Annotated in this window: 52 protein-coding genes and 1 pseudogene (2 of these 53 cut by a window edge); 30 read left to right on the forward strand and 23 right to left on the reverse strand. The window is 62.9% G+C overall.

Going from position 1 to position 56,634, the window contains the following annotated elements; genetic code table 11:
• The 6 genes from EN808_RS15425 to EN808_RS15450 form a co-directional block, all read left to right on the forward strand.
• Window positions 1–265: the 3' portion of a histone deacetylase family protein gene (locus EN808_RS15425; RefSeq protein ID WP_135916281.1), read on the forward strand. It extends 662 nt beyond the left edge of the window; 265 of the gene's 927 nt are visible here — the last part of the coding sequence; its start codon lies off the left edge, out of view; the stop codon is at window positions 263–265.
• A gap of 3 nt (window positions 266–268) precedes the next feature.
• The gene (locus EN808_RS15430) at window positions 269–520 is read left to right on the forward strand and encodes an exodeoxyribonuclease VII small subunit (RefSeq protein ID WP_127280686.1); all 252 of its coding nucleotides are present in this window, start codon (window positions 269–271) and stop codon (window positions 518–520) included.
• Window positions 521–613: 93 nt separating this feature from the next.
• Window positions 614–880 carry a DUF2277 domain-containing protein gene (locus tag EN808_RS15435; RefSeq protein ID WP_027035955.1) on the forward strand — a complete coding sequence of 89 codons (267 nt, stop codon included), beginning with the start codon at window positions 614–616 and terminating at the stop codon, window positions 878–880.
• A gap of 40 nt (window positions 881–920) precedes the next feature.
• Window positions 921–1,841: a pirin family protein gene (locus EN808_RS15440; protein ID WP_127280684.1), complete on the forward strand. Its 921-nt coding sequence runs from the start codon at window positions 921–923 to the stop codon at window positions 1,839–1,841.
• 72 nt (window positions 1,842–1,913) lie between these two features.
• Window positions 1,914–3,851: a 1-deoxy-D-xylulose-5-phosphate synthase gene (gene dxs / locus EN808_RS15445; protein ID WP_189522192.1), complete on the forward strand. Its 1,938-nt coding sequence runs from the start codon at window positions 1,914–1,916 to the stop codon at window positions 3,849–3,851.
• A gap of 148 nt (window positions 3,852–3,999) precedes the next feature.
• Complete coding sequence (locus EN808_RS15450; protein WP_127873112.1) at window positions 4,000–4,293, forward strand: hypothetical protein; 294 nt, start codon at window positions 4,000–4,002, stop codon at window positions 4,291–4,293.
• On the opposite strand, the gene EN808_RS15455 is transcribed toward EN808_RS15450, so the two are convergent.
• Window positions 4,290–4,691 (reverse strand): GFA family protein, encoded by a 402-nt coding sequence (locus EN808_RS15455; RefSeq protein ID WP_127873113.1) that lies wholly within the window; start codon window positions 4,689–4,691, stop codon window positions 4,290–4,292. The two genes, EN808_RS15450 and EN808_RS15455, sit on opposite strands and share 4 nt — an antisense overlap.
• 172 nt (window positions 4,692–4,863) lie before the next feature.
• Here EN808_RS15455 and EN808_RS15460 point away from each other — a divergent pair, with 172 nt between their 5' ends.
• The 3 genes from EN808_RS15460 (at window position 4,864) to EN808_RS15470 (ending at window position 9,495) form a co-directional block, all read left to right on the forward strand.
• Window positions 4,864–5,628, forward strand: a complete 765-nt coding sequence (locus EN808_RS15460) for a TlyA family RNA methyltransferase (protein WP_127873114.1) — start codon at window positions 4,864–4,866, stop codon at window positions 5,626–5,628.
• On the forward strand, window positions 5,625–6,860 hold the full coding sequence (locus EN808_RS15465; RefSeq protein WP_127279342.1) for a class I SAM-dependent RNA methyltransferase: 1,236 nt from the start codon (window positions 5,625–5,627) through the stop codon (window positions 6,858–6,860). The genes EN808_RS15460 and EN808_RS15465 overlap by 4 nt, the downstream gene beginning before the upstream one ends.
• A gap of 157 nt (window positions 6,861–7,017) precedes the next feature.
• On the forward strand, window positions 7,018–9,495 hold the full coding sequence (locus EN808_RS15470; RefSeq protein ID WP_135916282.1) for a caspase domain-containing protein: 2,478 nt from the start codon (window positions 7,018–7,020) through the stop codon (window positions 9,493–9,495).
• A gap of 142 nt (window positions 9,496–9,637) precedes the next feature.
• On the opposite strand, the gene EN808_RS15475 is transcribed toward EN808_RS15470, so the two are convergent.
• The 3 genes from EN808_RS15475 to EN808_RS15485 form a co-directional block, all read right to left on the reverse strand.
• Entirely contained in the window at window positions 9,638–10,279 is a 642-nt protein-coding gene (locus EN808_RS15475; protein ID WP_189522193.1) for a transglutaminase-like cysteine peptidase, read from the reverse strand.
• Between the two features lie 289 nt (window positions 10,280–10,568).
• Window positions 10,569–11,981 (reverse strand): metalloprotease TldD, encoded by a 1,413-nt coding sequence (tldD, locus tag EN808_RS15480; protein WP_135916283.1) that lies wholly within the window; start codon window positions 11,979–11,981, stop codon window positions 10,569–10,571.
• Window positions 11,982–12,153: 172 nt separating this feature from the next.
• The gene (locus EN808_RS15485) at window positions 12,154–12,714 is read right to left on the reverse strand and encodes an invasion associated locus B family protein (RefSeq protein WP_127281239.1); all 561 of its coding nucleotides are present in this window, start codon (window positions 12,712–12,714) and stop codon (window positions 12,154–12,156) included.
• A 259-nt stretch (window positions 12,715–12,973) separates the two neighbouring features.
• On the opposite strand from EN808_RS15485, the gene coxB reads away from it, so the two are divergent.
• The 13 genes and pseudogenes from coxB (at window position 12,974) to EN808_RS15545 (ending at window position 22,987) form a co-directional block, all read left to right on the forward strand.
• Complete coding sequence (gene coxB / locus EN808_RS15490) at window positions 12,974–13,990, forward strand: cytochrome c oxidase subunit II (protein WP_189524121.1); 1,017 nt, start codon at window positions 12,974–12,976, stop codon at window positions 13,988–13,990.
• A gap of 38 nt (window positions 13,991–14,028) precedes the next feature.
• Entirely contained in the window at window positions 14,029–15,681 is a 1,653-nt protein-coding gene (ctaD, locus tag EN808_RS15495) for a cytochrome c oxidase subunit I (protein ID WP_127279327.1), read from the forward strand.
• A gap of 75 nt (window positions 15,682–15,756) precedes the next feature.
• Entirely contained in the window at window positions 15,757–16,701 is a 945-nt protein-coding gene (locus tag EN808_RS15500; protein ID WP_127279328.1) for a heme o synthase, read from the forward strand.
• On the forward strand, window positions 16,698–16,865 hold the full coding sequence (locus tag EN808_RS15505) for a hypothetical protein (RefSeq protein ID WP_189522194.1): 168 nt from the start codon (window positions 16,698–16,700) through the stop codon (window positions 16,863–16,865). The genes EN808_RS15500 and EN808_RS15505 overlap by 4 nt, the downstream gene beginning before the upstream one ends.
• Window positions 16,865–17,497 carry a cytochrome c oxidase assembly protein gene (locus EN808_RS15510; protein ID WP_127279329.1) on the forward strand — a complete coding sequence of 211 codons (633 nt, stop codon included), beginning with the start codon at window positions 16,865–16,867 and terminating at the stop codon, window positions 17,495–17,497. Before EN808_RS15505 ends, EN808_RS15510 begins: the two co-directional genes overlap by 1 nt.
• A gap of 1 nt (window position 17,498) precedes the next feature.
• Window positions 17,499–18,380 carry a cytochrome c oxidase subunit 3 gene (locus tag EN808_RS15515; protein WP_127279330.1) on the forward strand — a complete coding sequence of 294 codons (882 nt, stop codon included), beginning with the start codon at window positions 17,499–17,501 and terminating at the stop codon, window positions 18,378–18,380.
• 80 nt (window positions 18,381–18,460) lie between these two features.
• Window positions 18,461–18,583 (forward strand): annotated as a pseudogene (locus EN808_RS37620) (L,D-transpeptidase family protein); the annotation flags it as partial.
• Window positions 18,584–18,601: 18 nt separating this feature from the next.
• The gene (locus EN808_RS15520; RefSeq protein ID WP_027142361.1) at window positions 18,602–18,988 is read left to right on the forward strand and encodes a DUF983 domain-containing protein; all 387 of its coding nucleotides are present in this window, start codon (window positions 18,602–18,604) and stop codon (window positions 18,986–18,988) included.
• Window positions 18,985–19,740, forward strand: a complete 756-nt coding sequence (locus EN808_RS15525; protein ID WP_167531498.1) for an SURF1 family protein — start codon at window positions 18,985–18,987, stop codon at window positions 19,738–19,740. Before EN808_RS15520 ends, EN808_RS15525 begins: the two co-directional genes overlap by 4 nt.
• Before the next feature lie 87 nt (window positions 19,741–19,827).
• The gene (gene ispH, locus EN808_RS15530; RefSeq protein ID WP_127873120.1) at window positions 19,828–20,838 is read left to right on the forward strand and encodes a 4-hydroxy-3-methylbut-2-enyl diphosphate reductase; all 1,011 of its coding nucleotides are present in this window, start codon (window positions 19,828–19,830) and stop codon (window positions 20,836–20,838) included.
• A 6-nt stretch (window positions 20,839–20,844) separates the two neighbouring features.
• Window positions 20,845–21,822, forward strand: coding sequence for a homoserine kinase (locus EN808_RS15535; protein WP_127280539.1), 978 nt, complete (start codon window positions 20,845–20,847; stop codon window positions 21,820–21,822).
• Window positions 21,819–22,352 carry a ribonuclease HI gene (gene rnhA / locus EN808_RS15540; protein WP_127280540.1) on the forward strand — a complete coding sequence of 178 codons (534 nt, stop codon included), beginning with the start codon at window positions 21,819–21,821 and terminating at the stop codon, window positions 22,350–22,352. Before EN808_RS15535 ends, rnhA begins: the two co-directional genes overlap by 4 nt.
• A 41-nt stretch (window positions 22,353–22,393) precedes the next feature.
• The gene (locus tag EN808_RS15545) at window positions 22,394–22,987 is read left to right on the forward strand and encodes a histidine phosphatase family protein (RefSeq protein WP_127280541.1); all 594 of its coding nucleotides are present in this window, start codon (window positions 22,394–22,396) and stop codon (window positions 22,985–22,987) included.
• On the opposite strand, the gene EN808_RS15550 is transcribed toward EN808_RS15545, so the two are convergent.
• From EN808_RS15550 to EN808_RS15560, 3 genes are all read right to left on the reverse strand, one after another.
• Window positions 22,984–23,460 carry a DUF2938 domain-containing protein gene (locus tag EN808_RS15550; RefSeq protein WP_127280542.1) on the reverse strand — a complete coding sequence of 159 codons (477 nt, stop codon included), beginning with the start codon at window positions 23,458–23,460 and terminating at the stop codon, window positions 22,984–22,986. The two genes, EN808_RS15545 and EN808_RS15550, sit on opposite strands and share 4 nt — an antisense overlap.
• A 96-nt stretch (window positions 23,461–23,556) precedes the next feature.
• A complete protein-coding gene (locus EN808_RS15555; protein ID WP_135881522.1) occupies window positions 23,557–24,039 on the reverse strand; it encodes a peroxiredoxin in 483 nt (160 codons plus the stop codon).
• An 83-nt stretch (window positions 24,040–24,122) separates the two neighbouring features.
• A complete protein-coding gene (locus EN808_RS15560) occupies window positions 24,123–24,929 on the reverse strand; it encodes a protein-disulfide reductase DsbD domain-containing protein (RefSeq protein ID WP_127873123.1) in 807 nt (268 codons plus the stop codon).
• 172 nt (window positions 24,930–25,101) lie between these two features.
• Here EN808_RS15560 and EN808_RS15565 point away from each other — a divergent pair, with 172 nt between their 5' ends.
• On the forward strand, window positions 25,102–25,710 hold the full coding sequence (locus EN808_RS15565; RefSeq protein WP_127281136.1) for a YqgE/AlgH family protein: 609 nt from the start codon (window positions 25,102–25,104) through the stop codon (window positions 25,708–25,710).
• A 25-nt stretch (window positions 25,711–25,735) separates the two neighbouring features.
• Here the strand turns inward: EN808_RS15565 and EN808_RS15570 are convergent, their stop codons facing one another.
• Genes EN808_RS15570 through thrC form a run of 4 tightly spaced genes read right to left on the reverse strand, consistent with a single transcriptional unit; the run spans window position 25,736 to window position 31,941 of the window.
• A complete protein-coding gene (locus EN808_RS15570) occupies window positions 25,736–28,624 on the reverse strand; it encodes an EAL domain-containing protein (protein WP_127873126.1) in 2,889 nt (962 codons plus the stop codon).
• 3 nt (window positions 28,625–28,627) lie between these two features.
• Window positions 28,628–29,224 carry a GNAT family protein gene (locus EN808_RS15575; protein WP_127278135.1) on the reverse strand — a complete coding sequence of 199 codons (597 nt, stop codon included), beginning with the start codon at window positions 29,222–29,224 and terminating at the stop codon, window positions 28,628–28,630.
• A 12-nt stretch (window positions 29,225–29,236) separates the two neighbouring features.
• Complete coding sequence (locus EN808_RS15580; RefSeq protein ID WP_127278136.1) at window positions 29,237–30,529, reverse strand: pitrilysin family protein; 1,293 nt, start codon at window positions 30,527–30,529, stop codon at window positions 29,237–29,239.
• A 14-nt stretch (window positions 30,530–30,543) separates the two neighbouring features.
• Window positions 30,544–31,941, reverse strand: coding sequence for a threonine synthase (gene thrC, locus EN808_RS15585; RefSeq protein ID WP_135916285.1), 1,398 nt, complete (start codon window positions 31,939–31,941; stop codon window positions 30,544–30,546).
• 129 nt (window positions 31,942–32,070) lie between these two features.
• On the opposite strand from thrC, the gene EN808_RS15590 reads away from it, so the two are divergent.
• Entirely contained in the window at window positions 32,071–32,796 is a 726-nt protein-coding gene (locus EN808_RS15590) for a hypothetical protein (RefSeq protein WP_127278138.1), read from the forward strand.
• A 42-nt stretch (window positions 32,797–32,838) separates the two neighbouring features.
• Here the strand turns inward: EN808_RS15590 and EN808_RS15595 are convergent, their stop codons facing one another.
• Entirely contained in the window at window positions 32,839–33,528 is a 690-nt protein-coding gene (locus EN808_RS15595; protein WP_127278139.1) for an HAD family hydrolase, read from the reverse strand.
• Window positions 33,529–33,706: 178 nt separating this feature from the next.
• Here EN808_RS15595 and EN808_RS15600 point away from each other — a divergent pair, with 178 nt between their 5' ends.
• Window positions 33,707–34,840: a site-specific DNA-methyltransferase gene (locus tag EN808_RS15600; protein ID WP_127278140.1), complete on the forward strand. Its 1,134-nt coding sequence runs from the start codon at window positions 33,707–33,709 to the stop codon at window positions 34,838–34,840.
• Between the two features lie 58 nt (window positions 34,841–34,898).
• On the opposite strand, the gene EN808_RS15605 is transcribed toward EN808_RS15600, so the two are convergent.
• Window positions 34,899–35,510 (reverse strand): HAD family phosphatase, encoded by a 612-nt coding sequence (locus tag EN808_RS15605; RefSeq protein WP_127278141.1) that lies wholly within the window; start codon window positions 35,508–35,510, stop codon window positions 34,899–34,901.
• Window positions 35,503–36,642 (reverse strand): A/G-specific adenine glycosylase, encoded by a 1,140-nt coding sequence (gene mutY, locus EN808_RS15610; RefSeq protein ID WP_127278142.1) that lies wholly within the window; start codon window positions 36,640–36,642, stop codon window positions 35,503–35,505. The genes EN808_RS15605 and mutY overlap by 8 nt, the downstream gene beginning before the upstream one ends.
• Window positions 36,643–36,695: 53 nt before the next feature.
• On the opposite strand from mutY, the gene EN808_RS15615 reads away from it, so the two are divergent.
• The 3 genes from EN808_RS15615 to smc all read left to right on the forward strand — a co-directional run bounded on the left by EN808_RS15615 (window position 36,696) and on the right by smc (window position 41,686).
• Complete coding sequence (locus EN808_RS15615) at window positions 36,696–37,196, forward strand: DUF721 domain-containing protein (protein WP_127278143.1); 501 nt, start codon at window positions 36,696–36,698, stop codon at window positions 37,194–37,196.
• A gap of 164 nt (window positions 37,197–37,360) precedes the next feature.
• Window positions 37,361–38,104, forward strand: coding sequence for a DsbA family protein (locus EN808_RS15620; protein ID WP_127278144.1), 744 nt, complete (start codon window positions 37,361–37,363; stop codon window positions 38,102–38,104).
• Between the two features lie 123 nt (window positions 38,105–38,227).
• The gene (gene smc, locus EN808_RS15625; RefSeq protein ID WP_135865361.1) at window positions 38,228–41,686 is read left to right on the forward strand and encodes a chromosome segregation protein SMC; all 3,459 of its coding nucleotides are present in this window, start codon (window positions 38,228–38,230) and stop codon (window positions 41,684–41,686) included.
• A 454-nt stretch (window positions 41,687–42,140) separates the two neighbouring features.
• On the opposite strand, the gene EN808_RS15630 is transcribed toward smc, so the two are convergent.
• Window positions 42,141–43,778 (reverse strand): ABC transporter substrate-binding protein, encoded by a 1,638-nt coding sequence (locus EN808_RS15630; protein ID WP_135916286.1) that lies wholly within the window; start codon window positions 43,776–43,778, stop codon window positions 42,141–42,143.
• 125 nt (window positions 43,779–43,903) lie between these two features.
• Here EN808_RS15630 and EN808_RS15635 point away from each other — a divergent pair, with 125 nt between their 5' ends.
• Complete coding sequence (locus EN808_RS15635; RefSeq protein ID WP_135916287.1) at window positions 43,904–44,803, forward strand: LysR family transcriptional regulator; 900 nt, start codon at window positions 43,904–43,906, stop codon at window positions 44,801–44,803.
• A gap of 89 nt (window positions 44,804–44,892) precedes the next feature.
• On the opposite strand, the gene EN808_RS15640 is transcribed toward EN808_RS15635, so the two are convergent.
• From EN808_RS15640 to EN808_RS15665, 6 genes are all read right to left on the reverse strand, one after another.
• Window positions 44,893–45,765: a phytanoyl-CoA dioxygenase family protein gene (locus EN808_RS15640; protein WP_168247828.1), complete on the reverse strand. Its 873-nt coding sequence runs from the start codon at window positions 45,763–45,765 to the stop codon at window positions 44,893–44,895.
• 134 nt (window positions 45,766–45,899) lie between these two features.
• Window positions 45,900–46,655 carry a GGDEF domain-containing protein gene (locus EN808_RS15645; RefSeq protein ID WP_135916288.1) on the reverse strand — a complete coding sequence of 252 codons (756 nt, stop codon included), beginning with the start codon at window positions 46,653–46,655 and terminating at the stop codon, window positions 45,900–45,902.
• Between the two features lie 145 nt (window positions 46,656–46,800).
• Window positions 46,801–47,460, reverse strand: coding sequence for a thermonuclease family protein (locus EN808_RS15650; RefSeq protein WP_245525084.1), 660 nt, complete (start codon window positions 47,458–47,460; stop codon window positions 46,801–46,803).
• 49 nt (window positions 47,461–47,509) lie between these two features.
• The gene (locus EN808_RS15655; protein ID WP_127279954.1) at window positions 47,510–48,709 is read right to left on the reverse strand and encodes a penicillin-binding protein activator; all 1,200 of its coding nucleotides are present in this window, start codon (window positions 48,707–48,709) and stop codon (window positions 47,510–47,512) included.
• A gap of 29 nt (window positions 48,710–48,738) precedes the next feature.
• Window positions 48,739–49,107, reverse strand: coding sequence for a hypothetical protein (locus tag EN808_RS15660; protein WP_127873133.1), 369 nt, complete (start codon window positions 49,105–49,107; stop codon window positions 48,739–48,741).
• A 72-nt stretch (window positions 49,108–49,179) separates the two neighbouring features.
• Window positions 49,180–53,043, reverse strand: a complete 3,864-nt coding sequence (locus tag EN808_RS15665) for a type I secretion C-terminal target domain-containing protein (protein ID WP_189524122.1) — start codon at window positions 53,041–53,043, stop codon at window positions 49,180–49,182.
• A 635-nt stretch (window positions 53,044–53,678) separates the two neighbouring features.
• On the opposite strand from EN808_RS15665, the gene EN808_RS15670 reads away from it, so the two are divergent.
• Complete coding sequence (locus EN808_RS15670) at window positions 53,679–54,632, forward strand: transglutaminase-like cysteine peptidase (RefSeq protein WP_135916291.1); 954 nt, start codon at window positions 53,679–53,681, stop codon at window positions 54,630–54,632.
• A gap of 131 nt (window positions 54,633–54,763) precedes the next feature.
• Here the strand turns inward: EN808_RS15670 and EN808_RS15675 are convergent, their stop codons facing one another.
• Entirely contained in the window at window positions 54,764–55,405 is a 642-nt protein-coding gene (locus tag EN808_RS15675; protein ID WP_127276192.1) for a ribbon-helix-helix domain-containing protein, read from the reverse strand.
• Window positions 55,395–56,634: the 3' portion of an HlyD family type I secretion periplasmic adaptor subunit gene (locus tag EN808_RS15680; protein WP_127873135.1), read on the reverse strand. The gene runs 50 nt beyond the window's last position; only the last 1,240 of its 1,290 coding nucleotides appear in the window; the start codon falls outside the window, past its right edge — the gene reads right to left on this strand; it ends in the stop codon at window positions 55,395–55,397. Before EN808_RS15680 ends, EN808_RS15675 begins: the two co-directional genes overlap by 11 nt.

Here is a 56,634-nt window from a genome sequence, read left to right on the forward strand (position 1 = left end):
CTTCCTGTCGCGCGTGCTGCCATCGCTCGACAATTTCGCCCCCGACCTGATCATCATTTCGGCCGGCTTCGACGCGCACCACCGCGACCCGCTGGCCGAGATCAATCTGACCGAGGACGATTTCGACTGGGCGACCGGCCAACTGATGCAGCGCGCCGCACGCCACGGCGGCAACCGGCTCGTCAGCCTGCTCGAGGGTGGCTACGATCTGCAAGGATTGGCATTTTCGGTCGCCGCCCATGTCGGGCGACTGATGAAAGGATGAATGATGAGCGGTGAGATCAACGAAGACGTCAAGGCGATGAGCTTCGAACAGGCACTCGACGCGCTGGAGAAGATCGTCGATGATCTGGAGCGCGGCGACGTGCCGCTCGACCAGTCGATCCGGATCTACGAGCGCGGCGAGGCGCTGAAGGCGCATTGCGACCGCTTGCTGAAGGCAGCCGAGGACAAGGTCGAGAAGATCAGGCTGTCGCGCGATGGCAAGCCGGTTGGAACCGAGCCGCTCGACGCGGACTAAGGCGCCCTCGCAGTCTTACCGATTTTTGGACACGATCATGATTGAGGATACAGTTCGTCCCGATTGAAACGGACAAGAGGAGGTTTGGAAACGATGTGCAGAAACATCAAGACCCTGTTCAATTTTGATCCGCCGGCAACCAACGACGAAGTCCGCGACGCGGCACTCCAGTTTGTCCGCAAGCTGAGTGGAACGACGCGGCCGTCGAAACAGAACCAGCATGCGTTCGATCATGCTGTCGAAGCCATCGCGGCATCGGCACGCGAATTGCTTGATTCCCTCGAAACCCACCAGCATCCGCGCAATCGCGAAGAGGTGGCGGCCAAACTAAGAGCAAAGGCCGCGATCCGCTTTGCCTGATGCGGCTGATGCAGCCACCGAGCGCTGACCAGGAGAGTTCATGAGCTTCTTCCCGGGGAAAGACCCTGAGGCCGGCGATGCCTTCGCCAGCGACCAGATCGAGTTGATGGTCATCCCCAACGCCAAGGATATTGGCGGCTTCGAAGTGCGCCGCGCGTTGCCGACCGCCAAGAGGCGGCTGGTCGGGCCGTTCATCTTCTTCGACCGCATGGGCCCGGCCATCCTGCGCGCCGGCCAGGCGCTCGATGTCCGTCCGCACCCGCATATCGGCCTGTCGACCGTGACCTATCTGTTCGACGGCAAGATCCGGCATCGCGATTCGCTCGGCACCGAAATGGTGATCCAGCCCGGCGACGTGAACCTGATGACCGCGGGCCGTGGCATCGTCCATTCCGAGCGCACGCCACAGGAATTGCGCGGCGCGCCGATGTCCATCTCCGGCTTGCAGACTTGGCTGGCACTGCCCGATGGCAAGGAAGAGGTTGCGCCGGTGTTCGAGAACACAGCGGCGCTTCGGCTTCCCGAGATCGATGCCGACGGCGTCAGCGGGCGCGTCGTCATCGGTGATTTCCAGGGATTGCGGTCTCCGGTGCGGGCGGACTCCGAAACGCTCTACGCTGATTTGCGGCTGGCGCCCGGTGCCAGTGTCAAAATCCCGGCCGATGCGGAAGAGCGCGCCATCTATACGCTGGAAGGCGAGGTCTCGATTTCGGGCGACGTCTTTCCGGCGGAACGGCTGCTGGTGTTCCGCCCCGGCGACGAGATCGTCATATCATCGCTGACCGGGGCGCATTTCATGCTGTTCGGCGGCGCCTCGCTCGGTTCGAAGCGCTACATCTGGTGGAATTTCGTCTCCTCGTCCAAGGAGCGCATCGAGCAGGCCAAGCAGGAATGGAAGACCGGCCGCTTCGATATCGTTCCTGGCGATGAGAAGGAATTCATTCCGCTGCCGGAAGGCTGAGCGGATCGAGAGGCTGGCCGTCCGCGTCACCGACACGCATTTACTTTCGCCGGCCGGCGGCCTATCCCGCCGATGAACAGAAAGTCTGGGCCCACCGTGAACGCAACGCCGCATACGCCGCTTCTCGACAGGATTCGCATCCCGGCCGACCTGCGCACGCTGGCCGAGAGCGAATTGCCGCAATTGGCATCCGAGCTGCGCGCCGAACTGGTCGATGCCGTGTCCCGCACCGGCGGCCATCTTGGCGCCGGCCTGGGCGTGGTCGAACTGACAGTGGCGCTGCACTATGTTTTCAACACACCCGATGACCGGCTGATCTGGGATGTCGGCCACCAGGCCTATCCGCACAAGATCCTGACCGGACGCCGGGACCGCATCCGCACCTTGCGCCAGGAAGGCGGCTTGTCGGGCTTCACCCGCCGGGCCGAGAGCGAATACGACCCGTTCGGCGCCGCCCATTCCTCGACGTCGATATCGGCCGGCTTGGGCATGGCCGCCGCCCGCGACCTCTCAGGCGGCCGCAACAATGTCATTTCCGTCATCGGCGACGGCGCAATGTCGGCCGGCATGGCTTATGAGGCGATGAACAATGCCGGCGCGCTCGATGCCCGGCTCATCGTCATCCTCAACGACAACGACATGTCGATCGCGCCGCCGACCGGCGCCATGAGCGCCTATCTGGCGCGACTGGCTTCCGGCAAGACCTATGTCGGCCTGCGCGACTTCGGCAAGAAGCTGACCTCCTATCTCGGCAAGCGGGCCGATCGCGCCATCACGCGGGCGGTCGAGCATGCGCGCGGCTACGTCACCGGCGGCACTTTGTTTGAGGAACTCGGCTTCTATCACATCGGCCCTATCGACGGTCACAATCTGGAACATCTGATTCCGGTCCTGAAAAATGTCCGCGACAACGGCAAGGGCCCGGTGCTGATCCATGTCGTCACCCAGAAGGGCAAGGGCTATGCGCCGGCGGAAGCCGCCGCGGACAAGTATCACGGCGTCAACAAATTCGACGTCATCACCGGCGCGCAGGCCAAGGCGCCGGCCAACGCGCCGGCCTACACCAAGGTGTTCGCCGAAAGCCTGATCCAGGAGGGCCGCGAGGACGACCGCATCGTTGCCGTCACCGCCGCCATGCCGAGCGGCACCGGCCTTGACCTGTTCGGCGAGGTGTTCCCGTCAAGGACCTTCGATGTCGGCATCGCCGAGCAGCATGCGGTGACCTTTGCCGCCGGCCTGGCATCGGAAGGCTACAAGCCGTTCGCGGCGATCTATTCGACCTTCCTGCAGCGCGCCTACGATCAGGTCGTCCATGACGTCGCGATCCAGAAACTGCCCGTGCGTTTCCCCATCGATCGCGCCGGCTTCGTCGGCGCCGACGGCGCCACCCATTGTGGAGCGTTCGACACCACCTTCCTGGCAAGCCTGCCGGGCTTTGTGGTGATGGCGGCGGCCGACGAGGCGGAACTGCGCCACATGGTGCGCACCGCCGCCGGCTATGACGACGGGCCGATAGCCTTCCGCTATCCGCGCGGTAACGGCGTCGGCGTCGACATGCCGGAGCGCGGCTCGGTTCTCGACATCGGCAAAGGCCGCATCGTCCGGGAAGGCAGCAAGGTCGCCCTGCTGTCCTTCGGCACAAGGCTGCAGGATTGCCTTGCCGCCGCCGAGGAACTCGGCGCGGCCGGGCTTTCCACCACGGTTGCCGATGCCCGCTTCGCCAAGCCGCTCGACCAGGATCTGATCCGGAGGCTGGCTCGCTCGCACGAGGTTCTGGTCACCGTGGAGGAGGGCGCCATCGGCGGCTTCGCCAGCCATGTGCTGCAGCTCCTTGCCCAAGAAGGATTGCTGGAGAGCGGCCTGAAGGTACGCCCGCTGGTTCTGCCCGACGTGTTCGCCGATCACGCCAAGCCGGAAAAGATGTATGCCGACGCCGGACTCGACGCCGCCGGGATCGTGCGCACCGTTTTCACCGCCCTCGGCCACACGGTCCGCGCCCAGCGCGCCTGAATCAAAATCTGAACAGTCTGACTCAGTTTGCCGGCTTGATTTCATAACGCATTGTTAACGCTGCCGTTTGGCCTTTCGCTTACCGTGTCCCTTGGCCGTTTTTCAACGGCGCCCTGCTAGACAGCAGCCAGGCAGGGAGACAACGAAAATGAAGACGCTTCTGTGCGGCACGGCCCTCTTGGCCGTGATAGTGGTACCGGCTGCCGCCGAGACGCCCTACGACCGCAATCTTGAAAAGGCGGCGACAGGGATTGTCGCCGGCAAGATGGGCGGTATCCGCGGCGGCTTTTCCTACAAGCAGATGCCGCAGCTTGTGGTCGTGCCCAACGCCGCACCTCAGCCCGCTGTTACGACCGAGCATCCACGTGAACAGGCGTCGGGCAACCGGAACGATGGTCTGTCTCCGGCTATCGAGCGCCAGGTTCCGCGAACCATCTTCTAAAACCACATATCGCGCACGCAGCGACCATCGCGTGGCAAATCGTCGAAAGAGTCGAGGCCATCGAAATGGTCGATCGGCAGGTCGGCAACGGCTTCGGGTGGCGCCAGCCGCACATTGACGGCGATGCGTATTCGGCCAGAATCGCTGGCGCGCAAGCCGCGCCAGGCCAGCACACAGGCGCAGGTCGGGCAGAACAGGACTTCGAGCGACGGCGTGTCCTTTCCGGCGCGCCTATAGCTGGCCGTCGGCCCCGAAACGCGAATGCGCTCGTCGACATAATCATAGGCCCAGAGCGCGCCATAGCGGCGGCAAAGCGTGCAGTTGCAGGCGGTCACCGGGCCGGGATCGCCCTCCAGGGTCCAGTGGGTCGCGCCGCAGTGGCAGGTTCCCGTCAGCATTCGTTCTCCCCGGATTCCCCGATGGAGGCTGTCCCCGACGGCCATTTTGCCGGACCCGACGCGATGCGCGCAAGCCGCGGCTTGGCCCGCTGCTCCAGCCGTTCACGCACGACGTCACCCTGTTCCGTGTAATGTCCTTGCCTTCATCGCGGGCTTTCGCCAGAGAAGGCCGATGAATTCGCCTCTGCCAGCCAGCACACGCCAGCGGCTCGACGACCTGCTCGTCCAGCGTGGGCTGTTTGCCAGCCGTTCGCGCGCCCGTGACGCGGTCGAGCGTGGCACGGTGACGGTTGACGGCGCAATTGCCCGCAAGCCCGGCCAGAACGTTTCGCCGCAATGCCTCGTTGTCATCGACGATCCGGCGCAAGGCTATGTTTCGCGCGCGGCGCTCAAACTGATCGGCGGGCTAGACCATTTCGGCCTCGACCCCGCCGGCCGCGAGGCCCTCGACATCGGCGCCTCGACAGGCGGTTTCACCCAGGTATTGCTCGAACGCGGCGCGTCCCATGTCACGGCCATCGATGTCGGCCACGGCCAGATGCATCCTGATGTCGGCGGTGATCCGCGCGTAACCGTGATCGAAGGCCTGAACGCACGCGATCTCACCGCCGCCGATCTTGCCGGCCACAGTCCGGATTTCATCGTTTCCGACGTCAGTTTCATCTCGCTGAAACTTGCGCTGCCGCCGGCGCTTGCTCTTGCGAGGCCCGGCGCCGGCGCGGTCTTTCTGGTCAAACCGCAATTCGAGGCGGGTCGCGAGGCGATCGGCAAGGGCGGTCTGTTGAAGGACCCCTTCGATGCCGCCCGTGTCGCGGGCCTGCTGCAGGATTGGCTGGATGCCGTTCCCGGCTGGCGCTCGCTCGGCCTGCATCTGTCGCCGATCGAAGGTGGCGACGGCAATCGCGAATTCCTGCTCGGTGGGATCAAGGACCGATGAGCGCACGCTTCACAATACGAAAGCTCGGATCGCAGGGCGACGGCATCGCCGAAACCGAAAGCGGCGATCTGTTCATTCCCTTCACGCTGCCGGGCGAGACCGTCACCGCCGCGCGCGAAAGGGATCGCGCCACGCTGATGGCGGTGCTGGAGGCCTCGCCGCTGCGCGTCGACCCTGCCTGCCGCCATTTCACCGAATGCGGCGGTTGTGCCCTCCAGCATTTCGAGACCGAAGCCTATCGCGGGTGGAAACGCGAAAAGGTGGTGCACGCATTGAAGGGCATCGATTGCGAGATTGGCGAACTGGTCGCCTGCGCGCCGCGATCGCGCCGCCGTGTCGTGCTTGCCGCCCGGCGCACTGAAACAGGCATGTTGCTCGGCTTCAATCGCCATCTGTCGCCGGAAATCATCTCGATATCCGAATGTCCGATCTCGCTGCCGGAGATCGTCGCCGCGCTCGGCCCGTTGAAGGCGCTGGCCGGATTGATATGTGCCACCACCAAATCATTCCGGATGGCGGTCACCGTGACGGCTTCGGGCCTCGACGTCGCGGCGCACGACCCCGGCAAGCTCGGCGAACACCAGCGCCGTATCGCTTCCAATTTTGTCATTGCGCAGGGCTTTGCCAGATTGTCCATCGACGACGAGATCGTCATCGAGCCGAGGAAGCCTGTCGTCATGTTCGGCAGCGTCGCGGTCGCCGTGCCGCCGGGCGCCTTCCTGCAGGCGACCGAGGCAGCCGAACAGACAATGGCCGAGATCGTCGGCGGACATCTGAAGCGTGCGAAAAAGGTCGCCGACCTTTTTGCCGGTTGCGGCAGCTTCGCCTTGCGGCTGGCCGCGAAGTCGGAGGTGCACGCGGTCGAAGGCGATGCGGCCGCACTCTCGGCGCTCGACCGGGGTTCCCGCTTCGCGACCGGCATCAAGCGGGTGACGGGCGAACGCCGCGACCTGTTTCGCCGGCCACTGACGTTCAAGGAGTTGAACGCCTTCGACGGCCTTGTCTTCGATCCGCCGCGCGCCGGCGCCGAGGATCAGTCGAAGCAGATCGCCCGCTCGGATGTCCCGTTCGTTGCCGCGGTGTCCTGCAATCCGGTGACGCTGGCTCGCGACCTGCGCATCCTCATCGATGGCGGCTACAGCTTGAAAAGCGTGACGCCCATCGACCAGTTCCTGTGGTCTCCTCACGTCGAAGCGGTCGCCTTGCTGGAAAGGCCGAAGAGGCGGCGGTAGTTCACGACCGCCGGTTCGCAGGAAATTTCTGAAGCCTCTGTTCTTTCGACCAAATTGTGCCCTAAAGCCGCCTTTGTGCGGGTTCCTAATTTCGCATCTTTGGGAAACATTTCGGCCCATTCGCCGTTACTAATATGAACCGATGGCGATAACGGACATGCAGACCCTTCAGAAATTCACCGGCCTCATCATCGTTCTTATCTTTTTCGCGGTCAGCTCCTCGACCGGAGCCCTCGCGCAAGGTGAAAAGCGCTTGGCGTTCGTCATCGGCAATGGCGCGTATCAGGCCGGCGAGCTCGCGACCGCCGCCAATGATGCGGGCCTGATCGCGCAGACCTTGCAGGCGGCCGGGTTCGATGTGGTCGGGGCGCGCGATGTCGATCAGGAATCGCTGCGCGGCGCATTGCGCGATTTCCTCGGCAAGGTCTCCGCCGCCGGTCCCGACGCGATTGTCTTCGTCTATCTCGCCGGCCACGGCGTGCAGTTCGAAGGCGAGAATTACTACTTGCCGATCGATGCCCAGATTGCCAGTCCAGCCGACGTGCCGCTTCAGGCGATGCGGCTCTCCGATGTCACCAAATCGCTGGCCGGATTGCCGACGAAGGTCAACATCGTCGTGCTTGACGCGGCGCGGCCAAATCCCTTCCCGAAGTGGAAAGAGCCGCTGGCCGGCGGCCTTGCGTTGGTCGATCCCGACCCGAACATGCTGATTGCCTTCAACGCCGCTCCCGGAACGGTCGCGCCCGAAGGCAAAGGCCCCTACGGTGCCTATGCCCAGGCGCTGGCCGAGATGATACGCCAAGGCGGATTGTCGCTTGACGACGTGTTCGACCGCACACGATTGCGTGTCAACGAGGTGACGCAAGGTGCGGAAGTGCCGTGGAACGCCTCGAAAATCGTCACGCCTTTCGTCTTCTTCGACCGCGCTGCGGACGCGCCCGCGCCCAAGGTCTCGGAGGCCGACTCCCGGTCCAATCGAACCAGGGCGATCCGCGATTTCAATGCTCATGACGCCTATGTCGCGGCTCTCGATCGCGACACGATGCGCGGCTACGAGGATTTCCTCGTCACTTATCCACACGATCCGATGGCCAAGCGCGTGCGCGCCATCATCGCCGCGCGGCGCGAGGCGATCACGTGGCGTGAGACCTGGCTGCAGGACACCCCGGAAGCCTATTGGTCTTATCTGCGACGCTATCGGCATGGTCCGCATGCCTGGGACGCGCGCTGGCGGCTCGAGCATTTCGACGCTGCGCTGGAACCGCCGGAGGAATTCACCGTCTATGACTATGATTTGCCGCCGCCGCCGGAGGAGGAAATCGTCTACGTCGACAGGCCGGTGCTCTATTTCGACGATCCCGATTTCGACTTCGAGCCGCCACCGCCGATCGCGGTGATCTTCCTGCCGCCGCCGCCGCCGGAATTCGTCGTGTTGGAAGCGCCTCCGCCGCCGGTTGACGTCTTCGTCCTGCCGACACCGGTATTCGTGCCGATACCTGTGTTTATCAATCCGCCGCGTCACATCGTGCCGCCGCCGAACGACATCATCTTCAACAACATCCACAACACGACCGTCATCAACAACATCAACACGACGATCAAAAACGAGACCATCAATCACAATGCTCAGGGTGGCCTCACGACAGGCCAGAAGACGGCCGGAGGCACGGTTGGGGCCGGCCCGGCTGCACTGGCGGCCAGGGTCGCGCTGCCGCCGCTGCTGAAAAAGAGAGTGGCCATGTCCGGTCAGGCCCCGTCCAATCAGCAACAGGGCGGCTTGCCGCCGAAGCCTGGCCAACGTGTGATACAGGGCCAGCAACCTGATGCAGCGACTCCGCTGTCGAAGACCTTGTCGACCGGTAAGCTTGAAACCGATCACGCCCTGCCAGGAGCCAACGGTAGAAAGCTGCCGCTCATCAACGGTCGGCCGGCGCTGAACGACGAGAATTTGCCCAGCAACAAGTCCAGGAAGCAGCTTGGCAAGCAAGGCATCGTTGGCCGCAACCAAGAGGCGACTGGAAATGCCGGTGCAGCTGTTACCGGAGAGCAGGGCACAGCTCGGCAGAACGGCAAGAAGTTCCGCAAGCTGCCGACCGTCAACGGTGCTCCGGCCGAAAATCGGCCTGGCGTGCAGGAGCGGCTCAGGAAGAACAATCCGGAGCTGTTCTCCAACCAAGGTCAAGGCCCGGCCAGCGGAAACGACAGGAGCAGGAAGCTCCGCAGACTGCCGACCGTCAACGGTGAGCCAACCGACAACGGACCGGGCGTGCAGAAACGGTTCAGCAGGAACAATCCGGCGGTGTTCTCCGACGAGAATCAGGGCTCCGCCAGCAGGAACGACAGGGGCAGGACGTTGCGCCGGCTGCAGAACAGCGAACAGGGGGCCGCCGGCCCGCAGGTTAACGTCCAGCGCAACCTCAAGATCAGGCCGAACGAGAATGCGCAGCGTCAGTTGAGACAGGAAAGGCCTAACGAGCAGGTGCTCCGGCCGCAGAGATCGGAGCCGAAGCCGGAATTCCGGGCGCAGCCGAGACAGCAGATGCAAGAGCGGCGTCTCCCGCAGGAGCAGCCGCCACAGCAGCTCAAGAAAAAGCCGTCTTGCGGAAAGCAGGGCGAACCGGCCTGCAACCAGTAGGCTGCCGCGGCCGGGAGTCGCCCTTTCCGTTCGCGGGGCGAACATCCTTGCTCGTTGCCAGACAGGGGGCCTCTGGTGTGGCGCATCAGCCCGTCAAAGGCGATCGCTCCGGCCGCTCAGATTACGCGCTTGGCGGCATCCGTCAGGTTTTCGGCGTGCCGCCTCGCTGGTTGACTGACTGCCAGACATTCGGATTCTGCTGCGACTGACGTTTCAGAAAGTAGTAGCCGGTCGCGTTCCAGGGCCTGATTTCGTCGACCATATTGTCCAGGACGAGATCGCCTTTGTCGGTTTTCACCGTCAGGATGGTGTGGCCTTCATTGCTGAGGTCGCGCACGACCGTCATCAGCAGCGCCTGTCTGGGAAATCCAGCCTCCTGAAGGAGCTTGCGTTTGTAGAGTGCGTAGATCTTGCAATCGCCCTTGCCGTCAACCGGGTAATCCCAATGGTCCGCCATCGTGCCCCAGTGATCGAAATTGCTGACGGGTTTGATGGCGCTGTTCGCCTTCTGATTTATCCGCTTGAGGATGCGGAGGTTCCGTGCTGTCAGCTTGACATTCGCGGCCGGCAGAGCGGGCACCTTGCACTCTTTTGGCCGGCGATGACAGAAGTCGATCCAACCGTAGGGGACGCCGGTGCTTCCACCCACGGCGGCGGCAGAAGATTGCGTCGATCGCGCCTTGAACCACGTCGACTGTGCTGCCGCCGGACTGGCTTGCAGTGCTGTCGCGCCAATCAACGAAACGAAGCCAAGCAGGAAAGACGAAGTCAGGACAGGCCGCATTGCCAAACCACCACCGCAACGAGGAACTGGTGCTGCGTTCGTGCGCAAAAGGCAGCCCAAGCAGTCAAAGACCTAATAATGTCTTAATGTGGATTGTGTTCGCTTCAAGGTCGCGGCCGGGATTCAGGTTGGGAACGCCGGCATCAGCCTGTCGCTGAGAGAATACGCTCGACGAAGGCAGGCACCATCCGTGTCGCCGGCCGCTCGATCTGTTCGTCGAAGTTCTATCGCCACGAACAGGTCGAAACGCGTCAGCGCTTCGTCGATCTCTTCCGAACGGCGCCGAGCCTCAAACCCGGGTGCCGCCGACCGTCATCTGGTTCATCCTCAGATGCGGCTGGCCGACGCCGACCGGCACGCCCTGGCCGGCCTTGCCGCACATGCCGATGCCATTGTCGAGCTTCATGTCGTTGCCGACCATCGAGACGCGGTGCATGGCGTCAGGTCCGTTGCCGATCAGCATCGCGCCCTTGATCGGCTGCGTCACCTTGCCGTTCTCGATCATGTAAGCCTCGGTGCAGCCGAACACGAATTTGCCCGACGTGATGTCGACCTGGCCGCCGCCGAAGGACACGGCATAGATGCCGTTCTTGACCGAGGCGATGATCTCGTCCGGCTCCATGTCGCCCGAGGTCATGTAGGTGTTGGTCATGCGCGGCATCGGCTGGTGCGCATAGCCTTCGCGCCGGCCATTGCCGGTGGCTTTCATGCCCATCAGACGCGCGTTCTGCCGGTCCTGCATGTAGCCGACCAGCTTGCCGTCCTCGATCAAAACGTTGCGGGCCGAAGGCGTGCCTTCATCGTCGACAGTGAGCGACCCGCGCCGCTCGGCGATGGTGCCGTCGTCGACGACGGTGACGCCCTTGGCGGCCACCTGCTGCCCCATCAGGCCGGCGAAGGCCGAGGTCTTCTTGCGATTGAAATCGCCTTCCAGCCCGTGCCCAACGGCTTCGTGCAGCATCACGCCCGGCCAGCCGCTGGACAGCACGATGTCGAAAGTGCCCGCCGGGGCCGGGATCGCCTCGAGGTTGACCAGCGCCTGCCTGAGCGCCTCCCTGGCGGCGTGCTTCCAGCTGTCCTCGACCAGGAAGTCGCCGAACGCCTTTCGCCCGCCCATGCCATAGGAGCCGCTCTCCTGGCGGTCGCCATCGCCGACGACGACCGAGACGTTGACGCGGACCAGCGGCCTGATATCGCGCACCACCTGGCCGTCGGCGCGCACGATCTCGATATGCTGCCAGGATGCGGCGATCGAGGCCGTCACCTGGCGCACGCGTGGATCCTCGGCGCGCAGCCAGGCGTCGATTTCCTGCAGCAGCTTCCCCTTGGCCTCGAAGGAAGGCGAGGGGATCGGGTTCTCGTCGCCGTAGAGATGGCGGTTGGTGCGGGCGGGGGCCGCGGCAAGCGTGCCGGAATACCCACCCTTGACGGTCGACACGGCATTGGCCGCGCGCAGCAGCGACGCCTCGGACAGGTCGCTGGAATGAGCGTAGCCGCTGGCTTCGCCGGCGACCGCACGCAGGCCAAAGCCCTGGTCGGTGTTGAAATTGGCGGTCTTTAGCCGGCCGTTGTCGAACATCAGCGCCTCGCTCTCGCTGTATTCGAGGAAAAGCTCGCCGTCGTCGGCGCCCTTGATGGTGTCGGCGACGATCTGCTTGATGCGGTCGTCTGAAATGTCGAATTGGCCGATCAGGCTGTTCATGGCGCGTCCGTCCGTGGGATGATTGCTTTCCCCCGATGTAGGCGTGAAGCCGCGCCCGCACAATCGGCAATGAAGATCAGCGCCGACGAATGACATCGTCCGCTCGATGGCAAGGCATGCATCCGGGGTCGGCAAAAGCCGCGTCCAGGTCTGGTTCAGCGCGAGGCCGCGATCAGGGCAGGGCGGCGAAACCCTCGGCGAAACCCTTGAGGTCGACCGGGATGCCGATGCCTTCCTCAGGCGTCTGGAAGACGATGAACGTTGCCGACGTGCCGGTCTTCAGCGTGTCGAGCAGGGGCTTTTCGAGAATGACCTCGGCATAACACCCGTCCTGGAAGCAGCGCACGAAATAGGCGCGGCCGATGTCCTTGCCGTCGACGTTGAGACCGAGGCCGTTCGGCAACAGCACGCCGAGCGGCGCCAGCACGCGCAGGATCTCGGCCTTGTTGTCGGCGGTGCGCAGCACGACGACCGAAAGCCCCATCTCCGGACGGTCCTCGGCGACGACGTTCTGCATCATCACGCATTGTTCCGAGGTCGCGCCGGCCGGCGTGTCGCAGATGATCGACCATGCGCCATGCGTCGACTTGACCGTGCCGCTCGGCTGGGCCGCATTGGCCTGCCCGGCGACGAACAGACCGGCCGCCGACAGGACGGCGAGAAACATGGCGTTTGCCAGGGTTCTCGAAAGTCTCAGTCGCGTATGCCTCAGTCTCGAAAGCCAAGAGTTCATGACGGCTCCATTGCGAATCACGGCACTTTAAGCTGCGCCAATGCCAAGTAAAGGACGAGACCGCGGCCGGACTGTCCCGAAACAGGCAATACAGCGCTTTTCCCTGTCAAATTCGCCTGAATTACGACGCTCTGCGGGCTCCGCCAGCGTAGGGCGGACAGCCCGCCGAACATACGCGATTCGCCACCATCGCCATTGCCTTCGAAGAGCCATGTCAGCTTGCGCGCAAAAATGCCGCACGGTTTCGACCGCTCCTTTCTTGCGGAGGGAAAAAGAGTATGGTTTGAACCACCTTGAGACTGTCGGGATTCCCGTCCCGGCATTGTTCGTTATTCTCGTTGGCGCAGCCGCGAGGAACTGGGAGACGAAGAGGGCGATGAGAAATTTCCTAGCTGGCGCCAGGTTTCTAGCAAGTGCCAAGTTTCTGAGTGCTTGTGCCGCCGCCACGATTTTTGCCCGCACATCCGCCCAAGCCGACCAGCCCGTGGAGTGGGAGACCACCTTCCAGGCGCCGGCGACCGACATGATGCGGCAGATCGAGTGGTTCGGAAACTACACGATGTGGTTCATCGTTCCGATCACCATCCTGGTGCTCCTTCTCCTCGCCTACTGCATCGTGAGGTTTCGCGCGAGCGCCAACCCGGTTCCCTCCAAGACCAGCCACAACACGCTGATCGAGGTGATCTGGACCGTCGGTCCGGTCGTCATCCTGCTTTGCCTGGCCATTCCCTCGTTCCAGCTCTTGACCGCGCAATATACGCCGCCGGAAGAGGCCAAGCTGACAGTCAAGGCGACCGGCAACCAGTGGAACTGGGACTACGAATACCAGACCGACAACACGCTCGCCTTCAACTCCGCGATCCTCCAGGACGGCGACCGCGCCAAGGCCGGCAAGGAAGACCGCAAGGTCTATCCGCGCCTGCTCGCCGTCGACAACGAACTGGTGGTGCCGGTCAACACCATGACCCGCGTGCTCGTCACCGCGACCGACGTGATCCACTCCTTCGCCATGCCGTCCTTCGGCATCAAGATCGACGCCATTCCAGGCCGTACCAACGAGACCTGGTTCAAGGCGGAAAAGGAAGGTCTCTACTATGGCCAGTGCTCGCAGCTCTGCGGCAAGGACCATGCCTTCATGCCGATCGCCATCCGTGTCGTCTCGGATGCGCAGTTCAAGACGTGGCTGGCGGCAGCCAAGACCGATCTGCCGGGCGCCAACAAGACGCTCATGGCCGAGGTCGATGGCCAGAACAAGGTAGCGGCCGCCGGCAATTGATGCCGCGGTTTAGCAAGATTTAGGGAACGGAGCGGAACATGGCAGACGCTGCAGCTCACGACGGGCACGACCACAAGCCGTATCATGGCTGGGTGCGGTGGGTTTATTCGACCAACCACAAGGACATCGGTACGCTCTACCTGATCTTCGCGATCATGGCCGGTATCATCGGCGGCGCGCTGTCGGTCGCCATCCGCATGGAGCTGCAGGAGCCTGGCATCCAGATCTTCAGCGGCCTGGCGCAGATGGTCTACGGCATGAACGGTGACGCCGCGGTCGACGGCGGCAAAAGCATGTACAATGCCTTCGCCACCGCGCACGCCCTGATCATGATCTTCTTCATGGTCATGCCGGCGCTGATCGGCGGTTTTGCCAACTGGATGGTGCCGATCATGATCGGTGCGCCGGACATGGCGTTCCCGCGCATGAACAACATTTCGTTCTGGCTGCTGCCGCCGGCCTTCATCCTGCTGCTCACCTCGATGTTCGTGCCGAGTGCGCCGGGCGCCTACGGCGTTGGTGGCGGCTGGACGCTCTACCCACCCCTCTCGACCTCGGGTCAGCCCGGTCCGGCCATGGATCTGGCGATCCTGTCGATCCACATCGCCGGCGCCTCCTCGATCCTCGGTGCCATCAATTTCATCACCACGATCTTCAACATGCGCGCCCCTGGCATGACGCTGCACAAGATGCCGCTGTTTGCCTGGTCGGTGCTGGTCACTGCGTTCCTGTTGCTGCTGTCCCTGCCGGTTCTGGCCGGCGGCATCACCATGCTGCTCACCGACCGCAATTTCGGCACCACCTTCTTCGCTCCCGATGGCGGCGGCGATCCGCTGCTGTTCCAGCACCTGTTCTGGTTCTTCGGCCATCCGGAAGTCTACATCCTGATCCTGCCGGGTTTCGGCATCATCAGCCATATCGTCTCGACCTTCTCGAGGAAGCCAGTGTTCGGTTACCTCGGCATGGCTTACGCCATGGTCGCGATCGGCGCCGTCGGCTTCATCGTCTGGGCGCACCACATGTACACGACCGGCCTGTCGCTCGACACGCAGCGTTATTTCGTCTTCGCCACCATGGTCATCGCCGTGCCGACGGGCGTGAAGATCTTCTCCTGGATCGCAACGATGTGGGGCGGGTCGATCTCGTTCAAGACGCCGATGCTGTGGGCGCTGGGCTTCATCTTCCTGTTCACCATCGGCGGCGTCACCGGCGTCCAGCTGGCCAATGCCGGCCTCGACCGGTCGCTGCATGACACCTATTTCGTCATTGCCCACTTCCACTACGTGCTGTCGCTGGGCGCGGTGTTCGCCATCTTCGCCGGCTGGTACTACTGGTTCCCGAAGATGACCGGCTACATGTACTCGCCCGTCATCGCCAACACCCACTTCTGGGTCACCTTCGTCGGCGTCAACCTGATCTTCTTCCCGCAGCATTTCCTCGGCCTCGCCGGCATGCCGCGCCGCACCATCGACTATCCCGATGCGTTTGCGGGCTGGAACTATGTGTCGTCCATCGGTTCTTATATCTCGGCCGTCGGCGTCCTGATCTTCCTCTACTGCGTGTTCGAAGCCTTCCAGAAGAAGCGGGTGGCCGGCGCCAATCCGTGGGGCGAGGGTGCAACGACGCTCGAATGGCAGCTGCCTTCGCCGCCGCCCTTCCACCAGTGGGAGCAGTTGCCGAAGATCAAGTAAGGCGGCTTCCCCTCGAATGCGAAACCGCCGGTCCGCCGGCGGTTTTGGCCAACGGAATAATGGACTTCAGTACGCATGGCCCTAGTCGACGAAACCAGCATTGACGAAGCGGGCTTCCGCATGTCGGAAGCGACGGCGGGCGATTTCTTCGCACTCCTGAAGCCGCGCGTCATGTCGCTGGTGGTGTTCACCGCCTTTGTCGGGCTGGTCGCCGCACCGGTGACCATCAATCCGCTGCTGGCGGTGATAGCCATCCTGGCAATTGCGATCGGGGCTGGCGCCTCCGGTGCCCTCAACATGTGGTACGACGCCGACATCGACGCGGTAATGACCAGGACCGCCAGCCGCCCGGTCCCGTCGGGCCGTATCCAGCCGCACGAGGCGCTCAGCTTCGGCCTGGTGCTTTCGGTCCTGTCGGTGATGACGCTCGGCGTGCTGGTCAACTGGCTGGCCGCCACGCTGCTGGCCTTCACCATCTTCTTCTATGCCGTCGTGTACACGATATGGCTGAAACGCTCGACGCCGCAGAACATCGTCATCGGCGGTGCCGCGGGCGCCATTCCTCCGGTGATCGGCTGGGCTGCGGTGACCGGGTCGGTCAGTTTCGAAAGCATCATCCTGTTCCTAATCATTTTCCTTTGGACGCCGCCGCATTTCTGGGCGCTTGCGCTGTTCAAGTCCGAGGACTATGGCCGCGCCGGCATCCCGATGATGCCGAACGTCGCAGGTCATGCATCGACCCGTCGTCAGATTTTCGCCTATGCATTGGTGCTGGCCCCAGTTGGCGTGCTGCCCTGGCTGCTCGGCTACACGACGCCATTCTATGGCGTGGCCGCTCTGCTGCTGGGCGCTGGTTTCGTCTGGTATGCCTGGAAAGTGCTTGGCATGGCCGACGATGACCGCGCCATGAAGCCGGCCAAGGCCCTGTTCGCCTATTCGCTGCTCTATCTCTTCGCCATCTTCGCCGCCTATCTGGCCGACAGTGTCGTCGAACGCGCGCTTGCCATGGGTGGGGCATGACCATGGTCGAGAAAGAACTCGAGACGGTCACCCTGACCGAGCGCCAGAAGAAGGCCCAGCGCAGCCGTTCCATTGCGATTGGCGTGGCGCTGGCTCTGCTGGTCGTGATTTTCTACATCGCGACGATCGTGAAGTTCGGCCACAATTTGTCGGGCAAGATGTGATGAGCGCCGAGACGCCCAGAAAGACGGCGGGCAAGACCAGCAACCGCGTCGTCGCGGCTGTCTGCCTCGCCTTCTTCACCGGCATGATCGGCATGGCCTATGCAGCCGTGCCGCTGTACAAGATGTTCTGCCAGGCGACTGGTTATGGCGGCACGACGCAGCGTGTCGAGAAGCAGTATGCCGGCCGCGTGCTTGACCGCGAGATCACCGTCCGCTTCGATGCCAACATTGCCGGCGTGCCGTGGGAGTTCCAGCCGGTCCAGCGCTCGATGACCATGAAGATCGGCGAGACCGTGCAGGCACATTATCAGGCCACCAACAAGTTCGATCGCCCCGTCACCGGCCGCGCCACGTTCAACGTGCAGCCGGAACTGGCGGGCCCTTACTTCAACAAGGTCGAATGCTTCTGCTTCACCGATACGACGCTGAAGCCCGGCGAGACGCTGGACATGCCGGTCCTGTTCTATGTGGATCCCGACATCGTGAACGTGCCGGAACTGAAGGACATCAAGACGATCACGCTGTCCTATACGATGTTCCCGGTCGAGAAGAACAAGCCGGTCGCCTCCTCGGAGCCGGCCAAGGGCAATAGCAAGACAGTTTCAGATACCGAAGGAAATCTCGGGGGTTGATATGGCAGACGCGCACGCAAAACCACACCATGACTACCATCTCGTCGACCCGAGCCCGTGGCCTTTCCTGGGATCGGTCGGGGCGCTTGTCACCGCTTTTGGCGGTGTCTGCCTCATGGAATACCTGAAGGGCGGTTCCTTCCCGATCTTCGGCTTCAACATTGCCAATCCTTGGCTGTTCTTCATCGGCATCGTGATCGTGCTGTACACCATGTTCGCCTGGTGGTCGGACACGATCAAGGAAGCGCATGAGGGCCACCACACGCGCGTCGTGTCGCTGCACCTGCGCTACGGCATGATCATGTTCATCGCCTCGGAGGTGATGTTTTTCGTCGCCTGGTTCTGGGCCTATTTCGATGCCAGTCTTTTTGCCGGTGAGGTGCAGAACTACGCGCGCCACACGTTTACCGGTGGTGTCTGGCCGCCGAAGGGCATGGAGGTTCTCGATCCCTTCCACCTGCCGCTTTACAACACCGTCATCCTGCTGCTGTCGGGCACCACGGTCACCTGGGCGCATCACTCGCTCATCCATGGCGACCGCAAGGGGCTGGTCAACGGCCTCGTGCTGACCGTCGGCCTCGGCATGCTGTTCACCATGGTGCAGGCCTACGAGTACATGCACGCGCCGTTCGGCTTCAAGGATTCCATCTACGGCGCCACCTTCTTCATGGCGACCGGCTTCCATGGCTTCCATGTCATCATCGGCACCATCTTCCTGCTGGTCTGCCTGATCCGCGCGATGAAGGGCGACTTCACCCCCAAGCAGCATTTCGGCTTCGAGGCGGCCGCCTGGTACTGGCACTTCGTCGACGTGGTCTGGCTGTTCCTGTTCGCCTCGATCTACGTCTGGGGATCGGTCGGCGCGGTGATCGAGGGCCACTGATCCAGCCTTTGGGATTTCGATTTGGGGAAGGCGGTCGCGGCAACGTGGCCGCCTTCTTCTTTTCGGCGCTATGATTGTCGTGGTGGGGCTGGCTGCTTCAATTGGTCGACTGGACCGACGGCTGCATTGCGGTTACGGACTCCGACATGGACGAAATCTGGGCAATGGTGGCCGATGGGACGCCGATCGATGTCGAGCAATGACCATGAATGAAGACAACCATGAGTGAAGATAGGGCGATCTGGCCTCCGATCGATCCGATTTCGGCCGGCCTGCACGGCCGTTGCCCGCGCTGCGGCGAGGGGCGGCTGTTTTCCGGCTTCCTCACCGTCGGCAAGCGCTGCGTCAATTGCGGCCTCGACTATTCCTACGCCGATGCCGGCGACGGGCCGGCGGTGTTCGTCATCCTGATCATCGGCTTCATCATCGTCGGGCTGGCGCTCTGGGTTGAAGTGACGCTGAGCCCGCCGCTCTGGCTGCATCTGCTGATATGGATCCCGCTCGCCCTGGTGCTGTGCCTGACGGCGCTTCGCTTGATCAAGGGCGTGCTGCTCACCCTGCAATACCGCAACAAAGCGGCCGAGGGTCGGCTGGATCGCGGCGAATGAGCGAAGCTTCCGCCAAGGCCGGCGGCCGTTCGCGGCCGAGATCGGCGCTGTTGATCGCCCTTGGCCTTGTGCTGTTCTTCATCCTGCTGGCGCTCGGCACCTGGCAGGTCCAGCGCCTGCACTGGAAGGAAGGCCTGCTGCAGACCATCGACCAGCGCACCCATTCGGCGCCGTTGCCGCTGGCAGAGGTCGAGAAGGAATTCGCCTCGACCGGCGACGTCGACTACACGCCGGTCACGGTCACCGGCACTTTCCTGCATCCCGGCGAACGGCACTTCTACGCGACCTGGGAAGGGGATGCCGGCTTCAACGTCTACACGCCGCTGGCCCTCGACGATGGCCGTTTCGTTCTGATCAACCGTGGCTTTGTGCCCTACGACCTCAAGGATGCCGCCAAGCGTGCCAAGGGACAGCCAACGGGCAAGGTCACGGTCACCGGGCTTGCTCGCAACCCGCTGTCGGCAAAGCCCTCGATGATGCTTCCCGACAATGACGTGGCCAAGAACATCTTCTACTGGAAGGACCGCGACGTCATGGCCGCGAGCGCCGGCCTGCCGGCTGGGTTCAAGCTGGTGCCGATCTTCATCGATGCCGACAAGACGCCTAACCCCGGCGGCCTGCCGGTCGGAGGCGTCACCATCATCGACCTGCCGAACAGCCATCTGCAATATGCTGTCACCTGGTACGGGCTCGCCGCCGCGCTTGCCGCCATACTCGTCCTGCGGCTTCGCCGGCCCGCGAAAGAGGACTGAACGCGAGCGACGCCCCCTTTCTACACAGACCCTTGACAGGGCGGGGGTGGGCACCTCATTTCGGCGCTGACGAACCGGCAGGATTTAATGCTTCACACAACCGCCAAGCCTCCTCTGACGATCCGGCTCTGCCAGCCGCGCGGTTTTTGCGCGGGCGTCGACCGTGCCATCCAGATTGTCGTGCTGGCACTGAAGAAATATGGCGCGCCGGTCTATGTCCGCCACGAGATCGTGCACAACCGCTACGTCGTCGAGGGGTTGCAAAGCCTTGGCGCCGTGTTCATCGAGGAACTTTCCGAAATCCCGGCCGAACATCGGCAGTCGCCCGTCGTCTTTTCGGCGCACGGCGTGCCCAAGTCGGTGCCGGCGGACGCGCAGGCGCGCAACCTGTTCTATCTCGATGCAACCTGTCCGCTGGTCTCCAAGGTCCACAAACAGGCGATGCGGCATCAGCGGCTTGGCCGCCACGTTCTGCTGATCGGCCATGCCGGGCACCCCGAGGTGATCGGCACCATGGGACAGTTGCCGGAAGGCGCGGTAACGCTGATCGAGACCGAGGCCGATGCCGCCCGGCTTGTGCCGGCCGATCCCGAGGCACTCGGTTTCGTCACCCAGACAACGCTCTCGGTCGAGGATACTGCCGGTATCATCCGCGCGCTGCAGGAACGCTTTCCGGACCTGCAGGCGCCGGCGGCGGAATCGATCTGCTATGCCACCACCAACCGCCAGGAAGCGGTAAAGGACACGGCCCCCGGTGCTGACCTCTATCTGATCGTCGGCGCTCCCAATTCCTCGAATTCGCGCCGCCTCGTCGAAGTTGCCGAACGCGCCGGCGCCGCCATGTCGCTTCTCGTGCAGCGCGCCGCCGAAATTCCGTGGAATGACATCGGCAGCATTTCGACGCTTGGCCTGTCGGCGGGAGCATCGGCGCCGGAGATCATCGTCGACGAGATCATCGACGCGTTCCGTCAGCGTTTCGATGTGACCATCGACCTGGCCATCACGGCCACCGAAACAGAGGATTTTCCGGTCATGCGGGTATTGCGCGATGTCGAACTGACGCCGGCCGACATGGCCTTCGTCAACGGGGCCGCGTGAACGGCCATGGCGGTGTACACCGACGTTGCGGAGGGCGAACTCGGCGCTTTCCTGAAGCACTATCCGGTCGGCGACCTCCTGTCCTATAAGGGCATCGCCGAAGGTACCGAGAATTCGAACTTCCTGCTGCACACCTCCAGCGGTTCCTACATCCTGACGCTCTATGAAAAGCGGGTCGAGAAGGCGGACCTGCCGTTTTTCCTTGGGCTGATGGGCCACCTCGCCAACAAGGGGGTGTCCTGCCCGTTGCCGGTTACCGCGCATGACGGCAGCGTCATCGGCACGCTGGCCGGCCGGCCGGCGGTCATCATCACCTTCCTCGAAGGGCTTTCGCTGCGGCGACCGGCCGCGACCCATTGCGCCGAGGTTGGCAAGGCGCTGGCCGCGCTGCATCTGGCCGGCGCCGATTTCTCTATGACCCGCCCCAACGCGCTCGCCATCGACGGCTGGCGCAAGCTTTGGGACGCGGCCCGCGCCCGCGCCGACGAAGTCGAGCCGGGACTGGCGGCCGAGGTCGATGCCGACTTCGCCGATTTCGAACAGAACTGGCCCAAGGGGCTCCCCAAGGGCATAATCCACGCCGATCTTTTCCCGGACAATGTCTTTTTCCTGGGCGAAAAGCTTTCGGGTCTGATCGATTTCTATTTCGCTTGTGACGATCTCTACGCCTACGATGTCGCCACCTGTCTCAATGCCTGGTGCTTCGAGAAGGATTTTTCCTTCAACCTTACCAAGGGCAAGGCATTGCTTGCCGGTTATCAGAGCGTGCGCCCGCTGAGCGCGGAGGAGAAGGCGGCGCTACCGATGCTGGCGCGCGGCTCGGCGCTGCGCTTCATGCTGACCCGGCTTTACGACTGGCTGACCGTCCCCGATGGCGGGCTCGTCATGAAACGCGACCCGACCGAATACATCAGAAGGATGCGGTTCCATCGGGCGATCAGATCTCCTTCGGAATATGGATTGGCCGAATATGGGGCATCATGAGCAAGCAGGTTGAAATCTTTACCGATGGCGCCTGTTCCGGCAATCCCGGCCCCGGCGGCTGGGGCGCCATCCTGCGCTTCAACGGCGCCACCAAGGAACTCTCCGGCGGCGAGGCCGAGACGACCAACAACCGCATGGAATTGCTGGCGGCCATTTCGGCGCTGAACGCGTTGAAGGAGCCTTGCACGGTCGAGCTTCATACCGACAGCAAATACGTCATGGACGGCATTTCCAAATGGATCCATGGCTGGAAGAAGAACGGCTGGAAGACCGCCGACAAGAAGCCGGTCAAGAACGGCGAGTTGTGGCAGGCGCTGGACGAGGCCAACCGACGCCACAAGGTCACCTGGAACTGGGTGAAGGGCCATGCCGGCCACACCGAGAACGAGCGTGCCGACGAACTGGCACGGGAAGGCATGGCGCCGTTCAAGAAGGGGCCTTTCAGGCCGGCAGTGCTGGCGCCAAAGCCTGATGGCCAGGCAGAGCAGCCGCTGGCTTCGAAGCCGCGTCGTTCTACGCAGAGCTATTGAGCTTCTGTTCGAGGGGGCTGACCGGCCGGAGAGTTTCTGTCATGTCGATCGCCTACTACATCACCCATCCTCAGGTTCAGATCGACGCCACCATTCCGGTACCGGATTGGGGTCTGTCCGACATCGGCCGCGCCAGGGCGCATGCAATGCTGGACCAGCCGTGGATCGCATCGATCGCGCGTGTGGTGTCATCGGGCGAACGCAAGGCCGTTGAAACCGCCGAGGTGCTCGGGCGGCACCTCGACCTTGCGGTGCAGGTGAGGGAGCGGATGCATGAGAACGACCGGTCGGCGACGGGTTTCCTGCCGCCTCCTGAGTTCGAGGCGGTCGCCGACCGTTTCTTCGCCAATCCGCACGAAAGCATTCGTGGCTGGGAGCGAGCCATCGACGCGCAGCAGCGCATTGTGAGCGAGGTCGAGGCCGTGCTTGATGCCGGCGGCGCCGGAGATATCGCCTTTGTCGGACATGGCGGTGTCGGCACGCTCCTGCTGGTGTCGCTGAGCGACAGCCGGATCAGCCGCGACGCGGATCAGCCGGCGGGCGGCGGCAACTATTTCGCCTACGATATCGGCGCCCGCCGCCTCATCCATGGATGGCGGCCGATCGACAGGGTAGAACAGCCCCTGAATCCTTAGCGGATCAGCAGCGCCGTTCCCCAAAGACCGAGTGCGAACACGGTGTGCGAGACCAGGTTGAGGGCGCGGATTAGCATCGGATTAGGCCGCTTTGACGCCGCCCAGCCGGCGCCCATGCCTGGCGCCAGCAGGAACCAGCCGGCGCCGATGGTGACGATGCCGAGGATGAAGGCCGGCAGGAAGGTCGGGGCCGCCAACCAGCCCGCGCCCGCCAGCACCACCAGGATGATGCCGTAGACAATGCCGACGAAGTAATGGAAAGCCCAGCCCAGCGCCTTCTCATGGGCGTAGGGCGTGGCATCGCCAATATCGTCGTGAAACACCTTGTGACGCAGATGCCAGACCCAGCGCCCGACCGGCCCCCAGTTTGGCCGTGGTTGGCCGAACGCCTTGTGCAGGAAGAAGGCCCAGATATCCATCAGGACAGTGGCGCCGACGCCGATCGCGATAGCGCGCCAGATGATGTCAAACATCGTTGGAATTCCCCCCGAAAGCCGGCAGTTCTGGAGCGCAGCCGCTTGTTAGGCGAGGCCAGCCGTTGCGACCCCCGCCTGACCGGCCGTCGAAGCTCAGAGCTGGCCGAGAATATGAGCCGCGCCGGACTCGTCGACGCCGGGTTTGGTCTCGACATTGAGCGCGGTGACCTTGCCGTCGTCGATAATCATCGAAAACCGCTTCGAGCGCAGGCCCATGCCGCCACCGGAGTAGTCCGCGTCAAGACCGACCGCCTTGGCGAAATCGCCATTGCCGTCGGCGAGGAACAGGATCTTGCCTTCGCCGCCGGTGAAGCGCGCCCAGGCGCCCATGACATGGACGTCGTTGACCGAAACGACCGCGATGGTGTCGACGCCGCGCGCCAGGATCGCGTCATGGTTCTCGAGATAGCCGGGCAGATGGTTGTTGCTGCAGGTCGGCGTGAAGGCGCCGGGAACGCCGAACAGCACCACTTTCTTGCCCGGGAAAATCTCGGCCGACGTGATCGCCTTGGCGCCGTCGGCGGTCATGGTCTTGAAGGTCGCCTCGGGCAGCTTGTCGCCAACGGAGATGGTCATGAGTTCCTCGCTTGGGGATTGGGGAAGGACGGTGCTTGGGTAGCGAACTCGGCGGCTTCCTGCAACCGTTCGGGCAAGCTGGATCAAGGGAAAGGCAGCAGCCCTTCGACCGCGCCCGCCGAACTCGTCAGCGTGTAATGAAGCCCGCCGTCCGTCGGCGTCGTCGAGGGGCGATCGAGGATCGGCACGGTGAAGATCAACTTGCCGTCCTTTTCCGCACGGGAAGGGGTGCCGAACATATAGTCGCGCTCGCCGGCGACGAAGAAATCCGCCGCCTGCGGATCGCCAGGAAAACTCGCCTCGACAACCAGCGTCTCGTGATTGCCCGGCAGCACGTTGATGCCAAAGTCGGGTTTTGCAGCCGCCGGCAATGCCGTGAAACTCGCCTTTACCAATGCCGTGTCGTCGGCATTGTCGGGATCGGCAGCGGGGTCGACGCTCAGCCGTGTCTGCACGGGGATGCAGATGGTTTCGCAAATGCCGAGAAAGACGTCGGCATCGATGACGGCCGGCTGGTTCGGCGTCGACAGCGTGAACGTCACCGGCAGCGAAACCGGATAGTTGTAGCCGGCCCATTTGCCATAGCCATCGTCGTGACGCTGCGGCGCGGGAAACGACAGTGTCGCATCGCCGATATTGGTGCTGGCCGAAATGTCGAGCTGCGGCGGCACGCCGGCGTCACCCGGGTCGCGCCAATAGGTCTTCCAGCCGGGTTTGAGGGCTATGTCGAGGACACCTCGGATGCGGCCGGCGTCGTCCGGCTTGCCTGATGTCACCAGCCGTACCTTGCCGCCTTCGCTGTTGTACCAGGCGGATGAGGAGGCGGTGGCGGGAAGGGCGGTTGCCAATCCGATGGCGGCGCCGAGCAACAGGATTTTCAAGCTTTGCATGGCGGTGATTTGATCGTCCGTTCGTGGCCGCGCAATGATTTCATGGCCGTACTGATATCATATTTGCGTGACCTTTGCGGGCAAGCCAAGACCGGCCCCGCAATATGGGCTTTGGTCGAATCCGGTACGGCGCATCTTTTCGGCGCCCGGGAAACGCGTTACCCTCCCTGGAATGGATTTGTTGCGCCACAAGAAGACAGCCGCCCGCCGTGGCTTTCTCGACGATCAGTTCCTGATTGCCATGCCTGGCATGAAGGACGACCGTTTCACGCGCTCGGTCATCTACATCTGCGCGCACAGCGATGAAGGCGCGATGGGCCTGATCATCAATCAGACGCAGCAGATGCTGTTTCCGGACCTTCTGGTGCAGCTCGGCATCATGAACGAGCAGGAGGCGATCCGCCTGCCGGCGCAGGCGCGCGATTTCGTCGTGCGCAATGGCGGGCCTGTCGACCGCAGCCGGGGCTTCGTCCTGCATTCGGGTGACTACCGCGTGGAATCCTCGCTCACCGTTTCCGACGACATCTGCCTGACCGCGACGGTTGACATATTGCGCGCGATATCGTCGGGGCGCGGGCCGCGTCGTGCGCTGATGGCGCTGGGCTATTCCGGCTGGGGCGCCGGCCAACTGGAGACCGAGATCGCCGAGAATGGCTGGCTGACCTGCCCGGCAACACCGGAATTGCTGTTCGACGCCGATATCGAGCGTAAATACGACCGGATCCTTGCCTCGATCGGCATCGATCTCGCGCATCTCAGCCTCGCCGCCGGCCACGCGTAACATATCGGGCCGACGCCCAAGGCCTCTAGGCCTGCGTCAGCGGATACTGCTCCTTCAGCGTCTTCAGCACCTGGTCGCCCGGCATCGGCGCGCCGAACATGAAGCTCTGCACATATTCGCAGCCCATCTGGCGCAGCTCCAGCGCATCGCGCTCGTCGGAGATGCCCTCGGCGACGACAGACAGGCCGAGCTCATGCGCCATGTTGACCATGGATTTGAGCAGCACGGCGCGCTTGGGCGTGCTGTCGTCGACGAAGCTCTTGTCGATCTTGATGGTGTCGAAGGGGAACCGCGTCAGATAGGCGAGCGATGAATAGCCGGTGCCGAAATCGTCCAGCGACAGGCCAATGCCGAGCTGTTTCAGCTTGGTCAGCACATGAGCCGTCTGTTCGGGATTGTCCATGACCAGGGACTCGGTGAGTTCGAGCCGGAAGCAGCGCGGCTTCAAATTGGCGCGTGCGATCACGGAACGCACATCGCTGACCAGGTCGCGGCGGATGAGCTGGCGGCTGGACAGGTTGACCGAGACCGACAGCGGTGCGTCGCCGATCTGCTTTTGCCATCCCGCGAGATCCTCGGCCGCCTGCTGCATGGCGAACAGGCCAAGCTGCACGATCAGCCCACAGCTTTCGGCGACCGGGATGAAATCGGCCGGCGGGATCATGCCGCGGCGTGGATGGTCCCAGCGCAGCAACGCTTCGAAGCCGGCGACACTGCCGTCCTCGAGCCGCACGATCGGCTGGTAGGCAAGCGTGAATTCGCGCCGCTCGATGGCGCGCCGCAGGTCGGATTCGAACTGCAAGCGGTCGGTACCGACGGTGCGGAATGCAGGGCGGAATGGCTCGATCCTGTCGCCGCCGAAGCGCTTGGCCTGATGCATGGCGAGCTCGGCGTCCTTGACCATGTCCTCGGCCGAGGTCTGCGCCGAGGTCCAGGTGATCAGCCCGATCGAGGCGGTCAGCACGATCTCGCGCTTGGCAAAGGTGATCGGGTTGTTGATCGCGTGCTTGATGGCATCGGCCACGCCGGCGATACGGGCGGGATCCTGCTCGGACAGCAGCATCAGGGCGAACTGGTCGCCGGCGAAGCGCGACAGCGAATCCTTCGGCTTCAACAGCCGGTGCAGGCGGCGCGCGATGGTGAGCAGGATGGTGTCGCCGGCCGAGATGCCGAGCCCGTCATTGACCTGCTTGAAGCGGTCGATGTCGATGACGAAGACGGTCGGACGCACCTTCTCTTCGGTACGGGCGATCGAGATGATCGCCTCCAGCCGGTTCATGAACAATTCGCGGTTCGGCAGGCCGGTCAGGTTGTCATGCACGGCGTCGTGCAGCAGCCTTTCCTCGGATTTCTTCTGTTCGGTGACGTCGACCATGGTGCCGACGCAGCGGATCACCTCGCCGTCCGACCCGATGACCGGGCGCGCGCGCAGGGCAAACCAGTGATAGTGCCCGTCGGCGCCGCGCAGGCGGAAATTCTGCGCCACCTTGCCGCGGCGATGTTCCAGAACGACGTCGAGCGTCGTGCGGAACGTGTCGCGGTCATCGGCGTGCAGCACCGGCAGCCAGTTGCGCGCGGCACCGCCCAGGCTGTTGGGAGCAAGGCCGAGCTGGATGCTGACATCGGGTTTGGTCACCACGCGGTCGCGCAGCACGTCCCAGTCCCACACCGTATCGCCCGACCCCGCGACGGCCAGCGCCTGTCGCTCGAGGTCGGAGAACAGCCCCTGATGCAGCGCACCGCCTGCAAAGGCATGCTGCATGACGGTGAAGCCGATCAAGAGGATGATCAGGATCAGCCCGCCGCCAAGTGCTGGCTGGGCGATGTCGTTGTCGAGCATGCCGGTGATCGCCATCCACGACCCGCATAGCCATAACAGCACCATGACCCAACTGGGCACCAGCATGATGGCGCGGTCATAACCACGAATGCCGAGGAAGATGATCAGGCCGAGCCCGGTCAGCGCCGTGGCGGCAAACGAGATGCGGGCGATGCCGGCGGCGACCGCCGGATCGACGATGGCGACGCCGGCGATCAGCAGCAGGCCTAGAATCCAGACCAGGGCGCCATAACTGAAATGGCCGTGCCACCGATTGAGGTTGAGATAGGCGAACAGGAAGACCACGAAGGTCGCCGCCAGCGCCACCTCCGTTCCGGCTCGCCACATCTGCTCGTTGCCGGGCGAAATCTCGATGACCTTGTTGAGGAAGCCGAAATCGACGCAGATATAGGCAAGCACCGCCCAGGCGAGGGCTGCCGTCGCCGGGAACATCGACGTTCCCTTGACGACGAACAGGATGGTCAGGAACAGCGCCAGAAGGCCGGCAATGCCGATGACGATGCCGCGAAACAGCGTGTAGGAATTGACCGAGTCCTTGTAGGATTCCGGATCCCAGAGGTAGACCTGCGGCAGCTTCGGCGAGGCAAGCTCGGCGATGAAGGTGATCACCGTGCCGGGGTTCAGCGTCACCCGGAACACGTCGGCATCGGGGCTGGTCTGGCGGTCGAGTGCGAAGCCTTCGCTGGGCGTGATGGCGGCGATGCGCGTCGAGCCGAGATCCGGCCAGAAGATGCCGGAATTGACCAGCCGGAAATGCGGCGCGACGATCAGCCTGTCGAGCTGCTGGTCGGTGGTGTTGGCGAGCGCGAACACCGCCCAGTCGCCGGTCGAGCGGGCGTCGTTGGCTTCGACCTCGATGCGCCGCACGATGCCGTCCGGCCCGGGCGCGGTCGACACCTGGAAGTTCTCACCCTGATTGCGGTAGATCTCGACGGCGCGCGAAAGGTCGAGCGCGACATCGTCGCGGGCAATCTTGATGGGTTCTACGGCAAAGGCCGACGAAGCCGCGCACAGCGTCAGCATCGTCGCCAGCAGAAAGGCGAACAGCGGTCCGTTTCGCAGGAAATTCGTCAAAAATCAGTCCTTCGTTCCAGCGCCCGGCGGATCGTCGGCGATCCGGGCGTAGAGGTAATGGTCCTGCCAGATGCCGTTGATCCTGAGATAGGATCGCAGAAGTCCTTCGCGCCGGAATCCGGCTTTTTCAAGCACGCGGATCGACCTGATATTGTCGGGAATACAGGCGGCTTCGATCCGGTGCAACCTCAGCGTATCGAAGGCGAAGCGGGCCACCACCTTGACCGCGTCGGTCATCAGGCCACGGCCGCCGAAGCGTTCGCCGATCCAGTAGCCGACATGGCCGCTTTGCGAGACACCGTGACGTATGTTGCCGAGCGTGATGCCGCCCGCTAGCTTGCCGCTCGACTTCTCGAAGATGAAGAAGGCGATCGCCGTTCCCTGTGCATAGTCCTCGCGATAGCGGCTGATGCGCAGGCGCCATGCCGTGCGGTCGAGTTCGTCGGGGGTCCAGCGCGGCTCCCACGGCTCCAGGAACGTCCGGCTTTCGCCGCGCACCGCCGACCACTCGCGATAATCGCTGGTGAACGGCACGCGCAGCGTGACGAGGTTGCCCTTCAGTGCCGGCAGGTCACGGCGAAAGAAAGGGAGCGCGAACACGGCGCTTGGGACTTAGACGGCGAGCCTGCGGGCCGTGGCCTGCGTACCCGGAAGCGAATCGAGGATCGCCTCGTATGGTGCCAGCGTACCCACGGGCCCGACAGCGGTAAGCGTCGGCTTGGTCGAGAACATCCGCGACGACAGGTCGGTCAGGCGCTCGATCGTCAGCGCCGCCAGCCGCTCCATCAACTCTTCCTTTGCGATCGGACGGCCGAAAAGCAGCAGTTGGCGCGCGATCTGCGAGGCACGGCTGGCCGGACTTTCGGCGGACATGATCAACCCGGCGCGATACTGGGCGCGCGCACGGTCGAGTTCTTCTTGAAGGATGCTCTCGCCGGCCTTCTGCAACTCGTCAATGATGACAGGCACCAGCTTGGCGATGTCGCTTTGCCCCGTGGCGGCATGGACGCCGAATATGCCCGTATCGGAAAAACCCCAGTGGAAGGCATAGACCGAATAGCACAGGCCGCGTTTCTCGCGGACTTCCTGGAACAGACGCGATGACATGCCGCCGCCGAGAATCATCGACAGCACCTGCGAGGCGTAGAAGTCGCGCACATGATAGGCGCGGCCCTCGAAGCCCAGCACGATCTGCGCGTCCATCAGGTCGCGGTCCTCACGGAAATCGCCGCCGACATATTGCGCGTATTGCGGAATGGTGCTGTCGGCCTTGCTGCGGAAGCCGCCGAGCCGGTTTTCGACCTCGCGCACGAACTTGTCGTGCTTGATGTCGCCGGCCGCCACGATCACCATCCGCTCGGCGCCATACTGGCGTTCGATGAAATCGTGCAACTGCTTGGAGGTGAAGGATTTTACCGTTTCGGGCGTGCCCAGGATCGAGCGGCCGATGGTCTGGTGGCGGAAGGCCGTCTCGGTGAAACGGTCGAAAACGATGTCGTCGGGCGTGTCGTGCGCGGCGCCGATCTCCTGCAGGATGACGTGCTGCTCGCGCTCGAGTTCCTGCGGGTCGAATTCGGACTCCTGCAGGATGTCGGACAGGATGTCGACGGCCAGCGGCACGTCGTCGGAGAGCACCCTGGCGTAGTAGGAGGTGGTCTCGACGCTGGTGGCGGCATTGATCTCGCCGCCGACGTCCTCGATTTCCGAGGCGATCTCGAAGGCGCTTCGCCGCTTCGTCCCCTTGAACGCCATGTGTTCGAGCAGATGGGCCATGCCATGCTCTTCTTCGCGTTCATTGCGGGCACCCGACTTGACCCAGGCACCCAAGGCAACCGATTCGATACTTGGAAGGGTTTCGGTGGCGACTGTCAGGCCGTTCGACAGACGGCTTACCTCAACACCCATATGGCTCGTACTCCCTAACGCGCCGCCCGCGCACGGCGGCTGACGTAATCTTCCACCATTTTCAGGTCGGATGGAAGTACCGTGTATTTTTCCTCAAATGTCATCAATCCCCCTAGCCATGCGGGCAGGGCGGGCGAGACACCGCTGGCGGCCTCGACGGCGGCCGGGAATTTCGCCGGATGTGCAGTGCCCAGCACCACCATCGGCACGGCGCCCGATGCTTTGCCGGCCGCGACATACATGGCCGCGGCGGTGTGCGGATCTAGAAGATAATTGCTGCCCGCGAGCGTCGAGCGGATGGTGGCGGCGACCTCGTCCATATCGGCGCGGCCGGCATCGAATTCGGACCGCATCCCGGCAATTTCCCGGGCTTCGATGGTGAAAGCGCCCGATTGCTTCAGGCCGGCCATGTAGCGCCGCACCGTCGCCGCATCGCGGTTTGATGCCTCGAAAAGCAGGCGTTCGAAGTTCGAGGAAACCTGGATGTCCATCGACGGCGAGGTGGTCGCAAAGACGCCCTTGGTGCGGTATTCGCCGGTCGCGAAGGTGCGAGCCAATATGTCGTTGTCGTTGGTGGCGATGACCAGCCGGTCGATCGGCAGGCCCATCTTCTTGGCGGCGTAGCCGGCGAAGATATCGCCGAAATTGCCGGTCGGCACGGTAAAGGAGACCGGCCTGTCCGGTGCGCCGAGCGACAATGCCGAGGAGAAATAATAGACGATCTGGGCCATGATGCGCGCCCAGTTGATCGAATTGACCCCCGACAGCGACACCCGGTCGCGAAAGCCGTGATCGTTGAACATATCCTTCAGCAGGCCCTGACAGTCGTCGAAATTGCCTTCGATCGCCAGTGCATGGACATTTTCAGCCTTCGACGTGGTCATCTGCCGCTGCTGCACCGGCGAGACGCGGCCATGCGGGAACAGGATGAAGATGTCGGTGCGGCTGCGCCCGGCAAAGGCGTCTATGGCCGCGCCGCCGGTATCGCCCGACGTGGCGCCGACGATGGTGGCATGCTGGCCGCGTTCGGCAAGCACATGGTCCATCAGCCGGGCAAGCAATTGCATCGCCACGTCCTTGAACGCCAGCGTCGGCCCATGGAAGAGTTCGAGGACAAAAGTGTTGGCGCCGGTCTGGACCAGCGGGCAGACAGCCTCATGGCGGAAGGTGGCATAGGCTTCGCGGACCAGGCGCTCGAAGACCGGTGCGGCGATCTCGCCGCCGAGGAACGGCGTCAGCAGGCGGATTGCAAGGTCAGGATAGGCAAGGCCACGCATGGCGCGGATCTCGGATGACGAGAAGTGTGGCCATTCGCGCGGCACATAAAGCCCGCCATCGCGCGCCAGGCCGGCCAGGACGGCGTCGGAAAATCCAAGCGCGGGCGCTTCCCCGCGGGTACTCACATAGTGCATGTCACAGATCCGTTTGCCGCCTGTTTTTCCGTTCACCACAAGGTGGTTAATTTCTGCACCGGCTGTAGTCGCATTTTTGCCGCGCGGTTGATATACGTCACCAGCTTTGCGAGAGGGAAGTGCAGTTTCATGGCGTTTCGTATATCAAGTGGTCGCTTTTTGGCGGGTCTCGCGCTCACGGGCTTTATGCTTGCCGCCGCCGGCTGCCAATCCGGCGACAATGGCATCTTGAACCTCGGTTTCGGCAAGAAGGACCCGACGGCGCCACCGCCGCCGCAGGACCCCAAGGTGCTGGCCAGCCAGCTGAACGCCTACTGCCCAAGGGTGACGGTGCGCGATGGCACGGCGTTCTTCAACACCTATGTCAACGAGGCCCGGAAGCCCAAGCCGAAGCTCAAGAAGACCGGCGACGCCGCTGCGGATGCAGCGGCCCAGGCAGCGGCTGACGCCGCCGCCGCTACACCGCCCGACGATTCGGCGAGGATCATTTATCAGGCATCGATCAGCGACGTGACCCGCGATTGCAGCCGTGCCGACGGACAACTGACGATGACGATCGCGGTTGCCGGCAAGATCGTACCAGGGCCGAAATTCACTCCGGGCACCATCACCATGCCGATCCGTACCGCGGTGATGCACGGCACCGACGTGCTTTATTCGCAAATCCACCAGTATCAGGTCCAGGTCACCGATCCCTCGGTCGCGACCCAGTTCGTCTTCACCGATTCCAATATCGTCGTACCGGCGCCGACGGCTGCGGACTATCAGGCCTATGCCGGTTATGATGAAACCGCGCCCAAGGCTACAACCGACAAGTCGAAGCGCAAGAAGAAGAAAGCCGCGGCAACGAACTGAGCGGCCCTCAGCGTGGCGTGCGTCCGGTCGGGCGCACGCAGCTCAAGCATTCGCAGACCACTCCGACAGCGCCGCGATAACGCTTTTCAACTCCGCCCACCGCCGGATCACCGTTTCGGCGCCGGCCTCGGTCAGGGCATCGGCGTGGCCGGGATAACTGTGGCTCGCGCCCGTAAAACCGATCACGCGCATACCGGCGGCCGTGGCGCCGGTGACGCCGTGCACGGAATCCTCGATGACGAAGGTGTTCGCCGGGTTGGCGCCGAGCTTTTCGGCGGCATGCAGGAACACGTCCGGGGCCGGTTTGGTCTTTCCGGTCGGCGTCTCCAGCGCCGAGAAGATGCGTCCGGCGAAGAATGGCAGCAGATGCACCTTCTCCAGCATGAACTCGATCCGCTCCGAACGTGAATTGGAGCAGATGCAGCGTTGCGTCGTGACCGAGGCGACCGCTTCCCGCACGCCTTCGATGGCACGAACGTCGCTGCGCAGTTTGCGGTCGACCAGTTCCTCGGCGCGATCGATCAACGAGACCTGGAACGGGATCTTGGACTTCTCCTCGATCCGCATCAGTATGTCCTTGAAGGTCAGGCCCGCATAGGTCTCGGCAATCTCCTCCGCCGAGACTTCATATCCGGCCAGGGTGATCAATTCGGCCTCGACCCGTGCGGCGATGATTTCGGAATCGACGAGCACGCCGTCGCAATCGAAGATGACAAGGTCTGGCTGGGGCATGATGATCCGGACGATGGAGGATGGAGAAATGGCCGCTCAGGGCTCAAGCGGCGCGGCATACACCAATGGGCACGCCTTCGCAAACTCCTGCACCGGATCGATAAAGCTTCACCGAATATTTACGCTGATCGGTAACCATAACGGGGAGTAAACAGTAACGCGTGCCTTGGGTGTAAAAATGTCAGCCGTGCGTCTTCTCGACGAGCTCTCCCATGCTCCCCAGCAATCCGAATGGCTGGACACGATCCTGAAAGGCGACTGTGTCGCGGCGCTCGACCGCCTGCCGGAAAAGTCGATCGACGTCATCTTTGCCGATCCCCCCTACAATCTGCAGCTCGACGGCGATTTGCATCGTCCCGACCAGTCCAAGGTCGATGCGGTCGACGACGACTGGGACCAGTTCGAGAGCTTCGAAGCCTATGACGCCTTCACCCGCGCCTGGCTGCTGGCGGCGCGCCGCGTGCTGAAGCCCAACGGCACGATCTGGGTCATCGGCTCCTACCACAACATCTTCCGGGTCGGCGCCAAGATGCAGGATCTCGGCTTCTGGATCCTCAACGACGTGGTCTGGCGCAAGACCAATCCGATGCCGAATTTCCGCGGCCGCCGGTTCCAGAACGCGCATGAGACGATGATCTGGGCCTCGCGCGATCAGAAGGGCAAGGGCTATACCTTCAACTACGAAGCGCTGAAGGCGTCGAACGACGATATCCAGATGCGCTCCGACTGGCTGTTCCCGATCTGCACCGGCGGCGAGCGCTTGAAGAACGACAATGGCGACAAGCTGCATCCGACACAGAAGCCCGAGGCGCTGCTTGCCCGTATCATGATGGCCTCGACCAAGCCGGGGGACGTCGTGCTCGACCCGTTCTTCGGCTCCGGCACGACGGGTGCCGTGGCCAAGCGCCTCGGTCGCCACTTCGTCGGCATCGAGCGCGAGCAGGCCTATATCGACGCCGCCAATGAGCGCATCGATGCCGTGCGGCCACTCGACGAAGCGGATCTCACCGTGCTTACCGGCAAGCGCGCCGAGCCGCGCGTCGCCTTCGTCAGCCTGATCGACACCGGTCTGGTGACGCCCGGTGCCACGCTCTATGACGCCAAGAAGCGCTGGGCCGCCAAGGTTCGCGCCGATGGCACCGTGGCGATCGGCGACAGCGCCGGCTCGATCCACAAGATCGGCGCCGAGGTGCAGGGGCTGGACGCCTGCAATGGCTGGACCTTCTGGCATTATGAGCGCAGCGGCGGACTTACCCCGATCGACGAACTGCGCCGCATCGCCCGCCTCGGCATGGAGCGGGCAGGGGGCTGATCCCCTGCCGCTTATTCGTTGAATCAAAGTCTCAACGGATCGCCCCAAGCGATAGAGATCACGCCTTTATTCCGAAGCGTTCAAGATCCGCTTGAAGCGTCCTGGCATCGGTGAACAGCACCGCTTTCCAGCCGGCCGCCTTGGCGCCGTCGACATTCTTCTGGCTGTCGTCGATGAACAGTGTCGCGGACGGTTCGAGGCCGAACGCCGCCACGTGATGGTCGTAGATGTCGCAGTCGGGCTTGATCTTGCCGATATCGCCCGACACTGTCACGCCGCGTGGGCGGTTGAGAAAATCGAAGCGCTGCCGGGCTTCGGCCAGCGTGTCGGAGGCGAAGTTGGTCAGCATGGTGACATCATGGCCGCTTTCGATCAGGCCGAGCATGATGGCGACGCTGTCGTCATAGGCATGCGGCACCATCTCGTGCCAGTGGCGGCGGAAATTGCGGATGTTTTCAGAATGATCTGGATGATCCGAAATGAGCAGCGCCTCGGCCTCTTGCCACGTCCGGCCGCGATCCTGCTCGAGGTTCCAGTCATGCGTACAGACATTGTCGAAGAACCACTTTCTCTCGTCGGCATCGGGAATGAGGCGGCTGAACGGAATGTTTGGATCGTAGTGGATCAGCACCTTGCCGATGTCGAAAACGATGTGGCGGATTTCAGTCATGGGGTCTCTTTGCACCTGATGGCGACGGTTTTTTCGTCGCGCCGGGTATCGCAGCCTCGATTGCCTTTTTCATGACAGTCGGCAGCGCCTCGCCGGAAATCTCGCCAGCGGGCGACCAGAAGTGCCCTGCCACCGCATCACCTTTGATGTGGGCGTGAAAGACTTCGAGTGCGAGCGCGAAATGGGTGAAGACATGCGTGATTGACCCGGCGTGCCGCCAGGCGCCGGGAAAGGGCGCCGCCGCTTGCGTGGTGGCTCCGTCCACCCGCGCTGTCCAGTCGGTGGTAGGCACTTCCGTCATGCCGCCGAGCAGCCCTTTTTCCGGCCGCTTGCGCAAAAGAATGGCGCCGTCCTCACGCACGGCCACGAAAGCCGCGCCGCGCCGCAGCGGTTTGTCGGCCTTTGGCAGCCGCACCGGGAAATTCTCGGGGTCGTCTGCAATGGCGGCGCTGCAGTCCTCGCGCAGCGGGCACAGCATGCAGCGCGGCCGGCGTGGCGTGCAGATCGTGGCGCCGAGATCCATCATCGCCTGGGCGAAGTCTCCCGATCGCGTCGCCGGCACCATGCGCTCGACCTGGGCCCGTATCTCGGCCTTGGCTTCGCTGAGCGGCGTCGTGATCGAAAACAGCCTTGAGATGACGCGTTCGACATTGCCGTCGACAACGGCCGCCGGGCGGTCGAAGGCAATCGCCGTTATTGCCGCCGACGTATAGGCGCCGATGCCGGGCAATTCTCGAAGTCCGGTCTCGGTGTCGGGAAACCGGCCGCCGCGTGCCGCCACCAGATCGGCACAGGCCTTGAGGTTGCGGGCGCGGGAATAGTAGCCGAGCCCGGCCCAGGCTTTCATCACATCCTCGGTCGGCGCCGCGGCCAAGGCTTCGACATCGGGCCATTTCTCGACAAAGGCGCGGAAATAGGATTTCACCGCTTCGACGGTGGTCTGCTGCAGCATGACCTCGGACAGCCAGATACGGTAGGGGTCGGGCCGCACGCCGCGTGCATGCTCGCGCGGCGTCACGCGCCACGGCAGTTCGCGATGATGCGCGTCGTACCAGGCGACCAGCCGTGACGCCGTATCGTCGGCCTTGGCTCTGCTGGTCTGGGCCTTGCGGGTCTGGTCTGCTGGTGCCATTGATCTTGCGTAGGCTTGGCCGGTGTCTGCTGGGTCGTGGCTGGAGAACGCACATGGCAGGGAAAAGGCCCTTCGGCAATCCCGTTCCGGTGAGCGACCTCGCCACCGAGATCCTCGACCCGGTGCTGCGCAAGCGGGCAGGCATCTCGATCGGTCTCGTCCAGTCCTGGGAAGAGATTGCTGGCCCGCGCCTGGCCATTCACTCGCGGCCCGAAAAGATCCAGTGGCCGCGCCGCCTGCACGAGGACGATCCATTCGAGCCGGCCGTGCTGGTCATCGCCTGCGAAGGCATGGCCGCGCTTCACCTGCAGCACGAGACCGGCGAGATCATCAACCGGGTCAACGCCTTCCTGGGCTTTATCGCGATAGGCCGCATCAGGATCGTGCAGAAGCCGGTGACTTCTGGAAAAGCCCGGCCCAAACCTGCTCTCAGGCCACTGAGCGCGGCGGAAAAGGCGAAATTGGCCGATACAGTCGGATTGATCGAGGATGACGGACTGCGCGCCTCACTGGAAAGGCTGGGTGCGACCATTTTGGGCACAAGGAAAGCCTAGTTCTGACTGGAAACAGTCATAGGTTTGTCGTTAATCTCGCGCATTCGTGATCACCCTTGTCAGGTTTCGCGATTGGATTGGGGACAGGGATGCCTTAATTCGCGCCAACTCTCGCTTTTTCGTGTCTTTGCATTGCAAAATTCAACCCTTATCAGGTGATTCGTATGAGCCGCACCCCGTTTGGCCAAAGCTTCTCTCGCAGAAACGTCCTGACTTCGCTGGCCGCCATTCCGGCGGTGGCCCTGCTCGCGGCCTGCAGTGATTCCGGCGAACAAGCCAAGGCGGCGGATGTCAAGCCCGCGGACCCGGCAACGCCCGCGAAGCCGGCCACGCCCGCAGCGGTCCAGGTGCCGGAGGCGCAAGGCACGGTGGATATGGCCGAATTGTTGAAGCCGGGTGCGCTGCCCGACAAGCAGCTCGGCAAGGACGACGCCAAGGTCACCATCGTCGAATACGCTTCGATGACCTGCCCGCACTGTGCGCATTTCGCCGAGACCACCTTCCCGGATTTGAAAACCAAGTACATCGATACCGGCAAGGCCCGCTACATCCTGCGCGAATTCCCGTTCGATCCGAGCGCCGAGGCGGGTTTCATGTTGGCACGCTGCGCCAAGGATAACTATTTCCCGATGGTCGATGTCCTGTTCCGGCAGCAGGCGAACTGGGTCGGCGTGTCCAACACCAAGGATGCGCTGCTGCAAATCTCCAAGCTTGCCGGTTTTACACAGGAGTCCTTCGAGGCCTGCTTGACGGACCAGAAACTTCTGGACGATGTGAGATCGGTCCAGAAGCGTGGCGCCAATGAATTCAAGGTCGACTCGACACCGACCTTCTTCATCAACGGTAAGACCTACAAAGGGGCGATGTCGATTGAGGAAATGTCGGCCATCATCGACCCTCTGCTCTGACATCGGCTCAGCGCTGAAGCGGCAGCGCTCCGGCGCTGCTTGCCTTTCTATCTGTTCGCGCGCCATGCGCCCTATCGCAAAACTTCGGTACACTTTTGCGGAACCGGTGTATGAGGCGCGTGAATGAAGTTTTCGCGCCTCCGCCTTCTTGGTTTCAAGTCCTTCGTGGAACCCGGCGAGTTCGTCATCGAACGCGGCCTGACCGGCATTGTCGGGCCGAACGGGTGCGGCAAGTCGAACCTCGTCGAGGCGCTGCGCTGGGTGATGGGCGAAAGCTCCTACAAGAACATGCGCGCGTCCGGCATGGACGACGTGATCTTTTCCGGCTCGGGCACGCGTCCCGCCCGAAACACCGCCGAAGTCACGCTTTTCCTCGACAACAGCGACCGCTCGGCGCCATCCGCCTTCAATGATGCCGACGAGCTGCAGGTGTCGCGCCGCATCGAGCGCGAGGCGGGCTCCCTCTACCGCATCAACGGCAAGGAAGCACGCGCCAAGGACGTGCAGCTTCTGTTCGCCGATCAGTCGACCGGTGCACGCTCGCCTTCGATGGTCGGGCAAGGCCGTATCGGCGAACTGATCCAGGCCAAGCCGCAGGCCCGTCGCGCCCTGCTCGAAGAGGCGGCCGGCATTTCCGGCTTGCACACCCGCCGCCACGAGGCGGAACTGAGGCTGAAGGCCGCCGAACAGAATCTCGAACGCCTGGACGACGTCGTCGGCGAACTGGAAAGCCAGATCGAAAGCCTGAAGCGCCAGGCGCGCCAGGCTTCGCGCTTCAAGAACCTGTCCGCCGACATCCGCAAGGCCGAAGCAACGCTCTTGCACCTGCGCTGGACGCTGGCCAAGACGCAGGAAGGCGAGGCGCGTTCGGCGCTGGCTACGGCCACGGCGCTCGTTGGCGACCGCGCCGCCACGCAGATGAACGCGGCCAAGGAGCAGGGCATCTCCGCCCATCGCTTGCCTGACCTGCGCGACGCGGAAGCCGCGGCTGCAGCCGCCTTCCAGCGGCTGTCGATCGCCAGGTCGCAGATCGAGGAGGAAGCCGGCCGCATCCGCACCCGTCAGGCCGAACTCGAGCGCCGGTTGCAGCAGCTCGACGGCGACATCGCCCGCGAAGAGCGGATGGTGCGCGACAACGCCGACGTTCTCGAGCGCCTGCGCGCGGAAGAGGCCGCGCTGAACTCCGAAAACGCTGGTGCCGCGGAGCGCGAGGCCACCACCCGCGCGGCATTCGAACAGGCCGCCTCGACGCTTGCGCAAAGCGAAGCCAAGCTCGCCGCGCTGACCGCCGAGCGCGCGGAGGCTGCCGCCTCGCGCCATCAGATCGAACGCACTTTGCGCGAAACCGCCGAGCGGCGCGATCGCTTCGCCCGCCAACTCGCCGATGTCGACCGCGAATTGTCGGACATCCTCGCCAAGGTGGCCGGCCTGCCGGACCCGGCCGAGAAACAGATCCTGGTCGAACAGGCGCTGGCGTTGCTGGAAGAGTCGGAGGCCGCGGCGGAGCAGGCCGAGCAGTCGGTCATCGACGCTCGTGGTGCCGAAAGTGCCGCGCGTCCGCCGCTCCAGGACGCCAGGGCGGAACTGGCGCGGATCGAGACCGAAGCGCGTACGCTGGCCAAGATCCTGAACGCGGCCAGCGGCGATCTCTTCCCTTCCGTGCTGGAGCAGATCAGCGTCGAGCGCGGCTTCGAGACGGCTCTTGGGGCGGCCCTGGGCGAAGATCTCGACGTGCCGCTCGACCGCAACGCGCCGGCGCATTGGGGCGAAAGCGAAATCCAGCCCGGCGACGCCGCGCTTCCGGAAGGGATCAGGAGCCTTGCCAGCATGGTTCGCGCGCCGGCACAGCTTGCCCGCCGGCTGGCGCAGATCGGCATCGTCGAGGCCGCTGACGGCCGCCGGTTGCAGGGGCTTCTGGCTCCCGGCCAGCGCCTGGTCAGTCGTGAGGGCGCGCTGTGGCGCTGGGACGGCCTGACCGCCAGCGCCGATGCACCGACCGCCGCGGCACAAAGGCTGGCGCAGAAGAACCGGCTTGCCGAACTCGATGCCGAAGCGGTGCAGGCGACGCTCGTCCTGCGCCAGGCCGAGGAGGCGCTGGCACAGGCCGAGCAGGCCCTCCGCCAGGCAAGCGAAGCGGAGCGGACCACGCGCCAGGCCGGACGCGAGGCCCAGCATCGGCTGGATGCCGCCCGCAATGCGCTGGCCGAGGCCGAAAAGGCCGGCGGTGAACTGTCGAGCCGCCGTGCCGCGCTGGACGAGGCGCGTGCCCGCATAGTCGACAGCCACGAGGAGACGTCGGCGGCTTTCGTCGAGGCCGAGATGTTGTTGCAGGACGCGCCGGATCTCGGCGACCTGCAATTGCTACTCGAACAATCATCGGCCAATGTCTCTCGCGACCGCGCCGCACTGGCCGACGCGCGCGCCGTCCATGAAGGCTTGCGGCGCGAAGCCGAGGCACGCACGCGACGTCTGGATGCCATTGGCGCCGAGCGCGGCAACTGGCTGGCACGTGCCGAAAATGCCTCGACGCAGATCGCCTCGCTCGGCGAACGCAAGGCGGAGGCCGAGGCCGAGCGCGAACGGCTGGCCGATGCGCCCGACGAGATCGACGCCAAGCGCCGTGCATTGCTGTCGCAACTCACGGAGGCCGAGACTTTGCGCAAGGCGGCCGCCGACCGTCTGCAGGAGGCGGAGAACAGGCAGGCCGAACTGGACAAGGCCGCCACATCAGCCATCCAGTCGCTGGCCGAAGCGCGCGAAACCCGCGCCCGTGCCGAGGAACGGCTGACGGCGGCGGACGAGCGACGGCTGGAAGTCGAGGCGCGTATCCAGGAAACGCTGAACACGCCGCCGCATCTGGTCATCCGCCACACCGGCCTGGAAGCCGACGATCCGATGCCCGAGATGCCCGAGATCGAACGCCAGTTGGATCGGCTGAAAATCGAGCGCGAACGGCTCGGCGCCGTCAATTTGCGCGCCGAGGAAGAGCAGAAGGAGCTTTCCGAGCGCCTGGAGACCATCGTGTCGGAGCGCGAGGACATCATCGAAGCGATCCGCAAGCTCAGGCAAGCAATCCAGAGCCTCAACCGTGAAGGCCGCGAGCGGCTGCTGGCCGCCTTCGATGTGGTCAACAGCCATTTCCAGCGGTTGTTCTCGCACCTGTTCGGTGGCGGCACGGCGGAATTGCAACTGATCGAATCCGAGGACCCGCTGGAGGCGGGACTGGAGATTCTTGCCCGCCCACCCGGCAAGAAGCCGCAGACCATGACGCTGCTGTCGGGCGGCGAGCAGGCGCTGACGGCGATGTCGCTGATCTTTGCGGTGTTCCTGACCAATCCGGCGCCGATCTGCGTGCTCGACGAAGTCGACGCGCCGCTCGACGATCACAATGTCGAGCGCTTCTGCAATCTCATGGACGAGATGGCCAAGACCACCGAGACACGGTTCGTCATCATCACCCACAATCCCATCACCATGGCGCGCATGGACCGGCTGTTTGGCGTGACCATGGCCGAGCAGGGCGTCAGCCAGTTGGTCTCCGTCGACTTGCAGGCCGCGGAGGCGATGCGCGAGGCAAGCTGACGCCGACAGCGCCGCGGCCCGTAGGAACTCAATCAGCCGTCATCCGGACCGCCTTTGTCGTGACGCCCCCGTCGCGTCCTGACCCTCGCGCTGCTGCCGCTGGTGCGCGAGGCGAATTTTCCCGTTTTTAGGGAAGGTTGTTGTCCGTCAAAGCGGGTTTCGGTTCATTTCGGCAAGGATAAGCTCTCGCCATCAATTGGAGCGGCTTGACGATGACAGACCCAGACACCGGGATTCTTCGTATGCCTGACGATCCGGCGGACCTGGCGACGCGGCCACGGATACGCGCGGACATGCCGGGGCAAGGCACGTGCGGGCGCATCTGTGCGACGTGTCCGAAGCGAAACCTGAACTGCGCCTCGTCGGTCCTCGACAGTGTCGCCACGAGGCGAAGCACGCAGTGAAAAAACGGCAGGGCGGCACCGTGGAATGCACCGCCCCGTCGGATGAGCAATCAGGCGGCGAGCCAGACCTTGGTGAAATCCTGCTCGTAGGCCTGATGTATCTGATAGCCCATCAAGGCGGGTTTCATATGGCAGAACAGCTTTCGCCAGTAAGGCTGAACGATGATGCCGGACTCCTGCAACATCACCTGCAATTCCTTCATCACCGTCCGACGCTGGTCCGGATCGGCGATGGCGTTGGCCTTGTGAACCTTGGCATCGAACGCGGCATCGGCGAAACCCGTCTCGTTCCATGCCGAGCCGCTCTGATAGGCGAGGGCATAGGTCTGGATGCCGAGCGGGCGGGCATTCCAGTTGGTCGTGGCGAAAGGATATTTCGTCCAGTCGTTCCAGAACGCCGATTCCGGGATGACGGTACGCTTCACCTTGAAGCCGGCGTCGCGCATCTGCTGGGCAACCACGTCGGAACTTTCCTTGCGGTAGTCGGCTTCGACCGAGATCAGGTCGAACTCGAAATCGAGCTGGCCGGCTTCCGCGAGCAATGCTTTCGCCCGGGCCGGATCCCGCTTGATCGGCGGCAGTTCGGCATGTTCGGGATGCATCGGGCCGACGTGATCGTTCTGCGCCACGATGCCCATGCCGTTGGCGCCCAGTTGCAGCACCGCCTCGTTGTCGACCGCAAGCTGGATAGCATTGCGCACGCGCTTGTCGTCATAAGGCTTGGCGTTGACGTTGCAGCGCGAGACGATCGTGGCGGCGGTGACGATCTCGCTCTTCTTCAGGCCCAGCCCGTCGAGCATGGCGACGTCATAGGATTGAGTCTGGCCGTTCAGATCGATCTCGCCGGATTCGAAGGCGGAGACGGTGGCGGCCGAGTCGGTGCCGTAGTCGATCCAGTCGATACCATCCAGGAACACCTCGCCGCCCCACCAGGAGCCGTCAGGCCGCCTGCGCACGGAGGCCGCGACACCGACATCGAGCTTCTTGAGTTCAAAGGGGCCCGTGGAGATCGGGTTGGCGGACAGGGCTGCTTGTTTCGGATTGAACGTGCGATGCACGATCAGCGCCGGGTAGTCAGTCAGCGCCGGAATTATGGTGATGTCGGGTTGCGACAGTTTCAGCACCACGGTGTGGTCGTCACGAACCGTGATGGCGCCGGCGCGGGCGGCCTTGGTTTCGGGATCGATAAGCGACGTCATGCGGCCGGCCATCGAATTGCCGGCGGCCCCCTTCTCGCACCAGCGCGTGACGTTGAAGGCAACGTCCTCGGCGGTGAAATCGTCGCCATTCGACCATTTCACGCCAGGGCGTACCTTGAGCACATATTCCGTGGCATCCGTATTGATTTCCCAGCCCTGGAGCAGCACCGGCTCGAAGGTGAAATCCGGCTTCCAGCGCACCAGCGGCTCGAGAAACTGCATGGCGATGTTGCCCATCTGCGAAACCTTGAAACTGCGCGGATCCTCCATCTCCATCACCTGCATGGCGACGCGCACGATTCCGCCCTTTCTGGGTTGGGCCGCGTCGTCGGCCAGGGCCGGAACCGGCTGGCCGATGAGCCCGTAGGCGACCGCCGTGCTGGCGCCGAAGGCGCTGGCCAGCGCCAGGAATTCGCGGCGGCTGAGCGCGCCGTTTTTGGCACCCCGCGCAAAGGCGTCGATCGCGGGATGAAGAGGCTTGGATGTCATATCGTTTCTCCCATTGTTGATTTTACGTCCAAATCGGGTGGAATGCCCTTGCCGCAACAGCGCTGGGCACGGTCTTTTGTTGGAAACCGCGAGCGGCCGAGCCGATGCGGCGAGGGGGAAACAGGATGAATCTTCTGACGGCCATGCGGGTCTTCGACCGGGTCTGCCTGCTGGGCAGCCTCTCGGCGGCGGCGCGCGATCTCAACATGTCGACGACGGCGGTCAGCCGGACGATCAAGGAGCTGGAAGAGGATCTTGGCGTGCGTCTCATCAACCGCACGACCCGGCGCCTCAGCCTCACCGAAGCCGGGCGCGACTATGCACCGCGGGCCCGCAGCCTGCTGGACGAGATTTCGGAACTGCAGGATTCGACGCGCGGCCTGCACAAGGAGACGCGCGGCCTGATCCGGGTTTCCTGCTCCAATGTCCTTGGCCACACGCGCATCACCAAGCTGGTGCCGAAATTCCTCGAGGAGAACCCGCTGACCACCATCGAATTCGATCTGACAGCGCGCTACGTCGTCGGCATCGTCGAGGAGGGTTATGATGTTGCCATCCGTTTCGGCGGCCAGGCCGATTCCGCTCTGATTGCGCGGCGCCTGGGCGAAGTCCGCAACTATGTCTGCGCCACGCCGGATTATTGGGACAGAAACGGCCGACCGACCCATCCGGACCAACTGGCAAGCCATTTTTGCGTCTTGAGCAATTTCGCCAAGCGGCTCGGCACGTGGCCCTTCATAGGGCCTGACGGGCCGTTTGACGCACCGATCGGCGGGCGCATCTCGACCAACAGCGTCGAGGCCGCCTATCAGATGACGATCGCCGGCTTCGGCATCGGCAACCTGCCGAGCCTCCTGGTCGATGCGGCAATCCGCGATGGACGGCTGGAGGTACGGCTCGACGAGTTTCGCCCGGATTCCAGCCCGATCTATGCCCTCTACCCACACCGGACCTATATCGCCGCCAAGGTCCGCGCCTTCGTCGATTTCCTGATCCGTGAGCTGTCGGCGGATTTTACCGCCTGAGGCGCGGCAGGGGCATCGCCAGTCGGCGCCAGCAAAGGCCCGGCGCGAACGCCGGGCCACCCTTGCCCCCAACGGCAAACTCGGCGGTGTCATTTCCACCAGGCGGTGGTGTCGTACGTCGGTCCCGGCTCCTCGAAGAGCTTTTCGTATTTGCAGAGCGCCGGCGTCTTGCCGAGCTGCACCGAGGCACCATCCTTGAACGCCCACTCGCCGCGTTGCGTCGAGTCGGCCCGCACATAGCTGGAGAGGGCAAACGCGCGGTCGTGCTGCGACAGGTTGGGCGAGGAGCCATGCACCGTAAGCAGCCCCCACATGGCGAGGTCGCCAGGCTCCAGGACCAATGGAACGATCGTCGCCGGGTCGATGCCGACCTTGCGCAATTCTTCCTCGGCGGTCAGCCCCTTCATCAGCTCGCCCTTGCCCTCGTCGGACAGGCCGAGATAGCCGAGCTTGTGGCTGCCAGGCACGACCTGAAGGCAGCCATTGTCGAGCGTCGCTCGGTCGACGGCGAGGCCCGTCGTCACTGTCGCATCGGCGACATTGTCGAAGGCGGCCTGGTTGCGGAAGCGCAGATCCTGATGGAAGCGATAACCAGTGACATTGGCCCCGGGTGGCTTCCAATGCAGCTGCTGGGCGATTTGCTTGATGTCACGCCCGATCAAGCCTTCGAGCAGTTTCAGGTAATTGGGATTGCGCCGGAATTGCTCGAAATAGGAATTGATCCAGGAAAACCAGTAGGCCTGCAGCACGTAGCGTTGGCCGAAATCCGACTCGGGCAGGATCTGGAAGTTGAGATTGCCGTCCCGGAAAGTAGCGTGATGCTTGAGCCCTTCGGCGTAGACGGCATCCGTTTCCTTCTTCAGCCGGACCATCTCGTCGCCGTCGACGAATTGTCGAACGACCGCGTATCCCTCCTCGCGGTACTGCTCCACCGCCTCGCGTGCCTGCTTGTCCGTCAGCATGTCCTTGGCTATCCCTGTCTGATGATCTCCAAGGATCGTAGCGAAGGGATCGCGGGCGATAAGCCACGGATTTTGGCATCGACTTTCCCGATAATCGCAAAAGTCGCGGCAAACTGAACCGGTCTTGGAGGACGTCAGGCTGAAGCGCGTTGAATACGCGACAGTTCAAAACCGCCTTTGCCCGACAAGCTCTGTTCCGCCGGCCGGAACATATCCTCGAAGTCGAGGTCCTCCTCGAAAACCACGCCTCCGACGGTCACGGCCAGGATCTCCACGGCGCCCCGAGGGGAAAAATAGACCTGCGAGACACTGGCGCGGATACGCTCGCCAACCATCCTGGCTTCGGCCTCGCTCGTTCCGGGAAGGAAGACGCCGAACATCGACGCGCCTATGCGGCCGATGACGTCTTGCGAGCGCACGCAAGACCGGATGGTTGAGGCTATGAGACGCAAGGCTTCGTCGCCCCAGCTCAGGCCGAAGCGCAAGTTGATGGCGTTCAGATGCTCAGGATGAATGACCAGGAAGGCGCCCGATCGCTCGCCTGGAACGGAAGGCCTGATTGCCCGTCTCTCGATCAGCGACGTGAAGACCCTGCCGTTCAGGCAACCGGTCAGCGTATCGAAGGTAGCGGCCCTGTTGAGTTCCCGCCGGTAGCGACGGATCTCTGCCAGTTTCAGGCCTATGAACACAAAAAGCGGCAGGCAGATCACCAAAGGCAAAAGCGTTGCGGTGATCATGCCGCGCCCGAAAGGCGTCAGCGTCTCGCTGAACAACAGCAGATAGTTCAGGCTCAGGGAGACGCAAAGGCTGCCGATGGTTCCAAGGAAAGCCAACCAGCCGACGCTCCTCCATTCGTGATGGGCCGGGACATCAGCTGCTGCGTTGGACATGATCGATCTCCGTTGGATCGCCAAGCATAAGACCGGCAAGTTAGGATTTCGGTTTCAAAGAACAATACAATTTGAGGCGTCGGGATAGATCGCTCAGCTTTCTGGAGGCGATGCCGGCCTTTGCGGCGACTCCGGTTGCTGCCGCCTATGGGGAGCCGAAGATTCCCATCTCCGCCGTCCTGGCTGTTGCTTCGGCCTTGCCATAGATACCGCCCGGCAAGGCCAACGCCCAGCCATTCGACACGAGCCAGGCTCCGACATCCTGTTTGCCCAGCCTGCATGTCGCCGCGACAGGGAAGCGGTCGACCGACGCAGGCACGAAACAATTCAGCGCCCGCCCGCGCATCCAGTTGTTGAAAGCCGCACGCGCCCGCTGTCCACAAGGCCAGGCACTCTCGTGAAACAGGCAGATCCTGTCGGCTTCGACGCTCTGGGTTCCACTGATGAACAGTTTTCGCCCCATGGAGTCGAAACCAGCCGAGGACGTGGCCACCGGATGATACAGCGGTGTTTCCCGCCAATCCCTGGGCATCGATGGCTTGGGTTGTGAGGCGAGGCCGAGGTCGCCAAGGGGCAAGCGAGGTTCCACCCGCTCCACTTCTGACCCCACGACCTGCGGCGGTGCGATGAGATCTTCGGCAATCTTGCGGGCTGAATTGACGATCGATCGAACCGGGTGCTGCGCGACGTCGTCGCTGACGTCCGGGGCCGGGTCGGTGACGGTCCGCTCGACAGGGAACAGGGTCGCTGCCTTGACCAGCAGCAGGATGCCGACGAGAAGCTCGAGGCTTGCGACCGCGATCATCACGCGAAGGCGCCCCGCTTGTCCCCCCGGACCGCCCGCGCCCAATTCGCTAGAAGCTGGACGTCGATTTGGCAACCAGTTTGAGCGCACCTTTTTCAATCCGGTAAAACGGCATCGAGCGTTCGCTGGATCCATCCGCGCGGAACCTGAACAAGCCGGTCGATCCGCGAAATCCGTTCGGGTTCTCGAAAACCTGCCTGTTGAAGCCGGTCGGTCCGGCAGCGCTCGCGATGCCCGCGGTCAGGGCGACCATGTCATAGGCATAGGCGACATTGACGTCGGCCTGATAGTTGAAGGTTGTCTTGAAACGATCCGAAATGGGGCCTGTTTCGTGTTGGTCGAGGGTCGCGATATAGGCACCTTCGAATAGTGGACTGGCCGGGTACTCCAGCCAACGGTTCGTGCCAACCACCGAGGTCGATTTTCCCGGAATGCCTTTTGCCTTCAGGGCGATCAGGATTGGCGACGGATTGCTGTCGCCGCTGGCGACGACCACTGCATCGGGGGCGTCCACCAGCGAGCCCATGTCCGTCACCGCCTTTGTCGCGCTGTCGGCGCTCGTATAGGGTATGGTGATCGCAAGTGCGGCTCCGTACACGCTGAGGCTGTTGGCAACCCGCTTTTCGACGATGTCGGCACTCGCGCCCGCCGGCACCAGCAGGACGAACTTCTTGCCGCCCTTGGCCGCAATCGCGCCGGCGCCTGCAGCGGCGCTGTCTGCCTCGCTGAGACATACCGCATAGACGCCCGGGCCACCGGCAAAATTGTCCGCAAGAGCCAGAACCACCGGCCGGTTTGCGCCGGACAGTTTCGCGACATGCTGGGCCGCCGGCAGTTCGGTCGGACCGATGACCACTTTCGCTCCCGAAGTTATGGCCTTTACCGCCAGTTGCTGCGAGTAGGTCGCGTCTCCCTTCGTATCCTCGACGGTAAGCGTCAGCAGCGGGTTGCCGAGATCCGTCATCGCGAGCTTGGCGGCGTCGAGCATCTTTCTGCCGTTTTCGCCTGCGGATCCGGAGGCGGAGAGGGGCAGCAGCATGGCGACTTTTGTGGGGCCGGTGCCGAGAGACTGCGTTGCCATGCTTGCGTTGGCGACAGCAACAGCAGCCGGCTGATTGGGGGCCTGGATGGCAGCGGGGTCGAGCGCGTCTGACACCGCGCCTTTCGATTGGCAGCCGAGCAACGACATTGCCAGCGCGCAAGCGACCACGCACGTTCGCAAGCTGTGGACCTGCCGGTCAGATACCATTTTCTGCCGGCGCGCTCTCGCTGTTGCGGTCAGTTCATGTACTCGACCATACGGTCGTGAAAACACTCGCACTTGTTGAGCGTGTCTTCGTCCTTGTAGTTCGTCTTCAGGTAGCCGTAAGCCATGCCGCAGGCGACCTTGGCTTCCGATGCCCAGACGAAGACCGGCCGCGACGAGTTGATCCATTCCGGGCTCTTGGCGACGGCGATCGACTCATCCATCAGCTTCACGACCTGTTTCGTGAGGTCGACCGTGTTTTCGGTCAGCACGAGATTGGAGGTTCCAACGGTGCGGCAATAGTCGGCCGTCGGACCTTCGATGATGTCGGCGGCAAAGCCGGTGGATCCAGCCAAGAGCAGCGCCGCGGCCGTGCCCAGCAATCTTGAACGAATTTTCATGTAAGCCCCTCTCCAAATTGCCATTTCATGTTCCGCTAATGCATAGCATGGGAGCACAAGCGCGCAGAAGTGTTAAATCGTGACATGCTGCTGCGTATGTGTTGCGTCGTCATAGAGGATGTTGATCGTACCGGCTGCGGGTGCGTTCTGCAGTACGGCCACATCCACGAAGTTTGCCGCGTTGCCCGAGCCGCTGGTATCGACGCTTACTGTGCTGGTCGCGCTGTTGTAATGCACATAGTCGGCGATGTTGCCAGCCGGCGCCTTGTCGAAAAGCGCCGTCAGGTCGATCTTATCCCCTTCGTCGCCATGGTAGTCGACGATCAGATCCTTGATGTTGAGATTGTCGATCTTGAACGTGTCGGCTCCCGAAGTGCCGTCCATGGCCACCGACGGCTGCGTCGAGGCAACCAGCGATGTATCGAGTTCTACCTCGACATAGTTGCCGCTCGTGCCGTCGGCCATCTGGAAAGTGCCGTTGCCGGTCACGGTCTGCCCGTCGATTTCGCCGACAGCCGCGTTCGCTGCCGTGCTGATGGAGACAATACCGTTGTCGGCGAGGTGCGACAATTCCCCGGTGTCGCTGATGCCGTTGGCATTGGCGTCCTGCCAGATCACCAGGCTGCTGAACGCCGCGTCGTTGTGGTCGATGACGCCGTCATGGTTGCTGTCGAGCGAAGCCAGCGCTGCCGCGCCGCTGTCGAAATGGCCGCCGTTGAAGTTCGGCGTGAACAGCTCCGTGCCATCGTCGATCTTGCCGTCATGGTTGAGGTCGACCGCCAGCATGCCGTCATGGGATGTGTTCCAGGCGAGCTGTTCCTTGGTGCCATCGCCGTTCATGTCGAACTGGACACCGTGGCTGACGTCGGAGAAGGCGAACCCATTGTGGTTCAGGTCGAGAATGATGGGGTCGACCGAGCCTCCGATGAGGTTGTTCAGGTTCGATATGGTGACGCCCTGGAGATCGACCAGTGCTCCCACGCCGGCATTCGTGGTTGTCTGGGTATAGACGTAGGTGTGGTTTACCCCTGAGATCGTTGCCGTGAAGGCGAGCGTCGCCCCGGCGTCGCCGATGTCTGTGGCGTTAAGATACTGGACAACCGCCGCCAGGCTTGCGGCGGACGTGACCGCCAATGGCGCGGTAAAGGTGTCGGTTCCAAAGAAACTGGCGATGCCGTTCGTGACCGAATGGGACTGAACCGTGTCACCGCCGATCGTCAACGTGGAGTCCCCGCCATTGACGTTGCCCGCGGTGGCGGCCACCAGACTGCCGGGCAGTGTCAACTTGTCGGTGCCGGCGACGAAGTCGGTGATGATGTCATATCCGGTGATCGTGCCTGCATTGCCTGATCCGCCGATGACGGGTGTCGATTCACCCGACCCGATCACGAACGTGTCGGCGCCGGCTCCTCCTGTCATTGTGTCGGTATGCGTGCTTGCGGCGATCACATCGTTGCCGGCCGTACCGGTAAGCGTGAAATTGCCGCCAGTCCCAGCTGTTTCAACGTTGATGCTGAGGGTGGAGCTTGACGAGAGGTCGCCGTCACCATCACGGGCGACGATGTGGAAATCTAGACTTTGATCGGGAGGCAGAATGGTATGCGAAACGCTGACATCCGTCCCGATACGCAAACTTCCTGTTCCTACAGTGTCTATATTTTCGATCTTGAGGACGCTGAATTGAATCGTCGGATCGATGGTTAGAGGACCTGTTGAGGATACAGTGATGTCGTGGGTTTCTGTATCCCCGTTTACTGGATTTGTTGCGGTCCATCGTATTGTTACAGGGCCCTGCTGAATCTGCTGGATGTTTATGGTAACGGATTCAAGAAGGTCTGGATTGGAGCTCGCGGCATCGTTGCCAGCGACTCCGGGCTTGTGGAACTCCATCTCGAACCATTCGCCGTAGTCGGTCCATTGATTGCTGACGCCGAAACCCTGGTTGCTGGCGTTGACTCCGTTGCCGTTGCTTTGAAATTCGACCCGACCCAATTCATTGACCGGAGTATTTGGATCATCGGCCAGCTCGCGGAAACCGGGGCCTCCAGCACCAAGTTGAGCGAACGAAATCTGTTCTGTGGTCGCCGCGCCGGGTGTGATCAGCTCAAAGGTATAGGTCGCATCGGCCTTGACGGTCAGCGCGAAGATATCCGTGCCGTTTGAGTCCTCGGCGAGAAGCCGTGTCGTTCCATTACCAAGATCGGTTTCGGTGTAATGGATTCCATCGATGACCGGCCCGGTGATGTCGAACGCATTGTTAGTGGAGTGGCCATCGGCCCCGAAGCTGACGTTGAACGTACCATTTACGGTGCCGATTTCGTTGGGGATCGTGGCGGAAGTGAAGGAGCCTAGCGTCGGCACGTCGTCAGTAACATTGACCTGAACCGTCGCGCTCGCCTGGTCTCCGTCCGAATCGGTAGCGACCACATTGATGCCGGTCAGGTTGATGACATTCTGTCCACCCGCGTCGGGATGCGGGAAATTGTCGAGCAGCGTCACATTGACTGTCGCCGAGCCGTTGGTGCCAGCCAGGATTGGCAGCGACGATGCGACCAGGTCGATATGGATGGCGTCGATGCCGTTGATCGAGCCGGTGATCTGGGTCGGCCCGGCCAGCGTCCAGACGATGTCGGCGCCGGCAACTCCGTTGACGTCCGCCGTGATCCCGGCGACCGATGTGAAGGCCACCCCGGTGATGTTGTCGGAACCGGCATGGAACGTCACCGTTCCGCTGCCGTCCTCGACGTTGGTCACGGGCGCGCTGCCGGTCGCATTGGCGGTGCCGAGCCCTTCCTCGTCCACCGCGATGACCGCGTTGGTGACCACCGACGGGTTGGCCCCGTCATTGATGGTGATAGTCAGCGTGGTCTGCGAGGTGTCGCCGTCGCCGTCCTTCAGCGTGTAGGTGAAGGTATCGGTCACTGGAGAGGCGTTGCTGATGTTGGAATTGGCCACGTAGCTATAGGTGCCGTCGGGGCTCAGTGTCAGCGTGCCGTACTGGCCGACGACATGGAAGTCGCCGCCCACCACCGTCGTTGCCCCAGAACCCGTCACGCCGCTCACCGCGGCGCCGTCTGCGCCCTTGGTATCGGCGCCGGCCGCATTGCCGTCGCTGCCGACGCCGGTAATCACGTTGCCGTTCGCCGTGCCGCCTTCCGTGACGCTGTCCGTGTCGGCAACCGCCGTCGGCACGTCGTCGACGATGGCAACAGTGAAGGTCGTGCTCGCCGTGTCGCCGTCGACATCCGTGACGGTGATGCTGAAAGTGTCGGGAACCGTGTCGTTGGCGTCGTATCCGGTCGTGTGAACGGGATGCGTGACCGATTCGGTGACCGTGTAGTCATACTGGATGGCACCCGTGCCAGGATCGAACGACAGGATCGTGATGTAGCCGAACTCGCCCGCGATTTGCTGGTTAACGCCGGTCACGGTGGTGCCGTTGATGACGATCGAGCCGATGCCATCGGGTGCGTCGATGCTGATCGTCCCGACGCCGGAGGTTTCGGAGTTGCTTGGTGCGTCGCTGCCCGGCGATTGTTGCGGGCCGCCATCGAGACCGGTTTCGCTGGCCGCCTGGCCAGGGTCGGTCAGGGACATGGCCACTACGGAGACGCCCCTGTCGACCAAGGAAGGGAACAGCTCGCGATGATCCAGCTGCCCAAAATGCAGGTCAGTCGGCGGCAGCAATGCCGAAAGGCCGAAGCCGTCGCCGATCCCGCCGGCAGGCTGTTCGAAATTGCCGCCGGCGCTCGAGGCCGAACCTCCCGGGCCCGCCGAGATGGAACCATCCGTGCCAAACGCGACATCGACATGGCTCGCTTCCAGCGCGGCGATCAAGGCCACGCGCGGCACTTCGACTTCGCCGATGATGAAGGTCGGCACATTCAGGGCGCCGTCCTTGATGACGATGACCGAGCCGTCCGCCTGCTCGAGCACGAGGTTGTGCCCGTCGACCTTGATGTTGTCGATCGAGACATTGGCGGGAAGTCTGACGACGTTGCTTGCGTCGGCGACATATTCGTGTGGGGCATTTGCCGCTGGCGGAGCAGCCGCTGGCGCACCGCCGCCGACATCGACGGGCACGGGTTCGGCCGAAGCCGGCGCCGTTTGGGCCGGTGCCGCCGCCTGCTCGGCCGGTGCGGCCTGCGCCACCAACTGGATCGGCGCTGTCAGGTCCTGGTGATCGTTGGAGACGGAATGCTCGTCCCACGAGTTCGAAACGTTGTCCAATTCAATACTGGTCGCCATAGCTTAAACCCCTCCGGCATTTCCCGGAAAGAGACAGGTGGCGCCTCGACTTTGCAACGGTCCATCAATCCATTCTATATATTTGGATATGCCTGCGATAACTTTTTTTACGCTTGGTAAACTGTGAACATATAATCAGTTATATGTTGTCTTGGACGCATGGCGCTTCGCCGCGAGCGAAGCGAACAATCCGGTAAATAGAAGTATAAATACGTGTAAAATTTTACTCAAATTAGCAAGACGATTATATAGGAAAGTTATCCACCTTCCTTTCCAGTAATTTGAGACAAGATTGGTAGCGTCCACGGTCAAAGGTGGGCGTCATGAAAAAACAAAAGAATGCTCCGGGGAAGAGCAAGCTCAAGCTGCTTCTGCTGGCAGTGGGGATGGCCGGCTCGGCGCAACCAGCCCTTGCCGGGCCGGTCGTCAGGGATTTCCTGCCCGAAACAGCGCTGCTTGGGACGGTCCAGGCGCCGCATGGTCTCGGCGGTATTTCGCTGCAAAGGTACCAGCCCTGGCAGCCGGGCGCCCCCTACCAGATCAGCCTTGTCCTGAACGGCTACAGTCCCGTTCCAGCGCAAGACGGCTCCAGCGCCTCGACCGCGCAAGAAGGCAGGGGGGTCGACCCGATGCAGACTGCGTCGATTATCCCGGGCGTGTTCGGGTCGGTTGCATTGTCCATGCGCAATTTTCCCGTTTCGGCGCGCTGGGCACCGGTCTACCAGGCCATAACCGGTTGCACCGCGGGCAGTCCCTGTGACCACAAGAGCCCGGCCTTCGCGGCCATGGTCTCGGCCGCCCAAGGCAAGGGCTTTGTCGAAAAACTGTCATTCATCAACAGCGGCATCAACCACCTGATCGCCTACAAGAAGGACAGCGTCGTTTACGGCAAGCTCGACTACTGGGCGAAACCTTCGGAAATCCTCGCCAATCGCGCCGGTGACTGCGAGGACTTCGCCATCCTCAAGATGACGGCGTTGCTGAGGGCCGGCATTCCGGCACGCAGCATGTCGCTCGTCGTTCTCCAGGACCGCAAGCGAGGTTTCTTCCACGCCGTGCTTTCGGTGAGCACTGCCGGCGGCGCTTACATTCTCGACAGTCTCAACAACACGGTGCTCAAGGACAGCGCGCTCCCGGACTATCAGCCACTGTATTCGTTCAGCACCGACCGGGCATGGATCCACGGGTCCAAACCGGGGGCCGCGCAGATGGCCGACGTCAAGGGCGGTTTCGAAACCGTCGCGCCTGGCGAAGGCGCGCTGCTGGAAGTCAAGTAAAGGCAAGGTGGTCGCTTCCTGTCCCGGCTCAATGCCCAGAGCAATTCCGGGAAAAGTGCGCAGCACTTTGCCATTGGGAATTGCCGTGAAAACAAGGAGATGGAACGGTTTCCGCGAAAGGATGAGCCGCTCTATCCGTTGAAGACAAAAGCCATCAGCAATTCCAGGTCCTGCACCGGCGCGCGCACCACGTTCAGCTGGCCCCGGTAGCGGCGCTCGCCGGCACCGATCACAAATCCGCTCGCAACGGCAACGTCGCCATTGGTGTCAAGGCGCGCGAATATATCCGCCACGTTGAGATCCAGCGCCAGCTTCAGGTCCTGCCGCGTGTCCTGGTCGAATGCTGTCGGCAACTGCCGTTTGACCAGTTGCTGGAACGACGCATTGAACGTCACGATCTTCTTCGTCGATGCCAAGGCGAAAGCCGGCGACGGACAGGCAAGCAGAATGGCGTTTACCGTCCTGATCGACGCAAGCTTGCGCAGGTTCAGGTTCTCGTTCCCCGATTCGCGTATGCAGGCGACCCGAATTGCCGAGGTCAGGTTTCCTTTTTCCGCGTGACTTTCGGCGATCTCGTCGACCAGCATGCCGATCGTGCATTTGCGGCTCTCGGCCATCTGCTTCAGCGAAACCCAGAAAGCCCTCTCAAGACGGATGCCGCGCCTTACGCCGCCGCGCGCCACGACGCGGAACTCGAGCTCGAAATCTTCTGTCGGGAGCGGCAGAAGCAAACGGTCTTTCAAGGTCCGGGGAGAGATGGCGTTATCGCTCACTCATTGCCTCCTGACGTGCCTTGTTGATCGGCTTCAGCAGGTAGCTCAGGATCGTCTTGCGCCCGGTCTTGATATCCACGGAACAGATCATGCCGGGGATGATCGAATATGCCTTTCCGTCTCGCACCAGTGTCGATTTCTCGGTTGCAACACGCACCTGATAATAGGGTTCGCCCGTCTTCTGATCGACCAGGCTGTCCGCGGTAATGTTGGAAACCTTGCCTTCGATGCCGCCAAAGATCGAGAAGTCGTAAGCCGTGACTTTTATCAAGGCATCCTGATCGGGGCGGATAAAGGCGACATCGCGGGGCGAAACACGTGCTTCTACCAGCAATGTCTCGGAAGTAGGCACGATGCCGGCTACGACAGTACCGGGCTGGACGAAGGCGCCGACGGTGTTCAGTTCCATCGTGTTGACGATACCGTCCACCGGCGAGCGGATATCCGTTCGCGCGACCTTGTCGGTCGCGCCGCGAATGGTTTCGTCCACCACCGAAAGATCGGCCAAGGCCTGCGTCAGGTCATCGAGTGCTTCCTGCTTCAGTTGCAGCCCGAGTTCCTCGACCTGGAGCTGCGCCTCGGTGATCGCCGACTTGGCTTTCTTTATCGTCTCGCCGGCCAGGTTCAATTGGCCGTTGAGTTCGGTTTGCTCCTGCTCGACCTTGAGCTGCTCGGTCCTTGCCATCAGACCCTTCTTGACCATCGCCTCGACCAGCGTCGCCTGTTGGTCGCTCACAGCCAGGTTTTTTGTCAATCGGTCGAGATTGGCGTTCGCTTCGTCGAGTTCCTTTTCGCGCTGGTCGAGGCGCGACTTGAGCACCGACAGCTTGTTGTCGAAGTTTTCGCGTCGGGCAACGAGGAGATTTTGCTCGTTGTCGCAGATTTCCGGCGCCACCGCCTGAATGTCCTGCGGACATGGAAACGATCCGCTGATGCTGCCGCTCTGTTCGTATTTGAGCCTGGCGATGCGTGTTTGCAGGGCCCGCGCCTTGGCTTGCTGTTCGCCGAGGCTGGACGTGTTCAAAGTATTGTCGAGACGAATGATAAGGTCGTTCTTCCTGACGACCTGCCCCACCTTCACGGCGATTTCCTGAACGACGCCCGGCTCGCTGGCCTGGATGACCTGGGTCTTGGAGGCCGGTATGACCTTGCCATCGCCACGCGCGATCTCGTCGACCTCGGCGAATGATGACCAAGCGACAAAGGCGACGAAGAGCGCCGCTATGATG

The organism is Mesorhizobium sp. M8A.F.Ca.ET.165.01.1.1 (assembly GCF_004792065.1).
Taxonomy (GTDB): Bacteria; Pseudomonadota; Alphaproteobacteria; order Rhizobiales; family Rhizobiaceae; genus Mesorhizobium.

Bases quoted from the DNA above. Each gene is read 5' to 3' on its own strand.
- EN808_RS15650 (WP_245525084.1), bottom strand. From the start codon at position 47,460: ATGATCGCGGTCGCAAGCCTCGAGCTTCTCGTCGGCATCCTGCTGCTG.
- EN808_RS15525 (WP_167531498.1), top strand. From the start codon at position 18,985: ATGAGCGAAGCTTCCGCCAAGGCCGGCGGCCGTTCGCGGCCGAGATCG.
- EN808_RS15475 (WP_189522193.1), bottom strand. From the start codon at position 10,279: ATGCGGCCTGTCCTGACTTCGTCTTTCCTGCTTGGCTTCGTTTCGTTG.
- EN808_RS15660 (WP_127873133.1), bottom strand. From the start codon at position 49,107: ATGAAAATTCGTTCAAGATTGCTGGGCACGGCCGCGGCGCTGCTCTTG.
- EN808_RS15565 (WP_127281136.1), top strand. From the start codon at position 25,102: ATGGATTTGTTGCGCCACAAGAAGACAGCCGCCCGCCGTGGCTTTCTC.
- EN808_RS15430 (WP_127280686.1), top strand. From the start codon at position 269: ATGAGCGGTGAGATCAACGAAGACGTCAAGGCGATGAGCTTCGAACAG.
- mutY (WP_127278142.1), bottom strand. From the start codon at position 36,642: ATGGCACCAGCAGACCAGACCCGCAAGGCCCAGACCAGCAGAGCCAAG.
- EN808_RS15545 (WP_127280541.1), top strand. From the start codon at position 22,394: ATGTCGATCGCCTACTACATCACCCATCCTCAGGTTCAGATCGACGCC.
- EN808_RS15550 (WP_127280542.1), bottom strand. From the start codon at position 23,460: ATGTTTGACATCATCTGGCGCGCTATCGCGATCGGCGTCGGCGCCACT.
- EN808_RS15555 (WP_135881522.1), bottom strand. From the start codon at position 24,039: ATGACCATCTCCGTTGGCGACAAGCTGCCCGAGGCGACCTTCAAGACC.
- EN808_RS15460 (WP_127873114.1), top strand. From the start codon at position 4,864: ATGAATTCGCCTCTGCCAGCCAGCACACGCCAGCGGCTCGACGACCTG.
- EN808_RS15560 (WP_127873123.1), bottom strand. From the start codon at position 24,929: ATGCAAAGCTTGAAAATCCTGTTGCTCGGCGCCGCCATCGGATTGGCA.
- ctaD (WP_127279327.1), top strand. From the start codon at position 14,029: ATGGCAGACGCTGCAGCTCACGACGGGCACGACCACAAGCCGTATCAT.
- EN808_RS15515 (WP_127279330.1), top strand. From the start codon at position 17,499: ATGGCAGACGCGCACGCAAAACCACACCATGACTACCATCTCGTCGAC.
- EN808_RS15580 (WP_127278136.1), bottom strand. From the start codon at position 30,529: ATGGGTGTTGAGGTAAGCCGTCTGTCGAACGGCCTGACAGTCGCCACC.
- EN808_RS15605 (WP_127278141.1), bottom strand. From the start codon at position 35,510: ATGACTGAAATCCGCCACATCGTTTTCGACATCGGCAAGGTGCTGATC.
- EN808_RS15485 (WP_127281239.1), bottom strand. From the start codon at position 12,714: ATGAACTCTTGGCTTTCGAGACTGAGGCATACGCGACTGAGACTTTCG.
- tldD (WP_135916283.1), bottom strand. From the start codon at position 11,981: ATGAACAGCCTGATCGGCCAATTCGACATTTCAGACGACCGCATCAAG.
- EN808_RS15595 (WP_127278139.1), bottom strand. From the start codon at position 33,528: ATGCCCCAGCCAGACCTTGTCATCTTCGATTGCGACGGCGTGCTCGTC.
- EN808_RS15465 (WP_127279342.1), top strand. From the start codon at position 5,625: ATGAGCGCACGCTTCACAATACGAAAGCTCGGATCGCAGGGCGACGGC.
- EN808_RS15635 (WP_135916287.1), top strand. From the start codon at position 43,904: ATGAATCTTCTGACGGCCATGCGGGTCTTCGACCGGGTCTGCCTGCTG.
- rnhA (WP_127280540.1), top strand. From the start codon at position 21,819: ATGAGCAAGCAGGTTGAAATCTTTACCGATGGCGCCTGTTCCGGCAAT.
- EN808_RS15640 (WP_168247828.1), bottom strand. From the start codon at position 45,765: ATGCTGACGGACAAGCAGGCACGCGAGGCGGTGGAGCAGTACCGCGAG.
- smc (WP_135865361.1), top strand. From the start codon at position 38,228: ATGAAGTTTTCGCGCCTCCGCCTTCTTGGTTTCAAGTCCTTCGTGGAA.
- EN808_RS15590 (WP_127278138.1), top strand. From the start codon at position 32,071: ATGGCGTTTCGTATATCAAGTGGTCGCTTTTTGGCGGGTCTCGCGCTC.
- EN808_RS15600 (WP_127278140.1), top strand. From the start codon at position 33,707: ATGTCAGCCGTGCGTCTTCTCGACGAGCTCTCCCATGCTCCCCAGCAA.
- EN808_RS15435 (WP_027035955.1), top strand. From the start codon at position 614: ATGTGCAGAAACATCAAGACCCTGTTCAATTTTGATCCGCCGGCAACC.
- EN808_RS15450 (WP_127873112.1), top strand. From the start codon at position 4,000: ATGAAGACGCTTCTGTGCGGCACGGCCCTCTTGGCCGTGATAGTGGTA.
- thrC (WP_135916285.1), bottom strand. From the start codon at position 31,941: ATGCACTATGTGAGTACCCGCGGGGAAGCGCCCGCGCTTGGATTTTCC.
- EN808_RS15670 (WP_135916291.1), top strand. From the start codon at position 53,679: ATGAAAAAACAAAAGAATGCTCCGGGGAAGAGCAAGCTCAAGCTGCTT.
- ispH (WP_127873120.1), top strand. From the start codon at position 19,828: ATGCTTCACACAACCGCCAAGCCTCCTCTGACGATCCGGCTCTGCCAG.
- EN808_RS15520 (WP_027142361.1), top strand. From the start codon at position 18,602: ATGAGTGAAGATAGGGCGATCTGGCCTCCGATCGATCCGATTTCGGCC.
- EN808_RS15505 (WP_189522194.1), top strand. From the start codon at position 16,698: ATGACCATGGTCGAGAAAGAACTCGAGACGGTCACCCTGACCGAGCGC.
- dxs (WP_189522192.1), top strand. From the start codon at position 1,914: ATGAACAGAAAGTCTGGGCCCACCGTGAACGCAACGCCGCATACGCCG.
- EN808_RS15620 (WP_127278144.1), top strand. From the start codon at position 37,361: ATGAGCCGCACCCCGTTTGGCCAAAGCTTCTCTCGCAGAAACGTCCTG.
- EN808_RS15440 (WP_127280684.1), top strand. From the start codon at position 921: ATGAGCTTCTTCCCGGGGAAAGACCCTGAGGCCGGCGATGCCTTCGCC.
- EN808_RS15615 (WP_127278143.1), top strand. From the start codon at position 36,696: ATGGCAGGGAAAAGGCCCTTCGGCAATCCCGTTCCGGTGAGCGACCTC.
- EN808_RS15535 (WP_127280539.1), top strand. From the start codon at position 20,845: ATGGCGGTGTACACCGACGTTGCGGAGGGCGAACTCGGCGCTTTCCTG.
- EN808_RS15630 (WP_135916286.1), bottom strand. From the start codon at position 43,778: ATGACATCCAAGCCTCTTCATCCCGCGATCGACGCCTTTGCGCGGGGT.
- EN808_RS15655 (WP_127279954.1), bottom strand. From the start codon at position 48,709: ATGGTATCTGACCGGCAGGTCCACAGCTTGCGAACGTGCGTGGTCGCT.
- EN808_RS15645 (WP_135916288.1), bottom strand. From the start codon at position 46,655: ATGTCCAACGCAGCAGCTGATGTCCCGGCCCATCACGAATGGAGGAGC.
- EN808_RS15455 (WP_127873113.1), bottom strand. From the start codon at position 4,691: ATGCTGACGGGAACCTGCCACTGCGGCGCGACCCACTGGACCCTGGAG.
- EN808_RS15470 (WP_135916282.1), top strand. From the start codon at position 7,018: ATGCAGACCCTTCAGAAATTCACCGGCCTCATCATCGTTCTTATCTTT.
- EN808_RS15510 (WP_127279329.1), top strand. From the start codon at position 16,865: ATGAGCGCCGAGACGCCCAGAAAGACGGCGGGCAAGACCAGCAACCGC.
- EN808_RS15500 (WP_127279328.1), top strand. From the start codon at position 15,757: ATGGCCCTAGTCGACGAAACCAGCATTGACGAAGCGGGCTTCCGCATG.